At 39.5% G+C, this 57,671-nt stretch carries 50 protein-coding genes, 2 tRNA genes and 1 riboswitch (1 of these 53 only partly in view); of the genes, 12 read left to right on the forward strand and 40 right to left on the reverse strand.

Annotated elements, in window-relative coordinates:
* Positions 1-55 precede the first annotated feature (55 nt).
* From HMPREF3263_RS05845 to gloB, 5 genes are all read right to left on the reverse strand, one after another.
* Positions 56-140, reverse strand: a tRNA-Leu gene (locus tag HMPREF3263_RS05845).
* A 5-nt stretch (positions 141-145) separates the two neighbouring features.
* Positions 146-222, reverse strand: a tRNA-Met gene (locus tag HMPREF3263_RS05850).
* A 123-nt stretch (positions 223-345) separates the two neighbouring features.
* Complete coding sequence (locus tag HMPREF3263_RS05855; protein ID WP_239658548.1) at positions 346-1,035, reverse strand: phosphodiester glycosidase family protein; 690 nt, start codon at positions 1,033-1,035, stop codon at positions 346-348.
* Between the two features lie 37 nt (positions 1,036-1,072).
* Positions 1,073-2,395, reverse strand: a complete 1,323-nt coding sequence (hemA, locus tag HMPREF3263_RS05860; protein ID WP_070853089.1) for a glutamyl-tRNA reductase — start codon at positions 2,393-2,395, stop codon at positions 1,073-1,075.
* A 135-nt stretch (positions 2,396-2,530) separates the two neighbouring features.
* Positions 2,531-3,232 carry a hydroxyacylglutathione hydrolase gene (gloB, locus tag HMPREF3263_RS05865; RefSeq protein WP_065243119.1) on the reverse strand — a complete coding sequence of 234 codons (702 nt, stop codon included), beginning with the start codon at positions 3,230-3,232 and terminating at the stop codon, positions 2,531-2,533.
* Between the two features lie 28 nt (positions 3,233-3,260).
* Here gloB and HMPREF3263_RS05870 point away from each other — a divergent pair, with 28 nt between their 5' ends.
* Positions 3,261-3,959 (forward strand): class I SAM-dependent methyltransferase, encoded by a 699-nt coding sequence (locus HMPREF3263_RS05870; RefSeq protein WP_080971646.1) that lies wholly within the window; start codon positions 3,261-3,263, stop codon positions 3,957-3,959.
* Here the strand turns inward: HMPREF3263_RS05870 and HMPREF3263_RS05875 are convergent, their stop codons facing one another.
* Positions 3,960-4,298, reverse strand: a complete 339-nt coding sequence (locus tag HMPREF3263_RS05875) for a YegP family protein (protein WP_005695704.1) — start codon at positions 4,296-4,298, stop codon at positions 3,960-3,962.
* Positions 4,299-4,477: 179 nt separating this feature from the next.
* Here HMPREF3263_RS05875 and ycaO point away from each other — a divergent pair, with 179 nt between their 5' ends.
* Together ycaO and gyrA are read left to right on the forward strand one after the other, a co-directional pair.
* Complete coding sequence (gene ycaO / locus HMPREF3263_RS05880) at positions 4,478-6,241, forward strand: 30S ribosomal protein S12 methylthiotransferase accessory factor YcaO (protein ID WP_070853090.1); 1,764 nt, start codon at positions 4,478-4,480, stop codon at positions 6,239-6,241.
* A gap of 153 nt (positions 6,242-6,394) precedes the next feature.
* Positions 6,395-9,040: a DNA topoisomerase (ATP-hydrolyzing) subunit A gene (gene gyrA / locus HMPREF3263_RS05885; protein ID WP_005698221.1), complete on the forward strand. Its 2,646-nt coding sequence runs from the start codon at positions 6,395-6,397 to the stop codon at positions 9,038-9,040.
* A 98-nt stretch (positions 9,041-9,138) separates the two neighbouring features.
* Here the strand turns inward: gyrA and HMPREF3263_RS05890 are convergent, their stop codons facing one another.
* From HMPREF3263_RS05890 to sstT, 6 genes are read right to left on the reverse strand one after another with little or no spacing between them, the layout of a single operon-like run.
* A complete protein-coding gene (locus tag HMPREF3263_RS05890; RefSeq protein WP_005698279.1) occupies positions 9,139-9,696 on the reverse strand; it encodes a TorD/DmsD family molecular chaperone in 558 nt (185 codons plus the stop codon).
* 23 nt (positions 9,697-9,719) lie between these two features.
* A complete protein-coding gene (locus HMPREF3263_RS05895) occupies positions 9,720-10,325 on the reverse strand; it encodes an NAD(P)H-dependent oxidoreductase (RefSeq protein WP_005698234.1) in 606 nt (201 codons plus the stop codon).
* Positions 10,322-10,777, reverse strand: coding sequence for an NfeD family protein (locus HMPREF3263_RS05900; RefSeq protein WP_005698256.1), 456 nt, complete (start codon positions 10,775-10,777; stop codon positions 10,322-10,324). The genes HMPREF3263_RS05895 and HMPREF3263_RS05900 overlap by 4 nt, the downstream gene beginning before the upstream one ends.
* 52 nt (positions 10,778-10,829) lie before the next feature.
* Complete coding sequence (locus tag HMPREF3263_RS05905; RefSeq protein ID WP_005698248.1) at positions 10,830-11,744, reverse strand: SPFH domain-containing protein; 915 nt, start codon at positions 11,742-11,744, stop codon at positions 10,830-10,832.
* Positions 11,745-11,789: 45 nt separating this feature from the next.
* Positions 11,790-13,238, reverse strand: a complete 1,449-nt coding sequence (gene modF / locus HMPREF3263_RS05910; protein WP_005698273.1) for a molybdate ABC transporter ATP-binding protein ModF — start codon at positions 13,236-13,238, stop codon at positions 11,790-11,792.
* Between the two features lie 57 nt (positions 13,239-13,295).
* Complete coding sequence (sstT, locus tag HMPREF3263_RS05915) at positions 13,296-14,537, reverse strand: serine/threonine transporter SstT (RefSeq protein WP_005698207.1); 1,242 nt, start codon at positions 14,535-14,537, stop codon at positions 13,296-13,298.
* 274 nt (positions 14,538-14,811) lie between these two features.
* Here sstT and HMPREF3263_RS05920 point away from each other — a divergent pair, with 274 nt between their 5' ends.
* Positions 14,812-15,261, forward strand: a complete 450-nt coding sequence (locus HMPREF3263_RS05920; RefSeq protein ID WP_005698218.1) for a LexA family protein — start codon at positions 14,812-14,814, stop codon at positions 15,259-15,261.
* Positions 15,262-15,339: 78 nt separating this feature from the next.
* Here the strand turns inward: HMPREF3263_RS05920 and HMPREF3263_RS05925 are convergent, their stop codons facing one another.
* The 4 genes from HMPREF3263_RS05925 to aceE all read right to left on the reverse strand — a co-directional run bounded on the left by HMPREF3263_RS05925 (position 15,340) and on the right by aceE (position 22,219).
* Positions 15,340-15,891, reverse strand: coding sequence for an NlpC/P60 family protein (locus HMPREF3263_RS05925; RefSeq protein ID WP_005698228.1), 552 nt, complete (start codon positions 15,889-15,891; stop codon positions 15,340-15,342).
* Between the two features lie 161 nt (positions 15,892-16,052).
* A complete protein-coding gene (gene lpdA, locus HMPREF3263_RS05930; RefSeq protein ID WP_005698251.1) occupies positions 16,053-17,477 on the reverse strand; it encodes a dihydrolipoyl dehydrogenase in 1,425 nt (474 codons plus the stop codon).
* Positions 17,478-17,570: 93 nt separating this feature from the next.
* Complete coding sequence (gene aceF, locus HMPREF3263_RS05935; protein ID WP_005698246.1) at positions 17,571-19,463, reverse strand: pyruvate dehydrogenase complex dihydrolipoyllysine-residue acetyltransferase; 1,893 nt, start codon at positions 19,461-19,463, stop codon at positions 17,571-17,573.
* 89 nt (positions 19,464-19,552) lie between these two features.
* A complete protein-coding gene (gene aceE, locus HMPREF3263_RS05940) occupies positions 19,553-22,219 on the reverse strand; it encodes a pyruvate dehydrogenase (acetyl-transferring), homodimeric type (protein WP_070853091.1) in 2,667 nt (888 codons plus the stop codon).
* 307 nt (positions 22,220-22,526) lie between these two features.
* On the opposite strand from aceE, the gene mgsA reads away from it, so the two are divergent.
* Positions 22,527-22,985 (forward strand): methylglyoxal synthase, encoded by a 459-nt coding sequence (mgsA, locus tag HMPREF3263_RS05945; RefSeq protein ID WP_005698227.1) that lies wholly within the window; start codon positions 22,527-22,529, stop codon positions 22,983-22,985.
* An 86-nt stretch (positions 22,986-23,071) separates the two neighbouring features.
* Here the strand turns inward: mgsA and HMPREF3263_RS05950 are convergent, their stop codons facing one another.
* Positions 23,072-24,574 (reverse strand): YdgA family protein, encoded by a 1,503-nt coding sequence (locus HMPREF3263_RS05950; protein ID WP_005698247.1) that lies wholly within the window; start codon positions 24,572-24,574, stop codon positions 23,072-23,074.
* A gap of 269 nt (positions 24,575-24,843) precedes the next feature.
* Here HMPREF3263_RS05950 and dnaK point away from each other — a divergent pair, with 269 nt between their 5' ends.
* From dnaK to dnaJ, 4 genes are all read left to right on the forward strand, one after another.
* Positions 24,844-26,742 (forward strand): molecular chaperone DnaK, encoded by a 1,899-nt coding sequence (gene dnaK, locus HMPREF3263_RS05955; RefSeq protein ID WP_070853092.1) that lies wholly within the window; start codon positions 24,844-24,846, stop codon positions 26,740-26,742.
* 108 nt (positions 26,743-26,850) lie between these two features.
* Positions 26,851-27,249, forward strand: coding sequence for a GyrI-like domain-containing protein (locus tag HMPREF3263_RS05960; RefSeq protein WP_005698212.1), 399 nt, complete (start codon positions 26,851-26,853; stop codon positions 27,247-27,249).
* A 77-nt stretch (positions 27,250-27,326) separates the two neighbouring features.
* Positions 27,327-28,595 carry an O-acetylhomoserine aminocarboxypropyltransferase/cysteine synthase family protein gene (locus tag HMPREF3263_RS05965; protein WP_005698244.1) on the forward strand — a complete coding sequence of 423 codons (1,269 nt, stop codon included), beginning with the start codon at positions 27,327-27,329 and terminating at the stop codon, positions 28,593-28,595.
* Positions 28,596-28,735: 140 nt separating this feature from the next.
* Entirely contained in the window at positions 28,736-29,872 is a 1,137-nt protein-coding gene (dnaJ, locus tag HMPREF3263_RS05970; RefSeq protein ID WP_005698223.1) for a molecular chaperone DnaJ, read from the forward strand.
* 101 nt (positions 29,873-29,973) lie between these two features.
* Here the strand turns inward: dnaJ and HMPREF3263_RS05975 are convergent, their stop codons facing one another.
* The 4 genes from HMPREF3263_RS05975 to modA all read right to left on the reverse strand — a co-directional run bounded on the left by HMPREF3263_RS05975 (position 29,974) and on the right by modA (position 34,065).
* Complete coding sequence (locus HMPREF3263_RS05975; RefSeq protein WP_005698210.1) at positions 29,974-31,302, reverse strand: L-cystine transporter; 1,329 nt, start codon at positions 31,300-31,302, stop codon at positions 29,974-29,976.
* A 149-nt stretch (positions 31,303-31,451) separates the two neighbouring features.
* The gene (gene modC / locus HMPREF3263_RS05980) at positions 31,452-32,507 is read right to left on the reverse strand and encodes a molybdenum ABC transporter ATP-binding protein ModC (RefSeq protein ID WP_005698275.1); all 1,056 of its coding nucleotides are present in this window, start codon (positions 32,505-32,507) and stop codon (positions 31,452-31,454) included.
* Complete coding sequence (gene modB, locus HMPREF3263_RS05985; RefSeq protein ID WP_005698270.1) at positions 32,494-33,210, reverse strand: molybdate ABC transporter permease subunit; 717 nt, start codon at positions 33,208-33,210, stop codon at positions 32,494-32,496. Before modB ends, modC begins: the two co-directional genes overlap by 14 nt.
* 93 nt (positions 33,211-33,303) lie before the next feature.
* Complete coding sequence (gene modA, locus HMPREF3263_RS05990) at positions 33,304-34,065, reverse strand: molybdate ABC transporter substrate-binding protein (protein WP_005698243.1); 762 nt, start codon at positions 34,063-34,065, stop codon at positions 33,304-33,306.
* A gap of 138 nt (positions 34,066-34,203) precedes the next feature.
* Between modA and HMPREF3263_RS05995 the strand changes: the two genes are divergently transcribed.
* Positions 34,204-34,971 (forward strand): TOBE domain-containing protein, encoded by a 768-nt coding sequence (locus tag HMPREF3263_RS05995; RefSeq protein ID WP_005698264.1) that lies wholly within the window; start codon positions 34,204-34,206, stop codon positions 34,969-34,971.
* A gap of 51 nt (positions 34,972-35,022) precedes the next feature.
* On the opposite strand, the gene yfbR is transcribed toward HMPREF3263_RS05995, so the two are convergent.
* The 9 genes from yfbR to HMPREF3263_RS06040 form a co-directional block, all read right to left on the reverse strand.
* Entirely contained in the window at positions 35,023-35,616 is a 594-nt protein-coding gene (gene yfbR, locus HMPREF3263_RS06000; RefSeq protein WP_005698245.1) for a 5'-deoxynucleotidase, read from the reverse strand.
* A gap of 9 nt (positions 35,617-35,625) precedes the next feature.
* Positions 35,626-36,648, reverse strand: coding sequence for an outer membrane-stress sensor serine endopeptidase DegS (degS, locus tag HMPREF3263_RS06005; RefSeq protein ID WP_005695672.1), 1,023 nt, complete (start codon positions 36,646-36,648; stop codon positions 35,626-35,628).
* A gap of 2 nt (positions 36,649-36,650) precedes the next feature.
* Positions 36,651-37,781: a bifunctional diaminohydroxyphosphoribosylaminopyrimidine deaminase/5-amino-6-(5-phosphoribosylamino)uracil reductase RibD gene (ribD, locus tag HMPREF3263_RS06010; RefSeq protein ID WP_070853093.1), complete on the reverse strand. Its 1,131-nt coding sequence runs from the start codon at positions 37,779-37,781 to the stop codon at positions 36,651-36,653.
* A gap of 1 nt (position 37,782) precedes the next feature.
* Positions 37,783-38,232 carry a transcriptional regulator NrdR gene (gene nrdR, locus HMPREF3263_RS06015; RefSeq protein WP_005695670.1) on the reverse strand — a complete coding sequence of 150 codons (450 nt, stop codon included), beginning with the start codon at positions 38,230-38,232 and terminating at the stop codon, positions 37,783-37,785.
* 77 nt (positions 38,233-38,309) lie between these two features.
* Positions 38,310-41,669 (reverse strand): exodeoxyribonuclease V subunit gamma, encoded by a 3,360-nt coding sequence (gene recC, locus HMPREF3263_RS06020; protein WP_070853094.1) that lies wholly within the window; start codon positions 41,667-41,669, stop codon positions 38,310-38,312.
* Between the two features lie 37 nt (positions 41,670-41,706).
* A complete protein-coding gene (locus HMPREF3263_RS06025) occupies positions 41,707-41,973 on the reverse strand; it encodes a DUF5374 domain-containing protein (RefSeq protein ID WP_083327594.1) in 267 nt (88 codons plus the stop codon).
* Positions 41,974-41,986: 13 nt separating this feature from the next.
* A complete protein-coding gene (locus HMPREF3263_RS06030; protein ID WP_070853095.1) occupies positions 41,987-42,673 on the reverse strand; it encodes a DUF2572 family protein in 687 nt (228 codons plus the stop codon).
* A complete protein-coding gene (locus tag HMPREF3263_RS06035) occupies positions 42,670-43,386 on the reverse strand; it encodes a PulJ/GspJ family protein (protein ID WP_005698268.1) in 717 nt (238 codons plus the stop codon). Before HMPREF3263_RS06035 ends, HMPREF3263_RS06030 begins: the two co-directional genes overlap by 4 nt.
* On the reverse strand, positions 43,383-43,901 hold the full coding sequence (locus tag HMPREF3263_RS06040; protein ID WP_005698235.1) for a hypothetical protein: 519 nt from the start codon (positions 43,899-43,901) through the stop codon (positions 43,383-43,385). Before HMPREF3263_RS06040 ends, HMPREF3263_RS06035 begins: the two co-directional genes overlap by 4 nt.
* A 200-nt stretch (positions 43,902-44,101) precedes the next feature.
* Here HMPREF3263_RS06040 and suhB point away from each other — a divergent pair, with 200 nt between their 5' ends.
* The gene (suhB, locus tag HMPREF3263_RS06045; protein WP_005695663.1) at positions 44,102-44,902 is read left to right on the forward strand and encodes an inositol-1-monophosphatase; all 801 of its coding nucleotides are present in this window, start codon (positions 44,102-44,104) and stop codon (positions 44,900-44,902) included.
* A gap of 45 nt (positions 44,903-44,947) precedes the next feature.
* Here the strand turns inward: suhB and bioB are convergent, their stop codons facing one another.
* From bioB to ompA, 9 genes are all read right to left on the reverse strand, one after another.
* Positions 44,948-45,964 (reverse strand): biotin synthase BioB, encoded by a 1,017-nt coding sequence (bioB, locus tag HMPREF3263_RS06050; protein WP_005695662.1) that lies wholly within the window; start codon positions 45,962-45,964, stop codon positions 44,948-44,950.
* Positions 45,965-46,037: 73 nt separating this feature from the next.
* The gene (gene thiQ / locus HMPREF3263_RS06055; protein WP_005698250.1) at positions 46,038-46,667 is read right to left on the reverse strand and encodes a thiamine ABC transporter ATP-binding protein; all 630 of its coding nucleotides are present in this window, start codon (positions 46,665-46,667) and stop codon (positions 46,038-46,040) included.
* The gene (gene thiP / locus HMPREF3263_RS06060; protein WP_005698214.1) at positions 46,660-48,264 is read right to left on the reverse strand and encodes a thiamine/thiamine pyrophosphate ABC transporter permease ThiP; all 1,605 of its coding nucleotides are present in this window, start codon (positions 48,262-48,264) and stop codon (positions 46,660-46,662) included. Before thiP ends, thiQ begins: the two co-directional genes overlap by 8 nt.
* A 5-nt stretch (positions 48,265-48,269) precedes the next feature.
* Positions 48,270-49,268: a thiamine ABC transporter substrate binding subunit gene (gene thiB, locus HMPREF3263_RS06065; protein WP_005699496.1), complete on the reverse strand. Its 999-nt coding sequence runs from the start codon at positions 49,266-49,268 to the stop codon at positions 48,270-48,272.
* Positions 49,269-49,303: 35 nt separating this feature from the next.
* Positions 49,304-49,396: riboswitch (TPP riboswitch) on the reverse strand.
* 144 nt (positions 49,397-49,540) lie between these two features.
* Positions 49,541-49,867, reverse strand: a complete 327-nt coding sequence (gene grxD, locus HMPREF3263_RS06070; protein WP_005699458.1) for a Grx4 family monothiol glutaredoxin — start codon at positions 49,865-49,867, stop codon at positions 49,541-49,543.
* A 75-nt stretch (positions 49,868-49,942) separates the two neighbouring features.
* A complete protein-coding gene (locus HMPREF3263_RS06075; RefSeq protein ID WP_049366112.1) occupies positions 49,943-50,743 on the reverse strand; it encodes a TPM domain-containing protein in 801 nt (266 codons plus the stop codon).
* Entirely contained in the window at positions 50,736-51,185 is a 450-nt protein-coding gene (locus HMPREF3263_RS06080) for a TPM domain-containing protein (RefSeq protein WP_014065676.1), read from the reverse strand. Before HMPREF3263_RS06080 ends, HMPREF3263_RS06075 begins: the two co-directional genes overlap by 8 nt.
* Positions 51,186-51,194: 9 nt before the next feature.
* On the reverse strand, positions 51,195-51,776 hold the full coding sequence (locus tag HMPREF3263_RS06085; RefSeq protein WP_049364356.1) for a LemA family protein: 582 nt from the start codon (positions 51,774-51,776) through the stop codon (positions 51,195-51,197).
* A gap of 101 nt (positions 51,777-51,877) precedes the next feature.
* A complete protein-coding gene (gene ompA, locus HMPREF3263_RS06090; protein WP_070853096.1) occupies positions 51,878-52,981 on the reverse strand; it encodes a porin OmpA in 1,104 nt (367 codons plus the stop codon).
* Between the two features lie 400 nt (positions 52,982-53,381).
* Here ompA and HMPREF3263_RS06095 point away from each other — a divergent pair, with 400 nt between their 5' ends.
* Positions 53,382-56,459 carry a D-2-hydroxyglutarate dehydrogenase YdiJ gene (locus HMPREF3263_RS06095; RefSeq protein WP_070853097.1) on the forward strand — a complete coding sequence of 1,026 codons (3,078 nt, stop codon included), beginning with the start codon at positions 53,382-53,384 and terminating at the stop codon, positions 56,457-56,459.
* Between the two features lie 82 nt (positions 56,460-56,541).
* On the opposite strand, the gene valS is transcribed toward HMPREF3263_RS06095, so the two are convergent.
* Positions 56,542-57,671 carry the end of a valine--tRNA ligase gene (gene valS / locus HMPREF3263_RS06100; protein WP_005698266.1) on the reverse strand. 1,735 nt of this gene lie beyond the right edge of the window, so 1,130 of the gene's 2,865 nt are visible here — the last part of the coding sequence; its start codon lies off the right edge, out of view; its stop codon occupies positions 56,542-56,544.

Genomic DNA, 57,671 nt, shown 5'->3' on the forward strand with positions numbered 1-57,671 from the left:
CGGTGCCTTACCGCTTGGCGATACCCCAACTACTATTTGACTGCAAGCTGATAAATGGTGCGGGACGAGGGACTTGAACCCACACACCTCTCGGCGCCAGAACCTAAATCTGGTGCGTCTACCAATTTCGCCAGTCCCGCAAATTTGGTGGCTACAGCGAGATTCGAACTTGCGACCCCAACATTATGAGTGTTGTGCTCTAACCAACTGAGCTATGTAGCCATCATTTGCTTTACCTTATCGGCTTTGCGGGGCGTATTATCCTGATTTGACCTATTCTCGTCAATCATTTTTTTGCAAAAAACGGATTTTTTAATTTAGTTGATTATAAATAAAACGCTTTTGCTATTTTTTGTTCACATCAAGAACGGAGATCATTCCTACAAAATGCTTCCAATGCAAAGAGCTAAATTGTCCTGGAATGTACCAATTAGAAATGGTTCCATCAAGATATAAGGCATCCTGACAACCAATTTTAAGTAAACCTTGACTCAAGGTATAAAGATTAGGCTCACCTTTTATCGTCATTAAGAAAAGTAATTCATTCTGCTTCGTTAAACACACTGCATTACGCTTATGATAGCTTTCTAGGCTAGCTCGAAATTGTGGATTCATTTTGCCACGAATAATCAACATCGGGCCTGATTGCAACGCAAAATCAGGCTTGAGTTTGCTTTTCTGATACGCGGCGGTTGTTAAAATGTAGGGCTTATTTCCTGCAATGGCGAATACCCCATTAGGCTGCACATGGAAATTACCTTTGCCTGATTTTGTATTTAACGCATTGAGCTCTTTTCCATGCTCAATCCATAATCCCGCTGGCGTATTATTCATGCTATAAATGCCTGCATTCATAATCATTTTCACGTTATAGCTAGGCTCTAAGGCATTTTTGAGACGCGTTAAACTTTGATAATCTTTACCTTCAGCATCCTTCCAATGTAGCTGTACTTCTTCGGGCTTTGCTTGAAAAATTCCGTAAGTAATATTGCCATCATCAAAGGTTCGATATTCCGCTAGGGATGACACACTCATCAGTAACGATACGCTACCGAAAAGTGTGGTCAAAAATTTAATCGTTTTTTTCATTTAAAGGATGGGTTAAATGCAACGCATTTGAAAAGGCATGCAACCCTTCTGCATTACCCGATCGCATCATGGATTGCATGGTTTGGGTTGGTGCATGAATAAGTTTATTTGTTAATTTATAACTCAATTCTTGCAGAATTTTTTCAGCATTCTCACCTTGTTGAATTTGGTGTAACGCTTTTTCGAGTAATTCTTGGCGAGTATTCTCTGCCTCATCACGATAATGACGAATCAAATTGGAAAATTGATGAACCTTCAACCACTCAAAGAAATCCATGCATTCTTGTGTAATGATATCTTGCGCTTGCTCTGATGCTTGCTCACGTTGAGAAAGATTACGCTGGATAATATCTTGCAAATCATCCACAGTGTAATGATACACACTTTCTAATTCCGAGACATTTTCATCAATATCACGAGGCACGGCGATATCAACCATTAAAGTCGGTCTAAATTGGCGTGCTTTCTCCGCAATTTCAGCCATCGCTTTGGTGATTAAAACATTTGGACTGCCTGTTGAGCTGATAACAATATCAGCTTGATTTAGTGGTGTTTGCAATTCATCAAGCGAATACACATCAATCGGTGTATTAGACGCTAAGTTTTCCACCAACTGCTCAGCACGAGATAAAGTGCGGTTAGCAATCATCAATTTTTTTACACCGTGGCGTAATAAATGACGGCTCACCAATTCAATGGTTTCTCCTGCCCCAACAAGTAAAATTTGTAGTTCACGTAAAGATTCAAAAATCTGACGAGCCAAGCTACAAGCCGCATAAGCCACCGATACGGCACTTTCACCAATATTGGTTTCAGTACGCACACGTTTTGCTGTAGCAAAAGTTTTTTGGAACAAGCGAGAAAGCGTGCTCGAAAGTGGAATATTTGCCGCTTGATAATAATCTTCACTGATTTGGAAAGCTTGCTTCACCTGTCCTAAAATTTGCGGCTCCCCCAAAATTAATGAATCCAAACCACAGGCCACTCGCATTAAATGATTTGCAGCTTGTTGATTTTGATGTGTGTAAATACTTTTATTTAATTCATCTACAGAAAGATGATGAATGTTAGCAAACCAATTTATACAGTTCGTTTGCCATTGCTTACACTCTTGAGGTGAAATTTGACGATGGTGAAGATAAATCTCAGTACGGTTACAGGTAGAAAGAATAACCGCACTTTCTGCCAAATCTTGTTGGTGAATTTGTTGTAAAGCAAGCTGCCGCTTTTCTTCAGAAAAAGCGACTTTCTCACGAACAGCGACAGAAGCCGTTTTATGATTAATGCCTAGAACAAGAAGGGTCATAAAAACCTAATAAAAACAACCGCACTTTTATGAATATGCGGCTTAAGTAGAAAGTAAAAGTTTCGCTATTTTAATGAATTGTTGAGAATTGAGCAAATTTCAAGAGAAAAAACTTAATCAAATAGCTAAAATGAGCTAAAACTTATCTTTCGCTAAACGCCATTGCGTAAATTCGTCTAAACTTTTTGCTTGTAAAAACGGATTAATTTGTTTCTCTAATCCAATTGTTGTCGGCAAACTCGGTTTCCCCTCTGATCGATAACGTTCCACTAATACACGTTGATTTTTGACCGCACTTTTATCCGCCAATACGGTTTCTGCAAAAGCTAAATTACCCAGCGTATATTCATGAGCGGGACAAACAACGGTTTCATTCGGTAATTGATTAAAACGTCGCATGGTTTCAAACATTTGAGCAAAATCCCCCGTAAATACGCGACCACAGCCCGCAGAAAATAACGCATCGCCGCAAAATAGATGTCCATCCACCAAATAGCTGATATGCCCTGCCGTATGGCCACCGCTTGGCAAAACTTCAATATGATAATGTGCCGTATTAATCACACCACTATCCATAATATTGGTTGCCCCTTTATTTGCACATTCTGTTGGACCGAAAACTGGCACATTGGGATAATATTGCTTAAATTCCGCGACACCTTGAACATGATCATCATGATTATGGGTTAATAACACCGCTTCTATGTCTAGCTTATTGGATTCTAAATACGGAATTAAACGGGTTATTTCTGGGATATCGATCACAATTACGGAGAAATTTTCTCGTCTATAAAGCCAAATATAGTTATCATTGAGCGCAGGAATAGGAACTAGCATAAATTACCTTATGAAAATAGGATTAACATTGAATTGGAAAGCCAAATGGCACAAACCTCTTCTTTCACCTGAAAGTTGGCAAGCGTTACCACAAGGTGAAGCCTATTGTAACGTATTAACACATTATTTTACCCAATGGACACCAAAAATTTTAGGCTATCAAATTCTGAAAGTCGGTGCCTTAAGTGGAGAAATTGCCTTTGATTTACCTTTACGTCATCAAATTGTATTAGCTGAAAAAACAGCGCATTTTCCCACCGCATTTTTAAATGAAAGTGGCAGTTTGATCCAAGCCTCACCGTTAGCCTTGCCTTTTATTGAAAAAGAAATGGATGCCTGCTTGTTGGCAAACACCTTAAATTTTGCGCAAGATCCTCATCAAATATTGCGTGAAGCGCATCGTGTTTTAAAGGATGACGGCTGGATTTTCATCACGTTATTTAATCCGATGAGTCCATTACTTTTCAAACCTAAGTTAGGTGACTTCAAATTCCGACAATATGCCACTTGGCGAGTCATTGACTGGTTATCGTTATTAAATTTTGATGTGATTGCAGAAGAAAGACTATCTATAAAACAAGAAAAGACCACGCTCTGCTCTCCGCTCACGGTCATCGTTGCCCAAAAACGAACCTATCCCTTAACACTGAATCCGGAGAAAGCGCGGTCAAAAATGCCGGCGTTTTTAGAGCCGGCAGGTGCATTTAAAGAAATAAGAACAGAATGATTATTCTGTGACTTCTTTGATTACTGCAGAAGATGCGTTATTGATCACTGACTCAACGCCTTTTTCTGCTGCAGCTTGAGAAGAATAATATTGGCTACGGCCAATTTCTTGGTGGTTAGCTGCTTTTAATACGAAATAAGGTTTATCATTTTTTGCTACGCGATATTCAAAGTTTTTCGCATCCACGCCATTTTTTTGCACTGAAGCAATACCGTTTTCAGCTGATGCTTTAGTTTTATAAAGTTCGCTAGTTAAAATCACTTGTCCGTTTGCTGCTTTTAAGTTGAACATAAATTGTCCGTCTTTAGCCACTTTTAATTCATAAAATCCTTGAGCCATGATATCTCCCAATTGGTTGATTTGTTTATAATTTTACCCACACAGAAAATGCCTTTCTGCACCAAGCTAATTTACCCTTAAAAATCAAGGAAAACAAGAGTTAAAGCGTATAAATTTTATACTTGATTAGCTCACTAAACTCCCCTATGATGCTGGAACTTTTTATAACAGGAACAATTATGACCGAACAAACATTTATCCCCGGCAAAGATGCCGCACTTGAAGACAGTATTTCAAAATTTCAACAAAAATTGACCGCACTTGGTTTCAATATTGAAGAAGCCTCTTGGCTTAATCCTGTGCCAAATGTATGGTCGGTACACATTCGTGATAAAGATTGCCCACAATGTTTTTCTAACGGCAAAGGCGCCAGCAAAAAAGCCGCATTAGCATCTGCATTAGGTGAATATTTCGAACGTCTTTCCACCAACTATTTCTTTGCGGATTTCTATTTGGGACAAGAAATTGCTAACGGTGATTTCGTTCATTACCCCACTGAAAAATGGTTTCCAATTGAAGACGATTCTCTTTTACCACAAGGGATTTTAGACAATTATTTATGGGATTATTTCGATCCTAACCAAGAACTAACGCCTGAATTACTCGTGGATCTGCAATCTGGTAATTACGATCGTGGTATTGTCGCCATTCCTTATGTGCGCCAATCCGATCAACAAACCGTCTATATTCCACAAAGTATCATTGCGAATTTGTATGTTTCTAACGGGATGTCCGCTGGTAACACACAAAATGAAGCACGAGTGCAAGGGCTTTCAGAAGTTTTTGAGCGTTATGTAAAAAATCGCATTATTGCAGAAGCAATCAGTCTTCCTGAAATTCCAAAATCCGTCATGGATCGTTACCCATCCATTCAAGCCTCTATTGCCAAATTAGAGGAAGAAGGCTTCCCTATTTATGCCTTTGATGCCTCATTAGGTGGTAAATACCCTGTGATTTGCGTGGTATTGCTCAACCCAAATAACGGCACGTGCTTTGCCTCTTTTGGTGCACATCCAAACTTTCAAGTGGCACTAGAGCGTACCGTAACGGAGCTTTTACAAGGCCGCAGTTTAAAAGATCTCGATGTATTCTCGCCTCCATCATTCAATAACGATGATGTAGCTGAACACGCTAACCTTGAAACTCACTTCATTGATTCTAGTGGTTTGATTTCTTGGGATTTATTTAAAAATACGCCAGATTATGAGTTTGTAGATTGGGATTTTTCAGGTTCAACCCAAGAAGAATATGAAAACTTGATGGCAATCTTTAACGCGGAAGAAAAAGAAGTCTATATCATGGATTACAACCATTTAGACGTTCACGCTTGCCGCATTATTGTGCCTGGCATGTCTGATATCTACCCTGCTGATGATCTCATTTATGCCAATAACAACATGGGTATGGACTGGCGCGAGATCTTATTAGATTTGCCACACCATCATCATGATGCTGAAACTTACGAAGAATTATTAGCAGAATTAGATGAGCAAGATATTGACGATGCCACACGTGTTCGAGAATTTATCGGTATCGTGGCGCCAAAAGCAAGCGGTTGGACCACATTACGTGTTGGTGAACTTAAATCCATGCTCTACTTAGCATTAGGTGAATTAGAATTAGCCTTAGATTGGGCTAACTGGACGATGAATATGAACAGCTCCGTGTTTACACCAGAGCGTGCAAATTACTATCGTGCTTTAATCAGTATCATTGAATTGCATTTAGACAATACTCGCGATCCACAACAATATCGTACTGTATTTGAAAGAATGTATGGCAAAGAAGCCGTTCAACAAGCTTGGGCTGCAGTGGCAGAAAAAGGTAACCCGTTCTATAACTTGCCAGCCAGCGATGAAACGCTTGAAAACTTCAAAGAACACCAAGCTTTACTTGGTGCTTATGCGAAATTACAAAAAGCCAAACGAGAAAATTGGAAATAGACGATTTTTTCGCAATCATAAGGCGGACTTCATGTCTGCCTTATTTATTTCCGCATTAAAAAACTGCTTTAAAATCAACAGCACTTTTCACACAAAAACGCTTAAATTTATGCTATAATCCGTCACAATTTTTTGATCAAAAAAGGAATAAAAATGACGGATTCAATCCATTCCTCTATTACCCCAGTCAATATTGAAGAAGAACTAAAATCTTCTTACCTTGACTACGCCATGTCGGTGATTGTTGGGCGTGCTTTGCCCGATGTGCGTGACGGTTTAAAACCAGTACATCGACGTGTGCTTTTCTCCATGGATCAATCTGGCATCACTGCCAGCAAAAAATACGTAAAATCTGCCCGTGTGGTAGGTGATGTAATCGGTAAATATCACCCGCATGGTGATTCTGCGGTGTATGACACCATTGTGCGTATGGCACAGCCGTTCTCATTGCGCTACATGTTGGTAGATGGGCAAGGTAACTTTGGTTCAATTGACGGTGATGCGCCAGCGGCAATGCGTTATACCGAAGTCCGTATGCAAAAAATTACCCAAGCGTTATTAACTGACTTGGATAAAGAAACCGTGAATTTCTCGCCAAACTATGATGGCGAATTAATGATTCCGGACGTATTACCAACCCGTATTCCTGCGCTTTTAGCAAACGGTTCTTCTGGTATTGCGGTGGGGATGGCAACCAACATTCCACCACACAACTTAAATGAAGTTTTAGATGGCTGCTTGGCTTATATTGATAATGAAAACATCACCATTGATGAATTAATGCAATATATTCCTGGCCCAGATTTCCCAACAGCGGCATTGATTAATGGCCGTAAAGGGATTGAAGAAGCTTATCGCACGGGGCGCGGCAAAGTGTATGTTCGCGCTCGTGCTAGCGTGGAAACCACAGATAAAGGCAAAGAACAAATCATTGTGACTGAATTGCCTTATCAGGTGAACAAAGCCAAATTAGTGGAAAAAATTGCTGAGCTTATCAAAGATAAAAAAATCGAAGGTATCAGCAATATTATCGATCTTTCTAACAAAGAAGGGATCCGCATTGAAATTGACATCAAACGTGATGCCGTAGGCGAAGTCGTATTAAATCACCTCTATGCGCTTACCCAAATGCAGGTGACCTTCGGGATCAACATGGTGGCCTTAGATCACGGTCAACCACGTTTATTCAACTTAAAACAAATCATTGAAGCCTTTGTGATGCACCGTCGCGAAGTGGTGATTCGCCGTTCTTTATTTGAATTGCGTAAAGCCCGCGAGCGTACCCATATTTTAGAAGGTTTAGCGGTTGCAACCTCAAATATCGATGAAATCATCGACATCATCCGTCAATCGAAAGAGCGTAAAGAAGCGGCTGAAAAGTTAATTTCTCGCCCTTGGAAACTCAACAGTGAGATCTTAGGCTTACTTGATGCAGCGGCACGCCCAGCTGAATTAGCCGCTGAATTTGGTATTCAAGGTTCTGATTACTATCTTTCTCCAGAACAAGTTGATGCAATCTTAGAACTTCGCTTACATCGTTTAACCGGTCTTGCTACCGAAGAAGTGATCAATGAATACAAAGAGTTATTGGTTAAAATTGCAGAACTTCTCCACATCATCAATAGCCCTGAACGCTTGATGGAAGTGATTCGTGAAGAACTTGAACAAGTACGTGCACAATTCGCAGACGAACGTCGTACCGAAATTACTGCAGCTTCTGGTGACATTGATTTAGAAGATCTAATCGCTCAAGAAGATGTGGTTGTGACCCTTTCTCACGAAGGTTATGTAAAATATCAACCACTTACTGACTACGAAGCACAACGTCGTGGTGGTAAAGGTAAATCTGCAACGAAGATGAAAGATGAAGACTTCATCGAAAAACTCTTAGTAGCGAATACTCACGATACGATTCTCTGCTTCTCGAGCCGTGGTCGCTTATATTGGTTGAAAGTCTATCAATTACCACAAGCCAGCCGTGGTGCGCGTGGTCGTCCAATTGTCAATATTCTACCGTTACAAGAAAATGAGCGTATTACCGCAATCTTGCCAATCTCTGCTTATGAAGAAGATAAATTCGTCATCATGGCAACGGCCGGCGGTATTGTGAAGAAAATTGCACTAACCGAATTCAGCCGTCCACGTTCAAGCGGTATCATCGCCTTAAACTTACGTGATGAAGATGAATTAATTGGTGTAGATATCACTGATGGTTCTAACGAAATCATGTTGTTCTCTTCGCAAGGTCGCGTAGTACGTTTCGCTGAAAGCGCAGTACGTGCAATGGGTCGTTTAGCAACAGGTGTACGCGGTATTAAGCTTGCCCTTACTAACGACATCGCTGACGATGAAAGTGCGGTCGAAATTGAAGACGTTTCTGACGATAATGCAGAAGAAACTCTCGATCTCAACATCGATAAAGTCGTTTCCTTAGTTGTACCGAAAAATGATGGTGCAATTCTTACTGCGACGCAAAACGGTTATGGAAAACGTACCCAACTAAGCGAATACCCAACCAAATCGCGTAATACCAAAGGGGTGATTTCGATTAAAGTGAGCGAACGTAACGGTAAAGTCGTTGCGGCGACACAAGTAGAAGAAACCGACCAAATTATGCTTATCACTGATGCAGGTACCTTAGTGCGTACTCGTGTAAGTGAAGTAAGTATCGTTGGCCGTAACACCCAAGGGGTTCGTTTAATTCGTACCGCAGAAGATGAACACGTAGTCAGTCTTGAACGTGTTTGTGATGTGGATGATGAAGACGAAGGCACTGAAGATGTGACTTCTGAAGAATAATTGATCTTCCATTAAATAAAAGCCCCGCGTTTTGATATGCAGGGCTTTTTTATTAGCATCTAAAAATCTCTTTTAGGGATCTATTCTATTGATGAAAACTACTCGCCTTCTTCTAATTCATCAGCCATTGCCGCAAGAATTTCACGGGTTAAATACGCTAATGAACGATAGAAAGGAAGTGTGGCATAAGTTTCTACTTGGGTTAAGAATTTCGCTGCACAAGGCAACAGGAAATCACCGAATAAATCCTGTTGAGCGGATAGTGATTCTGTGTTGTCTTCTAACCAAGAAGCTGTAAGCAATAACAAGGCGAAATGATCCACATTCTCTGCCTCTGGCACGTTACGAGCATGACGGAAATCCACAAAACGTTGCACATCTATATCATAACTTGAAATAGCTGTCGGCACGTTACCGTTTGGACCAAACAATTTTTGATATTCTTGATCAAGTAACGTTAAATCAATTTTCATCTGTAAATTATCAATGGCCACTTCGCTTTCTTTATCCGTAGAAAGTGCCCACACTTGACTTAAACCTTGTTGCTGCAGCCAATCAAATACCCCACTTAAAATTGGATCCGTAGGGCTGCGATAAAATAAATTGCCGAATAAGCGGCTAATTAAAGAGAAATTATTGACTTGAGTTTCTGACATCTGTTGCTTTCCTATAATTGTGCTCAAGATTGAGCTAAAAGTGCGGTCAATTTTGCTGCTGTTTTTTCAGCAGCTTCATCAAGCATCGCTTGGCGGGCTGCATCATCGATAATATGAATATCTCCGAATAAAGTGTAATCCACATTCTCGATACCACAATAATTAAATAACCCATTGATCAAACAATGATTAAGAGATTTATCTACACCGTATTCTTGATATTGCGCCACGCTGCTACCAATGGTGATAAACTGCTGCATTACTTTGCCTTGAATTAGACCTTTGGATTCACCATTTTCTGTCTTATAAGCAAAACCATGGCTTAACACACGATCTAAATAGCCTTTTAAAATTGCAGGAAAGCCCATCCACCATAACGGATAAACCATCGTAATTAAATCAGCTTGGCGAATAAAATCATGCTCTTGCTGAATTTCCGCTGGAATTATACCCTTATTGGCCGATTGTAATTCTTCAAAGGAAATAATTGGATTAAATTCCATGGTGTAAAGATCGCGCAAATGGGTTTCAACACCAAGCTGTTGGCTTGCTTTTACAACGCGATCCACGATGGCGCGACCAAAACTTTTTTGGCTATTGGGATGCGCAAAAATAATCAAATGATTCATTCTTCTACCTTTTTAACTAACAGTGTAATGCCATCAACACGTTCTACCACCACAAGATCATTCACATTTAGGTGCTCGCCTTGAATTCTCCATGTAGTATCGCCAAAAGCACCACGACCAATCCCGTTAGAACCGATTTCTAATACCGTGCCTTTTTTACCTAACAGAGTATGATCCCGTTGGTTTAAGGTTGTACGTGATTGATCTTGATTATCTTTGCTATGCTGGTATTTCCACCAAAGCAACGAGAGAATAATCGCTAAAACCGCATAAAAAATGGCTAAGGCGGTTAAGGATAAAGTTGGTACCAACGCCATCACACCTGCCGTCACAATCGCAGCCAAGCCCCACCACAATAAAAACACACCAGGTACGAGAGTTTCAGCGATTAATAACACAAAACCTAATACCAACCAATGCCATACTGACCAAGTTGTTAACCAATCTGCCATATCAACTCCTTGAGAGAAAAAGTGCGGTCATTTTTAACCGCACTTTAAGAAATTACGCTTTTTTGTCGCCTTTTAACAATTCAGCAATGCCCGCTACCGAACCAATTAAATTGCCTGCTTCAAGTGGCATCATGACTACTTTGCTGTTCGGTGAACCACCGATTTGTTTTAAGGCTTCTGTGTATTTTTGTGCAATGAAGTAATTGATCGCTTTGGTATCACCGCTAGCAATCGCTTCTGACACCATTTGGGTTGCTTTCGCTTCCGCTTCTGCTGCACGTTCACGCGCTTCTGCTTGTAAGAAGGCTTCTTGACGCTCCCCTTCTGCCTTCAGAATACGGGCTTGTTTTTCCCCTTCTGCACGTAGAATTTCCGCCTGACGAATACCTTCGGCTTCCAATACTTCCGCACGTTTATTACGTTCTGCTTTCATTTGGGCATTCATGGAGTCAATCAATTCACGTGGTGGACGAACATCGCGAATTTCAATACGGGTGACTTTAATCCCCCAAGGATTGGTCGCTTCATCCACAATTGCCAACAAGCGACCATTAATGGAATCACGTTGGGAAAGCATTTCATCCAATTCCATCGAACCTAAGACGGTACGAATGTTAGTCATGGTTAAATTGATAATCGCCTGTTCTAAATGATTCACTTCATAAGCTGCACTACGGGCATCAATAACCTGAACGAAACAGACCGCATCAATGGATACGTTGGCGTTATCCTTAGAAATAACTTCTTGTGACGGAATATCTAATACTTGTTCCATCATATTGATCTTACGGCCAACACGATCCACAAATGGCACAACGAAGTTTAAGCCTGGCATTAAGGTGTGGGTATAACGCCCAAAACGCTCAATCGTCCAGTTATAACCTTGCGGTACAGTTTTGAGTGCTGAAAAAAGTACGACCACGACTAATACAATAAAAACAACTGCGGCAATAGATAAGCCTTCCATAGATCGCTCCTTAATGATGAGTAAATATACGAAAAGTCTATCAAATTAGACCGCACTTTGTACATAAATATATTTATCATTTTCTCTTATAAATTCAAAAAGATGTGTAATGCAATTCGGGGCATCTGAATTTTGGTGAGAGACAAATAAGAGTTGAGTTTTGCTATTATTTACCAATTGCTCAATAAAATGTTTCACTAGCTTGCGATTTAATCCATCAAGCCCTTGAAAAGGCTCATCTAAAATTAAAACAGGTGGATGCTTCACCATTGCTCGTGTAATTAAAAGCAAACGTTGCTGCCCCCAAGAAAGTGAACGAAATGGCGTTTTTGCTAAATGAGTAAGATTTAAACGAGCTAACCACTGCATGGCTTTCAAACGAATTGCCTCTGGTACTTGTTGATAAATCCCAATACTGTCAAAAAAGCCTGAAATGATCACATCTAGCACGGAACAATTTACACGATAATCTAAATGTAGTTGGCTACTTACGTAACCAATCTTTTGTTTAATGTCCCAAATGGTTTCGCCTGAACCACGTTGTTTACCAAAGATGACCACATGATTCGCAAAGGCTTGCGGATGATCACCTGTAATTAAAGAAAGTAAGGTAGATTTCCCTGCACCATTTGGTCCTTTAATCCACCAATTTTCACGAGGCTTAACAACCCAGTTTAAATGATCCAAAATGACTTTATCGCCATACTGGACAGTGACATTTTTAAGCTCAAAGTGCGGTTGGTTTTCAGGCAATTTTAGTAATGCTGAGGCAGGCTCAGGCAACGCAACATCAACAGACTGCTCTGCATACACTAATTGTTGATAAATACTTTGTTGCTCAATGGATTGGCGTTCACCTTCTAGTACCAATTCCAAATTTTCCAACATTGCTAAATGAGTCGCTTCAGCAGGAATATCAGCCAGACGATTAACAATTAGAACGATTGCACATTCTTTTTTTAGTTCTTTCAACATCGCCATCCAATCTTGCACTGATTGCTGATCTAGCCCTTCAAAAGGCTCATCTAAAATTAATAAATCAGGCTTTTGCAATAATGTTTGTGCCAATAAGACTTTTCGTGTTTCCCCAGTGGAAAGTTTGATAAAGAAACGATCTAAGAGATAAGTAATCCCTAATTTTTCTGCAATTTGTTCACAAAAACTGATCTCAGAGCTGCCATTTAAAATGGTTTCTCTTGCAGTTTTACCAAAAAAATCAGGATCGGTATCATCATTATTTAAGTTTTTTAATGTCGCTTCAAGAATTTCTCGTTGTTTTTCAAAAGAAAAGGATTGAACACGTTTGAAAGTATTACGATACTCCCCTTCCTGTAAAAGCAATTTATGTTGCAAAGCTAACGCAAACGCTGATTTCCCACTCCCATTACTGCCTACTACAACCCAATATTGTTGTGACTTAATCGCAAAGTGCGGTAAATTTAAGGTCTGTTTTTGATAAAGCTCAAATTTTGCTTGCTGAATTAAAAGCGTCATTCTCTTTCCTTTAAAAACAAAAGGCGAGCTATTGCCCGCCTTGTAAGATGAATTGAATTAACCGTTTTTACGCTCTTCTTCAATACATACTGCCGCAGTAAATAGTACGTCAGTTGAAGAGTTAAGTGCTGTTTCTGTCGAGTCTTGTAAAATACCAATCACAAAACCTACACCGATCATTTGAGCCGCGATATCATCAGTGATACCAAATAAGCTACAAGCTAATGGGATCAATAATAGTGAGCCACCAGCCACACCAGAAGCACCACATGCACAAAGCGCCGCAACAATACTTAATAATACAGCACTTACAAAAGATACTTCTATACCTAATGTATGAACAGCCGCTAACGTTAATACAGTAATGGTAATCGCTGCCCCCGCCATATTGATATTTGCACCTAATGGAATTGCCACTGAATAGGTTTCTTCATCAAGATTTAAGCGTTTTGCTAATTCAATGTTTACAGGAATATTTGCCGCAGAACTACGTGTAAAGAATGCGGTTACACCACTTTCACGCACACAAGTCCAAACTAATGGATATGGGTTACGACGGATTTTCCAATAAACGAGAATTGGATTAAGTACAAAAGCTGTAAATAACATTGTACCGATTAATACGAACAATAAGTGAACATATCCACCTAACGCAGATAACCCTTTGTCAGATAATGTTTCAGCCACTAAACCAAATACACCGAAAGGCGCAAATGAAATAATCACGTGAACAATTTTAGAAATACCTTCCGCAAAATCAAACACAACTTGTTTAGTTGCATCAGAGGCATGACGAAGGGCTAATCCTAAACCAATAGACCACGCCAACACACCAATAAAGTTGGCTTTGAAAATTGCATTTAATGGGTTATCTACCACGTTCAATACTAAAGTCAGCATTACCTGGCCAACAGATTGAGGCGCAGAACTTGCATCTTCTTTTACTGCAAGTGCAACATCTGATGGAAATGCCATACTTGCAATTACCGCAGCAACAGCGGCTAAGAAAGTCCCTACAAGATAAAGCACAATAATTTCTTTCATATTACTTTTTGAGCCGACTTTTTTATTCGCTAAGGCCGCCATAACAAGGAAGAAAATTAAAATTGGAGCAACTGCACGCAATGCTTTAACAAAAATTTGACCTAGCACACCAAAGCTAGATGCAAGATCAACCCCTGTTGAATTTTTTACACTCTCATTCACCAAGGCAACAAGGATCCCGAGTACTAAACCAACTGCAATTCGTTTTACCAAATTACCCTGGAACAGAAAATGAAATAAACGTGATGTATTCATAATAATTTTAAATAAAGATTAAGTTGAACTTCGGATCGTTACGATCCACCGAATCCCGACAAAGATAGCTCAAATTTTATTTAAAAGAAAATTTTTTCTTTATTATTTTGTTAAAAAATTGAACTTTTTTAATAAGGAATGAATTTTTTCTAAAATTTCCGTCTATAAAAAAATTTTTTCTATACCCTATTGACATACTGTATCTAATAACAGTATATTAATACTGTATAAACAACCAATGATTAAAAACACACAAACTAAAAAGGAACACTAGATGATGAACTACGCAAATACAGTTGCACAACATGATACGACGTTTTCTTATCATCCTATGCCATTTTTCAATGATGTTGAGAATAAATCAACATTTAATAAAAAATTAGATCTCAACCTTTATTGCATCAAACGTCCACAGCAAACTTGTTTTATTCGTGTTACCAATCCAAATATGCTTGCTTGGGGGATTGAAATGGGTGATATGTTAGTTGTTGAAAAAAATGACAGCCTTTTCATTGGGGATCTTATCGTCTTAGAAAAACAAGACGAGTTCCATATTTATGAATTTGCCGGCGTAAGTGATAATGAATTTGTATTCATGGCATTAGATTCTAAAGTGGAAAACATTAAAACAACGCAATGGACAAACTTACCATTAGTTGGCACTGTGACGAATACCATCCATCAAATGAAACCAAGAAGAGACTTAATGAAATTTGCGGCTTAAGCCAAACATCAAATAATCTAAACAAAGAAAAAGTGCGATTAAAATTAACCGCACTTTTTGTTAAAATAAAAATTGTAATTACATCACACGACGAGATTGTGTGTAGGTTCTTGCCCAGTAATCTTCATCTAATGAACTAATGGTTACACCTTGACTTGAACTTGCATGCATAAATTGGTTATTACCAATATAAACACCTACATGGTTATTTCGACGGAAGAATACTAAATCGCCTTTACGCAATTCATTCTTTTGGATTTGACGACCTAAATAACGCTGTTCTGAAGTTGAACGAGGCAGTTCCATACCGTAAGCATCAAGGAAAGCTGTTTGCATAAATGCAGAGCAATCAATACCACGTTTTGTAGTTCCTCCCATTCTATAACGTGTTCCCACCCATTCATTATAAACTTGAGAAAGTGCTTTATCACCAATTAAACCGGATTTAGGACGGTTTGTTCTTAATTTAGAATGAATTTCACTTTTTTTTCCATCTAAACCAGCAATCAATCCCGCTAACTCGGCATCATCACTTTCAGCAATAACACCGTTTTGAGCCTGCCTAGGGCTATTAGAGCAGGCCGTTGTCAACACGGCCAAACCTACAATAATCAAAATCTTCTTTAACATAGCCTTTAAATAATAAAATAATATAAAACAAAATTGGTCGAATTCTATCAGAAAGCTATTATCTGCGCCAGTTCTTATTGAATTTTTATGCAATTTTGTGAGCGAGATCTCAAAAAAATAAGGGCTGCTAAATAAGCAACCCTTAAAAAGATTAAAATTGATTATTTTTTCTTCGCTTTTGCATTTGGAAGATCGGTAATTGAACCTTCAAATACTTCAGCCGCAAGACCAACAGATTCATGAAGTGTTGGGTGAGCATGGATAGTCAATGCAATATCTTCCGCATCACAACCCATTTCAATGGCCAGACCAATTTCACCTAATAATTCACCCCCGTTAGCCCCCACGATAGCCCCACCAAGTATACGGTGAGTATCTTTATCGAAGATCAATTTAGTCATACCTTCAGCACATTCTGAAGCAATCGCACGACCTGAAGCAGCCCATGGGAATTTAGCGACTTCGTAGTTTAAGCCTTCTTGTTTACATTCTTTCTCAGTTTTACCAACCCAAGCCACTTCTGGTTCAGTATAAGCAATAGAAGGAATGACTTTTGGATCGAAGTAATGTTTTTGTCCTGCAATCACTTCTGCCGCAACGTGACCTTCGTGAACACCTTTGTGAGCTAACATTGGTTGACCAACGATATCACCGATTGCGAAGATATGAGGCACATTAGTACGCATTTGTTTATCAACATGAATGAAACCACGCTCATCCACTTCAACACCTGCTTTACCAGCATCGATCAATTTACCATTTGGTGTACGACCGATTGCAACTAATACTGCATCATAACGTTTAGTATCGTTGCATGCCTTACCTTCCATTGAAACATAGATACCATCATCTTTTGCTTCAACTGCAGTCACTTTAGTTTCAAGCATTAACTTGAATTTTTTCTCAACTTGTTTGGTATAAATACCTACCACATCTTTATCTGCCGCAGGAATTACTTGGTCAAACATTTCAACCACTTCAACTTCAGAACCTAATGCATCATATACGGTACCCATCTCTAAACCGATGATACCACCGCCCATGATTAACAGTTTTTTCGGAACTTCTTTTAATTTAAGTGCATCCGTTGAATCCCACACGCGTGGATCTTCATGTGGAATAAATGGTAATTGAATTGGACGAGAACCTGCTGCAATAATTGCATTATCGAATTTAATTGTAGTTGGTTTACCATCACGATCACGAGCCACTAATGTATGTGGATCGGTAAACGCCGCTAAACCTTCAACAACGGTCACTTTACGTTGTTTAGCCATGCCTGCCAGACCACCGGTTAATTTTGCCACAACCGCTTCTTTACCGGCACGCACTTCATCTAAATCAATGCGAGGCTCTGCGAAATACACACCATTTTTGCTTGCGTGTTTTGCTTCTTCAATTACTTTAGCAACGTGAAGTAATGCTTTAGAAGGGATACAACCTACGTTTAAACATACCCCACCTAATGTTGAATAACGTTCAACAAGTACTGTTTCTAAACCTAAGTCCGCACAACGGAATGCCGCTGAATAACCTGCAGGACCAGCACCAAGTACCACAACTTGGGTTTTAATTTCTTTACTCATTTTTACCTCGTAAAAACGTTCAAATTTTTGAACCGCACTTTGCGATCCTTTCTGTAAGATGTGAGCCTAATCACTCACATCTTACCGCGTTAATTACATCACTAAGCGACGTAAGTCAGCTAATACGCCATTGATATAGCTTAAGAAACGAGCACCATCAGCACCATCGATCACACGGTGGTCGAAAGATAATGATAATGGAAGCATTAAGCGTGGCTCAAATTCTTTGCCATTCCAAACCGGTTGCATTTCTGATTTAGACACACCTAAAATTGCCACTTCAGGTGCATTTACGATTGGTGTAAAGTGAGTTGTACCAATACCCCCTAAGCTTGAAATAGTGAAACAACCACCTTGCATATCAGAACCTGAAAGTTTACCGTCACGTGCTTTTTTGGAGACTTCCATTAATTCACGAGAGAGTTCGATAATACCTTTTTTGTTCACGTTTTTAAATACAGGTACAACGAGACCGTTTGGTGTATCTACCGCTACGCCAATGTTGATGTATTTTTTAAGTGTTAATTTTTGTCCGTCTTCAGAGATAGAGCTGTTGAAACGTGGGAACGCTTCTAATGCTTTCGCTACCGCTTTCATAATGAACACAACCGGTGTAATTTTCACATCCAATTTTTGTTTTTCAACAATCTTGTTCTGTTCTTTACGGAATGCTTCTAAATCAGTGATATCTGTGCGATCGAAATGAGTAACATGTGGAATCATTACCCAGTTACGATGTAAGTTCGCACCAGAGATTTTGTTGATACGGCTTAATTCAACTTCTTCTACTTCACCAAATTTGCTGAAGTCAACTTTCGGCCATGGTAATAAACCTAAGCCTGCGCCGTTTGCCACACCATTACCCGCCGCTGCAGAAGATACAGTGCCAGTTTCAAACGCTTTAACAGCGGTTTTCACGTAAGCTTGGATATCTTCTTTCATAACACGACCTTTACGACCCGTACCTTTTACACGATCAAGGTTAATACCGTATTCACGCGCTAAACGACGAATCACCGGTGTTGCATGTGCATAGCCTGCGCTTGCTACAACTTGTTCTTGGCTTAAACCAGATACATTACCTGATTGTGCTGCTGGCGCTGCTGCAGGTGCCGCTTGAGGAGCAGGAGCTGCTGCCGCTGGAGCCGCTGCAGGAGCAGGTGCTGCACCCGCAACTTCAAATTTCATAATTAATGAACCAGTTGAAACTTTATCACCTGATTTCACTAAAATTTCTTTTACCACACCTGCAAATGGAGCTGGCACTTCCATTGAGGCTTTATCGCCTTCAACGGTGATTAAAGATTGCTCTTCAGAAACGCTGTCACCAACGGCAACCATGATTTCAGTTACGTTTACTTCATCACCACCAATATCTGGTACATTCACTTCTTTAATGGCTGAAGCTGTTGGTGCTGCTGCAGGTGCTGCAGCCTGTTGAACTGGCACTGCGGCTGGTGCTGCACCCGCCACTTCAAATTTCATGATCAATTTGCCAGTAACAACTTTATCGCCCACGTTGATTAAAATTTCTTTTACCACGCCAGCAACTGGAGCAGGTACTTCCATTGACGCTTTATCACCTTCAACATTGATGATTGATTGGTCAACTTCAACGGTATCACCTACTTTCACCATGATATCAGTCACGTTTACTTCGTCTGAACCGATATCGGGTACATTGACTTCAACGACACTTGCAGCTGCTGGTGCGGCTGCCGGCGCAGGTGCTGCTGGAGCAGGCGCTGCCGCATCTGCTGACTCTAAAACAAGCATTGGTGTGCCAGTTGTGACTTTATCACCCACCTTTACTAATACTTCTTTTACCACACCGGCTTCTGGTGCAGGGACTTCCATTGAAGCTTTATCACCTTCAACATTAATAATACTTTGATCAGCGGTAATGGTATCACCTGCTTTAACCATCACTTCTGTTACGGTAACTTCATCACTACCGATATCAGGAATTTGAATTTGTTTTGACATGTTATCTTACCTTTAAAAAACGCAGTTAAAATCAACCGCACTTTATTTGTAAATGATCCTGTGCGTTTTAGCGCACAGGATATTTTTTATTAAGCGTAAAGCGGATTTAAAATTTCAGTTTTTAAACCAAATTTCGCGATTGCATCAGCCACCACTTTCGCATCAAATTTGCCTTGTTTTGCAAGCTCATGTAATGCTGCAACCACAACATAACGCGCATCCACTTCAAAGTGTTCACGTAAGTTTTCACGGCTGTCTGAACGACCGAAACCATCAGTACCTAATACGTGATAGCTTTGTGCTGGAATGAATGCACGAACTTGTTCTGCGAACAATTTCATGTAGTCAGTAGCCGCAACAGCTGGCGCATCGTTCATCACTTGTGCAATGTAAGGTACGCGTGGTGTTTCAGTTGGGTGTAACATATTCCAACGTACTGCATCCGCACCTTCACGCGCTACTTCAGTGAATGAAGGCACGCTATATACATCTGAGCTTACACCATATTCATTTGCAAGGATTTGTGCCGCTTCACGAACGTGACGGAAGATCGCACCAGAACCTAATAATTGAACATGACCTTCGTTGCCTTTCGCTTCAACGGTTTCAAATTTATAAAGACCTTTACGAATACCTTCTTCTGCGCCTTTTGGCATTGCTGGTTGTTCGTAAGTTTCGTTTAATGTAGTGATGTAATAGAACACATCTTCTTGTTTTTCACCGTACATCCGGTTGATACCGTCTTGTAGGATAACTGCCACTTCATAAACATAAGCTGGGTCATAAGACACACAGTTAGGAATCACAAGAGATTGAATATGGCTGTGACCATCTTCGTGTTGTAAACCTTCACCATTTAATGTTGTACGACCAGAAGTACCGCCGATCATGAAACCACGTGCTAATTGGTCACCTGCTGCCCACATTAAGTCACCCACACGTTGGAAACCAAACATTGAGTAATAGATAAAGAATGGAATCATCGGAAGGTTATTTACAGAGTATGAGTTCGCTGCCGCTAACCAAGATGATGCCGCACCTAATTCATTGATACCTTCTTGTAATACTTGACCATCTTTCGCTTCACGGTAGTAAGCCACTAAATCACGGTCAGAAGGCACATAGTTTTGACCATGTGGGTTGTAGATACCGATTTGACGGAATAAACCTTCCATACCGAAAGTACGCGCTTCGTCAGCGATAATTGGCACAATTTGTTTACCAATATTCTTATCTTTCAATAAGGTATTTAAGAAACGCACGAATGCCATTGTGGTTGAAATTGGACGCGCTTGCTCTTCCAATAATGGGGCAAATTCTTCCAAAGCTGGCACTTTAAATTCAGTAGTGAATTTCGGTAAACGTTTTGGTAAATAACCGTTTAACGCTTTACGTTTGCCGTGAAGATAATTGTACTCTTCCGAACCTTCTGGGAAGGTGATGTACGGATAGTTAGGAATATCTTCATCTTTAATATCTAATTGGAAATGATCGCGGAAAGATTTTAAGCTTTCGAGTGACATTTTTTTAGATTGGTGCGCAGTGTTTTTACTTTCTGCTTCAGGAATTTTATAACCTTTAACCATGTGCGCTAAGATCACAACAGGTTTACCTGCAGTTTGCGCTTTGTGGAATGCCGCATAAAGTTTTTCTGAATCATGGCCACCGCGTCTTAACGCCCAGATTTCATCATCTGTCATATCCGCTACTAATGCTGCAGTCTCTGGATAACGACCAAAGAAGTGTTCACGAACATAAGCACCATCTTTAGATTTGAAGGTTAAATAGTCGCCATCAACTACTTCCATCATCAATTGAGTTAACTTACCTGAGGTATCTTTGGCAAATAATTTATCCCAGTTGGAACCCCACATGACTTTGATCACTTCCCAACCAGCACCAGCAAATAAACCTTCTAATTCTTGAACGATTTTACCGTTACCCGTTACAGGACCATCTAAACGTTGCAAGTTACAGCTTACAACGAAGATTAAGTTATCTAAGCCTTCACGTGCTGCGAAGGTTAAATCACCTTTCGCTTCGATTTCATCCATCTCACCATCACCAAGGAAAGCATACACTTTTTGATCTTTGGTGTCTTTTAAGCCACGGTTATCTAAGTATTTTAAGAAACGAGCAGTACGGATTGCATTTACAGGACCTAAACCCATCGATACTGTAGAGAATTGCCAGAATTCAGGCATTAATTTCGGGTGAGGATAAGAAGAAAGACCTTTACCTGGTTCACATTCCTGACGGAAGTTATTCATTTGTTCTTCAGTAATACGGCCTTCAACAAATGCACGCGCATACATACCTGGCGCGGCATGGCCTTGGAAGAAGACTAAGTCACCGCCGTTTTTATCTGTAGCAGCTTTGAAGAAGTGGTTAAAACAGACTTCATACATGCTTGCTGCAGATTGATAAGTTGAAATGTGACCTCCTAATTCAAGATCTTTTTTCTGACCACGTAATACCGCCATGATCGCATTCCAACGTACAGCACTACGAATACGACGCTCAATAGCTTTATCACCTGGGTATGCTGGCTGTTCAGAAACGGGGATGGTATTAACATAAGGGGTTGTTACGCCACCTTTTGCAATGTTCACACCACCATTACGTGCCTGATCGATCACCTGATTGATGATGTAATGCGCACGCTCTGCGCCTTCTGCACGAATTAATGAATCAACAGCTGACAACCAATCTTGTGTTTCAATTGGGTCAATATCGTTTACTAAGGTATTTGACATAGTCTTTCCTTATTTTACTGAGTGAAAATAAAGTTTGGTCATCACCAAACACGAAAATCTAGCTTGTTAATCAATGTTACAAACATTTAACAAATCTTGTAAATTTTAGAAGATTTTTTGTAAGAAAGATAGTAGATTTTGACCGTTCTCAAGGATTTCTTTGTGTTATTGCAATACTCTTCACCAAAAGTGCGGTCATTTTGAAAGGATTTTCTGGTTTAATTTAAAGCCTGTTTTATGTATTGCATACACTATCCGCTTTGATCTAAAGTGTTCGCATGCTTTTAAGCTTTTTAGAGGACAAAATATGAACACGACAACTCGCCCAATCTTTTCTCATAAACGAATAGCGCTCGTCGCACATGATAGTTGCAAACAAAACCTGCTCAATTGGGTAAAGAAACATAAAGAAGCTCTCGCTCCCCATCAACTTTATGCAACAGGTACAACCGGCCATCTATTGTCTAGAGAAACAGGACTTGAAATAGCCTCATTATTAAGTGGCCCGATGGGAGGAGATCAACAACTTGGCGGACTGATTGCCGAGAAAAAAATTGATATGATGATTTTCTTTTGGGATCCAATGAATGCCGCACCACATGATCCCGATGTGAAAGCCTTAATGCGTATTGCAACTGTTTGGAATATTCCCGTAGCAATTAATCAAAGCACTGCTGATTTTCTTTTAACATCAAACTTATTTGATCAGAAAATCGATATTGATATTCCCGATTATGAAGGATATTTAAAGGCTCGTTTAGATTAAATGATAATATTGCTAGTCAAACAATCCTAACCTGATAAAAAAGGAGATAAATGACTTTATCTCCTTTCTAATTGTTTGGTTGTTAATTACTGGCCTTGAGCCGCTGCTGCCATCATTAGCATAAACAACACACCTTGGACTTGCTCTTCTGGAATCACTTGATCATTCAGTTTGAGTTCTCCCTTTTCAAGCACTAAGGTAAGCGTTACATTTTTATCATTATTCACCACAATATTTTGTGCTGCCGCTTGTTTCGCCTGCTCTTCAATTTTCTCTTTAACCAAAGCTTTATCTTCTTCTGGGGCAAATTGTGTCATGATTTTTTCTGCAGTCGCTTTATCTACATGAATATTTACCGCAAAATCCGTAAATTGTTTATATAAACTACCCGCCATTAAATCAAATTTCGGATCTTTTGCTAACACCACATTTAAATCTAATGAGACCTTACCTTGATTATCTGAAATAGAAACCGGATTCAATTTAATTTGAGGTTGATTATTAAAAATAGCCATACCATGATTTTCAACCCATGAACTTAAAATTTCAGATACAACCTCCTCATTAACATTTTTATCATCACTTACTGACTTAAAGACAGTGAAAAGTGCTTCAATCAAAGCATTTGCTGCGTTCGCTTCAATATGGTTTAATTCACCATTGTAAGTTAATTTTCCCAAATCTTTTCCATCAATAATGACTGAGTCTAATGTATTTTCACTTTTAAAGTTCACAAAATCACCATTAAGTGAAATATCTGATGTTGCTTTTAAACCTTTTTCAATAATAGATGTTGTTTTTCCTGCATAATCAGTACTGGTCATTTCAAAACTTTCAGTTGAAGAAGAACCTTTACCGGTATAAATATAGGCCCATTTTGTTGGATTAAATGCCCCATCAAATTTCGAGCCCTTCATCTTCATTTTTACCGATTTAACAGCAGTGGCATCCTGGCTACCTTCCCCATCAACATGATTAGGTCCTAAATCAGCAGTCACTTCGTCTAAAGTCATTTCATATTTACCCGCAAGATCCTTATCTATATCAAAACCAACATTGATATTTGACCAAGCTACTTTATTTTGTGGTGAGTTAGGATCAGTCACTTCTCCTGCCGCTAGATCAACCTTACCTTTTGTTGATAAGCTATAGCTAGTAGAAGCTTGATATTGAACAGGCTTATCTGATTTAAGCAAATCAAATAAAGGTTGGGTTGTTTCATTTTTACCAATCACACCTTGTGCTGAAAACATTGTTGGTACAAAGTTGAATTTTTCTAGCTGATTAAGCGGAAATGGACCATGATAAAGCTTAGTTGAAAATGGAATAGTAAATACCTTCCCCTCTTTGGGTAAAGATATGACCACTTCATCTTCCACTTGAGAAGTAAAGAAACCGCGCTCAAACTGTTTATTTTGATAAACAACCTTAAATGAATCAGATAAGCCTAAAGCCTGAGCTTGTTTGTTTGCTAATTCAATTTGGCGTAAATATTCAGTTTGTGCTTTTTCCCCGGTAAACCAAGCTCCACCGACACCTACCGCACCGAGTGCCACAATTACGCCTAATGCTACGACTGATTTTTTCATTTTGATTCCTTTATTAAATTAATAGATGACTAAAATTGTCAGCAATTTATCATAAAATGAAATTTTTTTCTTATTTTTTCAAAAATATTTTATTTTTCCCCTTGAACTTTATTCCTGCGGACTTATTTTGTAAAACAAGAACGGAAATGACCGCACTTTAAAAGGAAGAAAAAATTTTAAATCTTACCTCTTGAAATGCGAAAAAGTATCCACATCTTATTCATCGTAATAACTTACAACGAATTTAAAATTTAATTAGGAGTAACAACATGGGAAAAATTATTGGTATTGACTTAGGTACAACAAACTCTTGTGTCGCTGTAATGGATGGTGATAAACCACGCGTAATTGAAAATGCAGAAGGCGATCGTACTACCCCGTCAATTATCGCTTATACAAATGATAACGAAATTTTAGTGGGTCAACCGGCAAAACGCCAAGCGGTGACCAACCCGAAAAATACATTGTTCGCGATTAAACGTTTAATCGGTCGTCGTTTTGAAGATGCTGAAGTAAAACGTGACATCGATATTATGCCATTTGAAATCACCAAAGCAGACAATGGTGATGCATGGGTAAATGTAAAAGGTGACAAACTTGCACCTCCACAAATTTCTGCAGAAGTATTGAAAAAAATGAAGAAAACTGCGGAAGATTTCTTAGGTGAGCCAGTGACTGAAGCGGTAATCACTGTTCCTGCATACTTTAACGATGCTCAACGTCAAGCAACAAAAGATGCGGGTCGTATCGCAGGCTTAGAAGTTAAACGTATTATCAACGAACCAACAGCAGCAGCATTAGCTTACGGTTTAGATAAAAGTCAAGGCAACAAAACTATCGCCGTATATGACTTAGGTGGTGGTACATTCGACTTATCTATCATCGAAATTGATGAAGTGGGTGGCGAAAAAACCTTTGAAGTATTAGCAACCAACGGTGATACTCACTTAGGTGGTGAAGACTTCGATAACCGTGTAATCAACTACTTAGTAGATGAGTTCAAAAAAGAACAAGGCGTTGATTTACGTAACGACCCACTTGCAATGCAACGTTTAAAAGAAGCTGGCGAAAAAGCGAAAATTGAACTTTCTTCTGCACAACAAACTGATGTTAACTTACCTTACATCACTGCAGATGCTACAGGTCCTAAACACTTAAACATTAAATTAACTCGTGCTAAATTAGAATCTTTAGTAGAAGATTTAGTGGCGAAATCACTTGAACCTGTAAAAGTTGCATTAAACGATGCTGGCTTAAGTGCATCACAAATTGATGATGTTATCCTAGTGGGCGGTCAAACCCGTATGCCATTAGTACAACAAAAAGTAGAAGAATTCTTCGGTAAAGCACCTCGTAAAGATGTGAACCCGGATGAAGCCGTTGCTATCGGTGCAGCAGTTCAAGGTGGTGTATTAGCGGGTGATGTAACTGATGTATTATTGTTAGACGTAACGCCGTTATCTTTAGGTATCGAAACCATGGGTGGTGTGATGACTACCTTAATTGAGAAAAACACGACGATTCCAACTAAAAAATCGCAAGTATTCTCAACAGCAGAAGATAACCAAAGTGCAGTAACCATTCACGTGTTACAAGGTGAACGTAAACAAGCATCAGCGAATAAGTCTTTAGGTCAATTCAACCTTGAAGGCATTAACCCAGCTCCTCGCGGTATGCCACAAATTGAAGTAACCTTCGACATCGACGCTGACGGTATCATCCACGTTTCTGCGAAAGACAAAGGTACTGGTAAAGAACAACAAATCACCATCAAAGCCTCTTCAGGTTTAAGTGATGAAGAAATTCAAAAAATGGTTCGAGATGCAGAAGCAAACGCTGAAGCAGACCGTAAATTTGAAGAATTAGTACAAGCTCGCAACCAAGCAGATCATCTTGTACACAGCACACGTAAACAATTAGAAGAAGCGGGTGATAAAGTTCCAGCTGAAGATCGTGCAGCAATCGAAAGCGCATTAAGCGATCTGGAAACAGCGGCGAAAGGTGAAGATAAAGCAGCTATCGAAGCTAAACTTCAAGCGCTTGCAGAAGTTGCTCAAAAACTTGTTCAAGCTGCTCAACCACAAGCTGATACACAACAAGCTCAAAGTAGCAACCAAAATGATGATGTGGTTGATGCTGAGTTTGAAGAAGTAAAAGATAATAAGTAGTTTCACTCTCACTAAAATAAAAGGGCGTAGCAATACGCCCTTTTGGTGTATCCATCAAGCACAATTTTTCCTGACTTTATGGTCAGGAAAAATAAACCAGGAGGATAAATGGCGTTAAAACTCTACCCAATCGTACAACAACGCTTAAATAACAACATAGCAGATGAGATAATTCCCCCCCTTTGGCAAAACAACCTCGATAAACTACCACAAGGTCACTATTGTTATGGCATTTATTTTAATTATGCTACGAATTACCAGGCAGACTATGATTTTGCGATTGCAAGTGAGGTTGTATTAGAAACCGATATCCCGGTGATTGAAATTGAAGATTTGAGTTTCTACGAAATTTTTCGTTGCAACGTAGATGAAATTTATCAAACATGGCAACTGATCTGGGAAAAAGAACAACAAGGTTTACTTAAGCGGGCTTATTCGGTGGATTTTGAAAAATACTACCCTGATGGTTTGGTAGAAATTTATATCGCTGTTGAACCACATTGCTAAGCTCAAAGTGCATAAAATTTTATCAAAAATGACCGCACTTTACTCCCCAAAAATCAATGCAACCCAAGGAAAACACAATGGAATTTGCAACAAAATGTCTCCATGCCGGTTATAGCCCTAAAAATGGAGAGCCGCGTGTTCAACCAATCGTACAAAGCACCACTTATACTTACGATTCAGCAGAAGAAATTGGCAAGTTATTTGATTTACAAGCGGCAGGTTATTTCTATACTCGCCTAGCAAACCCTACAACTAATGCTGCTGAAGAAAAAATTACAGCACTTGAAGGTGGCGTCGCAACAATGTGTACTGCCTCAGGCCAATCTGCTGTTTTCTACGCAATGCTGAATATTTTAGAAGCGGGCGATCACTTCATTTCCTCTTCTTATGTGTATGGCGGTTCCTACAATTTATTTGCCCATACCTTCAAAAAAATGGGTATCGAAGTGACTTTTGTCGATCAAGATTTACCACTTGAAGAGCTCAAAAAAGCGATTCGTCCAAATACAAAAGCTATTTTTGCCGAAACCATTGCTAACCCCGCTTTACGTGTGTTGGATATAGAAAAATTTGCCGCCTTAGCGAAAGCAGCAGAGGCACCATTATTAATTGATAACACCTTTGCAACGCCATATTTTTGCCGCCCAATCGAATTTGGCGCAAATGTGGTCATTCACAGTACATCTAAATATTTAGATGGTCATGCTATTGCCTTAGGTGGCTCCATTACTGATGGTGGTAACTTTAATTGGAATAACGGCAAATATCCGCAATTAAGCACGCCAGACCAAACTTATCACGGTTTGGTTTATACCGAATCCTTTGGCCCTGCTGCTTACATTGTCAAAGCGCGTGTGCAATTAATGCGTGATTTGGGCGCAACCCCAGCCCCACAAAATAGTTTCTTATTGAATGTGGGTATGGAAACCCTTGCGCTTCGTATGCAACGTCATTATGAAAATGCACAGGCCGTAGCCGAGTTTTTAGAAAAACATCTGCAAGTAGCTAAAGTGAATTATCCTGGCTTACCAAGCTCACCAGATTACGTGCTCAAACAAAAATACTTACCGAATGGTTTATGCGGTGTCATTTCCTTTGAGATTAAAGGTGACAAAGAAACAGCGGCAAAATGGTTAAATGCATTACAAATGACCTCTCGTGAAGTACATGTAGCGGATATTCGTACTTGTGCGTTACATCCTGCTACCTCAACGCACCGCCAATTAAGTGAGGCTGAATTAGAAAAAGCGGGGATTTCTGCTGGACTTATTCGCCTTTCTTGCGGTATTGAAAATATTCAAGATATTTTAGCTGACTTAGAGCAAGCATTTGCAGCAGCAAAATAAGTCATAAATTAACGAATTTACCCTTGATATTTCTGACTTCGACATTATTTTTATTCTTAGGTATGTTGTTAGCGCAATACCATACAATAACAAAATAAAATTTTTTAAATTTATATTTTTAAATGGAAAACGAAAACATTATGGCAAAGAAAGATTATTACGACGTTCTTGGTGTTGAACGTGGCGCAGATGAAAAAGCAATTAAACGTGCTTACAAAAAACTCGCCATGCAATATCACCCTGATAGAACCAAAGGTGATAAAGCCAAAGAAGAAAAATTTAAAGAAATCCAAGAAGCCTATGAAATTTTAGGTGATAAAGAAAAGCGTGCGGCTTACGATCAATACGGTCACGCAGCCTTTGAACAAGGTGGCATGGGTGGCGGCGGCTTCGGTGGTGGATTCAGCGGCGCTGATTTCGGTGATATTTTTGGTGATATGTTCGGCGATATCTTCGGCGGTGGCGGGCGTGGTCGTCAGCGTGTAGTACGCGGTGAAGATTTACGTTATGACATCCAAATTACGTTAGAAGAAGCCGTAAAAGGTACAACCAAAGACATCCAAATCAATACGCTTGCTCACTGTGATAGCTGTGATGGCTCTGGCGCAGAAAAAGGATCAAAAGTTGAGACATGCCCAAGCTGTCATGGTTCAGGTCGTATTCGTCGCCAACAAGGTTTCTTCGTAACTGAAGCCGTTTGTCCTACTTGTCATGGTTCTGGTAAGAAAATTGAAAAACCATGTAAAAGCTGCCATGGCGAAGGTCGTGTTCACAAGAAGAAAAATCTTTCCGTTAAAATCCCAGCAGGTGTGGATACCGGCAACCAATTACGTTTAAGTGGTGAAGGTGCAGCTGGCGAAAATGGTGCACCAGCAGGTGATTTATATGTGGTTATTCATGTTAAAGAACATCATATCTTTGAACGAGATGGCAATAACCTCTACTGTGAAGTGCCAATCAGTTTCTCAATGGCTGCGTTAGGTGGTGAAATTGAAGTTCCAACCTTAGACGGTAAAGTGAAACTCAAAATCCCTGCTGAAACCCAAACAGGCAAACTCTTCCGTATGCGTGGTAAAGGGGTGAGCTCTACACGTAGCGGCTACGCAGGGGATCTCATTTGTCGTGTGGTGATTGAAACACCGGTGAACTTAAATAAAGAACAAAAAGAATTATTAGAAAAACTGGAAGAAAGTTTGAAAGGACAAAAATCGCATAGTCCGAAATCTTCAAGCTTTTTAGACGGTGTTAAGAAATTCTTTGATAACTTAGGTAAGTAAGCCTAAATAGAAAGTGCGGTCAATTTTAAAACGGTTTTGAATTTGACCGCACTTTTTTATTGATAAAAAAGGACCTATCCACTAGGCCCTTTTTCTCTCTATTATTCTTTAAGCTTTAACCATTTGCTAGATAATGTTCCGGCCGTCATTGCACCATTCACATTCAGTGCAGTTCGTCCCATATCAATTAATGGCTCAATTGAAATCAATAAACCCACTAATTCTAACGGTAGATTTAAGGTTGATAACACCACAATCGCGGCAAAGGTTGCACCACCACCCACTCCGGCAATACCGAAAGAGGAGATCGCCACCACCAATACTAATGTTGCAATATAGCTCACCGTAAATGGATCAACGCCCACTGTTGGTGCCACCATTACCGCTAGCATCGCAGGATAAATCCCTGCACAACCATTCTGTCCGATTGTTGCTCCAAAGGTGGCAGAAAAGTTTGCTACAACAGGATTATTACCTAGTTTATCTGTTTGAGTTTCAATGTTTAACGGAATACTCGCCGCACTTGAACGAGAGGTAAAAGCAAAGCTCAATGTTGGCAATGCTTTTTTGAAGTAAGTGATTGGGTTAATACCAGATAAGCCAAGTAGTACGCCATGCACAATAAACATCAAGATAATCGCAATATAAGACGCAACAATAAAGCTACCTAAATTCAGAATATCTTCCCATTTTGATGTAGCCGCCATTTTAATCATTAACGCGAACACACCGTAAGGGGTTAAACGAATGACAAAGCGCACTAAACGCATGACTAATTTATTTAATGTATCAACCCCTTGTGCAATACGATCACCTAGTGATTGATCTTCTTTGCGTAAACTTAACGCTGCTACACCTAAAAATGCAGAGAAAATTACGGTACTAATAATCGAAGTTGGATTCGCTCCGGTTAATTCTGCAAATGGATTTTTAGGAATAAAAGAAATCAACATTGCTGGAATAGAAAGGTTGCTGACTTGATCTACACGACCTATGACTTTCGCCTGTGCGGCTAATTCACGCTCACCGGCTACTAAACCTTCCGCAGTTAAACCAAACACTTTCACCATAATGATACCGATTAATGCCGCAATAGCGGTGGTAACTAAAAGCACGGAAAGTACGCTAAAACTGATTTTGCCTAATGAGCTGGCTTGATTTAAACGCGTAATCGCAGAAAGGATCGATACGAACACCAACGGCATTACAATCATTTGGAGTAAGCGAACATAACCGCCGCCCACTAAATTGATCCAATCTAAGGCGGTTTTCACGGTTTCTTGCTCACCTAAGGATTGCAGTAATGCGCCGCCTACAAGCCCTAATAACAAACCAACAAATACCGTTTGACCTAATTTTTGCGTGCTACGATAGAGATAATTAAGCCCTAAAAGCACAGCAACAAAAAGCACTAAAGTAATAAATAACATTTTTGTTCCTTAAAAAGTTGATAAGTAAGTCTATTTAATGGTTTTTATTAACGGAAATAAAATGTTTTTTAGGAATGAAATATAACTAAATAGAATTTAAAAGGGATAAACAATTTTATCCCTTTTTAAAATTGAAAAGAGAGTGATTGTTAGACGACAGAAATCGCTTTTATTTGCACATAAACATCCATGCCTTGAGCAAAATGCAATTCATTAAACGCCCATTTACTGATACTTGCCCAAACTTTATGCCCTTCCACTAACACCGCAATATCAATGCGATTCTCTTGTGGAACGATCTGTACAATTTGTCCTCGTAAGATATTACGAATGCTCGTTTGCGCTGGCTTGCTTAAAGTAAGCGACACATCGGAGCTATAAATACAGACGCGTACTTTTTCATTCGCTTGATGATGCACTTCGTTGATCCAAAGCTGTTGTTCGCCTAAAGAAAGTGCGGTCATTTTATAGGTTGGATTATGCAAATAGACAGGCAACGCCAATACACTACTCTGCTCCGATTCGCCTTTCCAAGGGGAAAATAACGGACTGTTCCAAACATTTTCTAAGGTGTCATAGGCTTTCACTTTGCCATTTTCCATCAGCACAACGCGCTCAGCCAAGCGTAATAATTCATCTAAACTGTGCGTCACATATAAAATCGGTACATTAATTTCTTTAGATAGACTTTCCAAATATTGCATAAGTTCACGTTTGCGTGGCACATCTAAAGCTGAAAGCGGTTCGTCCATCAACAATATATCAGGATCCCTTAATAAAGCTCGACCAATCGCCACACGTTGTTTTTCGCCACCCGATAAAGTAAGCGGATAGCGTTTGAGTAACGGTTCAATACCAAGTAACTGAATGATATAGTCAAAGTCTTCACGACTAACATTCTTCATGCCATAACGTAAATTGCCTTTAACGTTGTAATGCGGAAATAGACGGGCATCTTGGAATACATAGCCGATTTTACGCTGATGTACAGGAAGATTCTCACCCTTCTCCACATCGACCAAAGTGCGGTCATTTAAACGAATAAATCCTTGATCGGGATGAGTTAAACCACTCACCAAATTAATCAATGAGGTTTTACCCGAACCTGACAAACCAAAAATCGCCGTCACACCTTGAGTTGGCAGTTGCAGATCCGCACGTAAGGTTAGGCGACCTAATTGTTGTTGTACATTAATGTGTAGCATCGCCCTGCCCCAATTTTTTCTGCATCCGTTTACTTAAGGCTTCGGAAAGCAATAAGGAAATCAATGAAAGGATCACCGCAAACAAGCAAAGGCGTGCAGTTTGTGCTTCTGCGCCCGGTGTTTGGATGAATGAATACATCGCTAAAGGAATAGTTTGGGTTTCCCCCGCAATATTAGATACGAAAGTAATGGTTGCACCAAATTCCCCTAAAGAACGAGCAAACCCTAATACTAAACCCGCCAATACACCAGGTAGAGAAAGGGGTAACGTAATCGTGAAAAAAACTCGCCAAGGCGAAGCGCCAAGCGTTTGTGCGGCTTGCTCTAATTTAAAATCAATGCTTTCCAAAGAAAGACGAATCGCCCGCACGACCAATGGAAATGCCACCACTGCAGAAGCTAATACCGCCCCTTTCCAGCTAAAGCCAAAGGATAAACCAACCCATTGATATAAATACTTACCAATAAAGCCATTACGCCCCATGGCAACCAATAATAAATAACCGATTACCACTGGTGGCAACACCAAAGGCAGATGAATAATCCCTGTAATCAGCGACTTACCATAGAATTCCTTACGAGCCAGTAACCAAGCGATAAAAATCGCGAAAGGTAAACTCCAAAGCATAGAACTCAATGCAACACTCATACTTAAGTGAATCGCATCCCATTCCATCGGGCTTAATTGAAACCAAGAGAGCAAAATATTTCCTTGTGTATATTCGATATGACGAAATTTCTTTAGAGATAACAAAAAGGACAGTTTCCTGTCCTTTCTTTATAAAGTCTGAGATCATTATTTCACAGAGAAACCATATTCAACAAATATTTTTTTCGCTGCACTTGATTCTAAGTAATTAAGGAAATCACGGGTATCCGCATTGTCATGATCTTTTAAAATCGCAACGGGATATTCAACTGGTTTATAGCTGTCTTTCGGGAATACACCTACTGCTTTCACGTCTTTACTCACTTTAGCATCGGTACTATACACAATACCATAAGGGGCTTCAGCGCGTTCAACCAGGGCTAACGCACCACGTACGTCTTTCGCACGTGCTAATTTATCTTTAACTTGATCCCATAAATTCAATTTCGTTAATGATTCTTCTGCATATTGTCCAGCAGGAACATGCGCAGGATCACCTACGGATAAATAGCTGTCTTTTAAGCCTTTAATCCATTCACCTTTGGCAATATCCACGGAATTAGCGGCACTTTTTGCTGGAGCAATTAACACTAATTCATTGCCCGCTAATACTTTCTCAGTTTCTTTTACGGTGAGATTTTTATCAGATAAATATTTCATCCATTTGTTGCTAGCTGAAATAAATAAGTCTGCAGGAGCCCCTTCTTCAATTTGTTTAGCTAAAGTGGATGAAGATGCAAAGGAAAACACCACTTCGTTACTTGCTTTTTCAGATTTATACTGCTCTGCAATTTGTTGTAAAGCATCAGTCATTGAAGCTGCTGCAAACACAGTCACTTTTGCAGATGCAGCGAAAGACACGACCATACCTGCAATTAAAAGTGCGGTTGAAACTTTAGTTAATTTCATTATTTATCTCCTATATAAATGAAACTATATATAAAAAAATATACTACGAAATGAATTATAACTTGAATTTTCAAATAAGCATACAGAAAAACCTAAAGATCAAGTAAAATAAGCCAAATTATGTATTAGGAGGAGATGATGAAACAAACTGAAATTTTACTAACGATCAAACTTCATCAAGAATTATTTATTGACCCAAAGCGTGTTCGCCTCTTAAAAGAAATTAAAGAATGTGGCTCAATCAACCAAGCAGCCAAAAATGCTAAAGTGAGCTATAAAAGTGCTTGGGATCACCTTGAGGCGATGAATAAAATCAGTCCAAAACCGCTTTTAGAACGTAATATTGGTGGAAAAAATGGGGGAGGTACTTCATTAACCACTTATGCTGAGCGTTTGTTACAACTTTATGATTTGCTCGAACAAACACAAGAGCACGCCTTCCATATTCTTCAAGATGAGACAATTCCACTCAATAGCTTGCTTTCCGCGACAGCAAAATTCTCCTTACAAAGTAGTGCGCGTAATCAATTTTTTGGTAAGGTTGCGAGTCAACATATTGTAGACTCCCGCTGCATTGTTGCGGTAAATATTCAGGATTTAGCTCATCCATTACATGTTTCAATCACAATGCGCAGTGCTGAGCGTCTAAAACTCATTACTGAAAAAGAAGTGATGGTGATGTTTAAAGCGCCTTGGGTGAAAGTTAGTGCCATGGCATCAGAAGAAAAAAGTAATATCTTCCAAGCAACAGTTCTTTCTATGCAAAATGAAGAAGCGATTTTGCAAATAAAGGACAGCTCAATTGAATTTTGTGCAAGTATTCATAGTAAAGATGGATGGAAAGTGGGACAAGAAGTGTGGTTACATGTTGAGCCAGAACAAATCATCTTGGCAACATTGAAATAATCCTTAGAAACCCAAAGTGCGGTCAAAATTAACCGCACTTTTTTATTTCATTTACAAGGCAATCTCATCAATCGAGCGCCCAAAACTTGGTAAAAAGACCTGTAAAAAATAATCCATTTCTTGGCTATGCCATTGTTCCATCAAATTTTCTAAACGTTTTTTAGCTGTTTTAAATTCGTGGTTACCATGCTCTAATTCAAATTGAGCTTTAATGTAAGCACAAATCAAATCCGCTTGCTTTACTAAATGCTTTTCTTCTGGGCTAAATTGCTCACTATCTAAGTATGGAGCAAAACTATCTTGCAACTCGGTCGGAAGCAAGCTAATTAAATGTAATTCAGCTGCCGCTTCAATGTCTTTATAAGCATGAGTGATTTCAGAATTGAAATACTTAATTGGGGTCGGCAAATCACCAGTAAAAATTTCAGAGGTATCATGATACATCGCCACTACCGCAATACGCTCAGGATTTACTTCACCACCAAAAAAGCGATTTTTAATAATAGCTAAAGCCTGTGCTACAAAGGCAACTTGCAAGCTATGCTCCGCCAAGTTTTCCTTTTCAATATTGCGCATCAATGACCAACGCTGAATTAAGCGAAGACGATCTAAACAGGCAAAAAAGTGACTGGTTTTAACTTCCACAAGATATCCTTAGTTAGATGGTAGCTCTTCAATAATTACGGGGAGATCAATCACCTTACCTAAGCGAGAAATCGTGATGATAACTTCTGTATTTGGTTTGGTATCACTAATAATTTGCATCATTTCACGAATAGACAGATTATCTCGTTTATTTAAACGTAAAATCACATCCCCCACTTGAATGCCTGCTTTCGCTGCGGGACTATTGGCTGTCACGCCGGTGATAACAATACCACCGTTTGAGTTAGAAGTGATCTCACTTTGTACGCCAAAGTAACCACGAATCACGCGTCCATCTCGGATAATTTTATATAGCACATCATTGGCAATACTGATTGGAATCGCAAAATTTAGGCCTTCTGCAATTTCATTGGCTGTTTTACCAATACTTAACGTGCTGATGCCCACTAATTCGCCAGCTGAGTTAATCAACGCGCCACCAGAGTTACCACGGTTAATTGATGCATCTGTTTGAATAAAGTTTTGACGACCTAAAGAATCCCCTACGGCACTACGCCCTACCGCACTGATAATTCCTTGTGACACACTTTGACCTAGGTTATACGGATTACCAATGGCTAATGCAATATCTCCAACACGCACTTGGCGTTCTTTATTTTGTGGAATTGTAGAAAGATTGGTTGCTTTAATTTTTAATACCGCAAGATCCGTTAAATTGTCTGAGCCAATTAAATTAGCTTCATAAATACTACCGTTTTGCAGCGCGACCACAATTTGATCGGCATTTTGGATAACGTGTTTATTAGTGAGAATATAACCGTCTTTCGTCATAATCACACCAGAACCTAAGTTATTTACCTGTAATTGATCACTATCATTAATGCTGGCAGAAGAAAAAGATCGGTTGTACACATTCACCACAGCAGGAGAAGCAATTCTCACGGCACTGTTGAACGAAACGATATCATCAGCAGAGAAAAGGCTGCTGTTATTGAGCTTAGGAACAGCAAATAAAATAACGCCTGCCGCAGCAAGCCCCCAAAGGGCGGAGTGGAAAAGTTTTTTAAACATTTTTATTCTTTTATTAATAAGTTAGGTAAATAACTGAGCTTTAAATCATCCCCAATTCTTTCACATTCTTGCAGTTGCCACAATGGGGCATCTGCAAGTTTTTCTAAATGCGGGAGTTGGCATAATCCTCGAGCTTTATCTCCCAAGAGTTTCGGGGAGACATAAATGATTAATTCATCTACAGCATGTTGTTCAATCAAGCTACCCGCTAAATTAGCGCCCGCTTCTACCCAAACAGAATTCACTTGTCTCTTGCCTAATTCTGTCATCAACATATCGAAATCATAGTTTTCTGGCAGTAAAATTTGCTCACAGAAATCTGGGAATACAGACATATCTCGAGGAATTGAACCCACAAGCCAAACTGGCGAATGGGTATGGAATAATTGATGTCTTGGCTGAACTCGATTTTTAGAATCTAAAATAACACGAATAGGCTGACGCACGGTTTCTTCGGCATATTCTGCTTTTAGATCATCAGGGAATTGGTTCCAACGCACATTTAAGCTTGGATCATCGGCTAACACGGTAGCACTTGTTGATAAAAGTGCGGTCGCTTTGGCTCGCATTTTTTGTACATCCGCACGGGCTGCTTCGCCTGAAATCCATTTGCTTTCACCGCTCGCCATGGCTGTTCGACCATCTAAACTCATGGCTAATTTCAGCTGCACATAAGGCTTGCCGGTTCGCATACGCTTGAGAAAACCTTTATTTAAGGCTTCTGCTTGTTCGTTCAATAAATTGACCGCACTTGGAATGCCTGCATCAGCTAGCATTTTCAGGCCCTTGCCGGCCACTTGAGGATTAGGATCTGCCATGGCTGCGATAACTCGACTAACCCTCGCTTCAATTAAACCTAATGCACAAGGCGGTGTGCGTCCATAATGAGAACAAGGTTCAAGCGTCACATAAGCAGTTGCGCCTTTCGCTTTCTCACCAGCATCTGCCAACGCCATTCTCTCTGCATGAGGCTGACCGGCTTTAAAATGAAACCCTTTCCCGACAATTTCACCATTTTTAACTAACACACATCCCACCGATGGATTCGGCGAGGTGGTGTACTGCCCTTTTGCCGCAAGCTCAAGAGCCAGTTGCATAAATTTTACGTCATCGGAGGAAAAGGTGTCACTCATATTAATCCTTTAAGCTTTCAATTTCTTTGGTAAATTCATTGATATTATCAAAGCTCAAATAAACAGACGCAAAACGAATATACGCCACTTTATCTAATTCTTTCAGCTCATTCATGGCTAATTTGCCCACGAGATGACTTGGCACTTCACGTTCACCCGTGGCACGTAATTGGATAATAATATGGCTGATTGCTTTTTCCACATCATCTGAACTTACAGGGCGTTTTTCTAACGCATGTTGAATACCGCTACGCAATTTATCTTCGTTAAACGGCTCGCGTGACCCATCATTTTTAATAATTTTTGGCACGACTAATTCGGCGGTTTCAAAGGTAGTAAAGCGTTCATGACAATTCCCGCATTCCCGACGACGACGCACTTGATACCCATCAGAAACCAAACGGCTGTCAATCACCTTAGTTTCTTCAGTTGAACAAAACGGACAACGCATTTTAGCTCCTTTTCAAAATGATTCTTAAGCCAGTATCTTATCAAAAATCCAGGATCTTTTCGATCTGAAGATCCGCGTTAAGACAACATTTCTCCAAACCACGATGTAGTTTGTTTCACTAACTGCAAAAGACCATCCTGCGATTTAAATTGTTCTGTTTGCCCCAATATCCTCACCCAATAAGGATCGGCTTTTCTATAACCATAAGGATCAGTTTTCGCAAGGGATTCGATATTCGTTAAAACATTGTCAAAATTGACTGCATTTTCATCTTTCTCAATAAACTTCGCTATATTTTCCGTTGGAATGAGCTGAATTTGTTGCTGGCTTTGTAGATAGGCCTCAACGTACATTTTCAGTTTCTCAAGTGCGGTTGATTTTTCTATTGTTTTTAATGTTAAATCCTTATCTTTAGCGATAATTCGTGGTGGCATTGCGTTCTCTTTTGTCGCCAGTTGAATCAGATAATAAAGCCATGGGCGAATACGATAACGATCTTTATATTTTACAAATCGCCATTCGATTATCTGATTTTCATCGCCAAATAATGGCTCCATATAGCCAAACAAGCGAATATTGCCTTGTGCCGTTTCCACCACAAAATCAACACTCTCACTATGTGGTGAAGAATAATCCTTAATTTTCTCTTTAAAAGCCAATACATCAGCACGAATAGATTGCGCACAAACTTCCGCAAACTCTCCGCGCGGCATGATGCCTTTCACTCGCTGTTTGGCAAAATAATCGTTAAATTGCGTTTCCTCTAAATGCAATAACTCATTACTAATGCGATAATGATCCAAACCATTTAACGTGAAATTTTCACTTTCTTCAATGCGATCATCTTCATCTCGGAAATACACACCAAGCTGCTTTTCAAAAAAGAATTTCACTGGATTTTCAACAAAACTTACAAAACGATCGAGTTCAATTTCCGTTATTGGTTCTTGATTTTCGCCCATCGGCACAACGAATTCATGACATTTTCTTTCTTGGAATTGGGCAATTGGCAGCCATTTTTTCGCAAAAGAGTGGTTAATTTTCCCTTCATTTTGGAAATTGCTTGGACTAAACGCCGTCATTGGATGTTGCTCAATCCTCAAGCCATCGTCTGAATAATGATTAATATAATCAACCAACTGGCTCACCAATACTGAAGGCTCTTTGGGTTGATTATCAATAATCGAACAGCCCACATAGCTCACATAAAAATGGAATCTTGCGGCGAGCAAAGCCTCAAGGAATAAGTAACGATCATCATCTCGACGAACACGATCGCCTTTTTGATGATGATATTGCATCAAGTCAAAACTATTTGGTGTATGACTGCGTGGGTAATCCGCTTCATTCATTCCGAGCAAACACACCACTTTAAAAGGAATGGAACGCATTGGTAAAAGTGTGCAGAAATTCACTTTTCCTGCTAAAAAACGAAGGCTATTTGGCGTTTCTTCTAAACGTGCAGACATCACTTCCGCAATGACATCCGCTTGCAAAGTTTCTTCAAAATTAATGGTCTGCAAATCATCGGCAAAGGTATTGATGCAATCCTGAATATAAAATAAGGTATCCGCCGTTTCTTCATTTTGCACAAAGAAATCCATCAAAAGTGCGGTCAATTTTTCACGCCATTTTTCAATATTGTGTGCCTTTTGCAAATCTTGATGCCATTTATTTAAGGCCGTAAAAAATTGATTCACTGCACCAACTAACTGCCCTTTCAATCCATAGCTACTATCAAGTCCAAGACTGTCTTGCCAAACGCCTTGCTCTTCACGCATCGCATAACCTAAGGTCATGCGTTCAAGTCCCGCCTGCCACGCATTAAAATTCAGTGTATTCTGCCGTTTTTCCAAACCAAAGCGAATACCTGACTCTTTCACCCATTCACGTATTTGTTCGAGATCGGCAAGGGCAATATTAAAACGTTCACGGATAGCGGGAATATCCAATAAAGCCAGTACTTCTTCCGCGCCAAACTGACTTTCTCTTAAATTTAACAGAGAAAGATAGCTTGATACGATCACATCACTTTCAGACAATTTACTGTCCGAAATTGAGAACGGAATAACGGGTGCGTCCATACTATTCGTACCAAAGACAGCCTGAATATAAGGCGTATATTGGTTAACATCGGCAACCATGACCACCACATCTTTTGGTGTAATTTGTTCTTCTTTTGCTTTATGCTGATTTTGATTGAATAAATCCAACAAATAATCATGTAGCACTTCAACTTCTCGCATCGCGCTATGGCAAGATTTCACCACTAAAGAGCGGTCATTTTTCGCGACATTTAATGCACCATGGCTTAACGTCAAAATTTGAGTTTGGATCTGGCCTAACAAGGTTTTTTCGGGAAGTTCTGCATAGTAATCACGCGAAATGGCTTGAATATTTTCTTCATCTCGCACTAATTGATAGAGAAAATCCCGTCCCATTTTTCCCCAAGAGGCTAAAAGCGGATTCCCGCTGAACAATTCTTCTTGTTGATTGGTGTAATCAAGATCGGCAGGTTCCCATGACACTTGCTCGGCTGAAATTAAAGGCTTCACATCGTCGCTTTCTTTCAAGAAACGCTGTCTTTCTAATAAATAGGATTTACTCAGATCTCGCAAATCGCCCCAATATTCTTGACATGGATTATTGAAGAATAAATGTACATCTGTTTTAGCGGAAATACCTTGGAAAATATTGAGATAAACCGTTGGCAATGCTGGAATACCAAAAATAAAAATACGTTCCGGTAAGTTGAGCGTCGCATTGGGATCACGACATAATGCTAAAAATTGTTGATTGAGTGCAGCACGATGTTTCGCTTTTCCGCTGAAATCACGTTGAACATCATCCACCAAGGCTCGCCATAAAATCCCTTGCCAATGAATATTGCCTTTAATTTGAGAAAGAAAGGTAGGGTTTAACGCCGAAAGCCCCTGCTTTTGCTGATTAATCTGAGCCAAGATCTTTTCATCATTATTTTCTTCCCATGCGGCAATCCATTCGGGACGATAGACGAGATATTGGTCAAATAAATCGGCAACTTTTAGGCTTAATTGATAAAGTTTTTGCTGTTCTGATGCAGGCGAGGACGCTAAATATTTTTTTAATGGTTCAAATTCTTTTTGCTGTAAAAAAGTAGGGATTAATCGCATTAATCGCCATAACGTTGAATCTTTTTCAAAAGGATTTTGCGTAGAAACATTCGGCAAATTATCGGCGTAAAGTTTCCAAATAAAACTGGAAGGCATGGGGAATTGGAAATTCGCTGCAACACCGCGTTTTTTAGCAATTTCCATTTGTAACCATTGTGCCATACCTGGACTTTGCACCAACACAATGTCAGACTGAAATGGATCATGTTGAGGTAAGTTTTCCAACAGCGAAACTAAAATATCCTTTTGAATTTCTGGTTGGTTTGAATAATAAGTAACGAACAAAATAACGCCCTTTTGAAAGCAAAAACAACGCGTTATTTTACTCGGTTTTCAATAAAAATTCACCTTGAGGATAGCGTATATTCACTTGATGATGACTGCATTGAATTGAAAATTGAATGCCATTTTGTTGTACGCTATTTTCACAAGACAAACCTAAAAACTGGCGTTGAGCCTGATTTTCAGCAATTTGAATCGCCTGAAATTCTTGAAAAATTCTGACCGCACTTTTCTGTTGCTCACTCGTCCATCGGTTAAAGATCAAAAATAACCCGCTGAAAATCGATAAGGCTAATAAAAGTGACATTAACGACATGCCTTTATTCACTTTGATCTTGCGCACTTAAATCACTCCAACTTTTATCCACCAAACGCCATTGGCTATATTCTTGTACGAGTTTTGTCACCACGGCTTTACCGTAAGCTACCGTCACATTCTCCTCTAACTTAAGCAAACCACCTGTAATCACTGCACCACTAATACGCCCTTTGCCTGTTAAAGTTAAATCTCCTTCTGCTAGCAGAATACCACTTACATTCCCTTTAACTTCTAATTGGTTTTGCGTCATCCAATACACTTGTGGTGTTTTTTGAGCAGTTAAAGTAGTATCTACTTTCACAAAGTGCGGTTGAAAATCAGTTTGTTTTTCACTGGAAATAAAATCTCGCAGCATATTTTCATTAATGCCTTTTGTGGGCGATTTCTTAAATAACTCAGCGCGTTCACACCAAACAGAATAGGCGACTTTATCCTCTGCCCCTGAAGACTCGAAAAAGACTTGTTTCACTTTTTCAGCACCATTTAAAGGCAAGTTTTGGCAAATATGTTTTTGTTGCTGCTGACTGATTTTCTGTAACGCAAGGCTTTGTTCTACATAATATTTTCGCTGACTCATTTGAGATCGAAAAAACGCAAAGATCTGTTCATCAAATAATAAGATCAGCGCCAATAAGCCTGAAAGTAAAATCAGTGCCGTCAGTGTCACCATCCCTTTTTTCATCATCATTCTTCTTGATTTAATAAAGGCACTACAAGCGAAGTTTCATATTGAATATGCTTATATGCGGCAAGATGCCCTGTGAGTTTAATTTCAATCCCTTTCCCTGCCTTTAACCAATCAAAACGTAATTGAGAAATCTCAAACTCTTTTTCATCCAATAAATCTGTCCATCCCCCACCGGCGTTACAAGTAGATTGAGCTAAGGCTCTCTGACACTCTGCTGAACGACAATCCGCATTTACCGCATTTTTATAAGTTTGTTTGGTTTCGATCATTTTCTCGTTAAGTTTGTAACCAAACAGCTCTTTTTCGATATTTTTTGCCACATTTTTAACACCGTTTACGCAGGTGTTTTTTGTGTATTTTTCACCAATACAGCCATTACTATTTAAATCATAAAAAAATAAGACGCAGCTATTTGATGGAGCATTGTCTGCTTGAGCAATGATTATTGCTGTGCCCTTTTCGTCTAATTCAAATAAAGCCAGATTATCCTCGATTAGTTTTGGGTTTGTGGCTCGAAAGCCTACGCGACGCAGATCTTTACCGATGAGTTGAATAGTACGTTGTAATTCCGCTTGTAATTTGAGTTGTAACATTAAACGCTGATTTTGCTGTTGAGTTTGAGCATAAAACTGTGCAACCAATAGCAACAATAAAGCGGATAAGCCAAGTGAAATCAACAAACTCACCAATGTTTCGCCTTTTAATGGTTTCATCTTGTACATGCACTCGCCGCTTGATCAGACTTTAATTTAATACTGCCGACATTGAAAAAAGAGAACAATGTACGATGCTCTTCCGCCTGTAACATAAAACAATTTGTTTCCATGGTATTTCTTGCCCCATTAAATTTCACCGCCACTTCAGACGGATATAATTTAGGGCCTATCAGCATCGTTTTTCCTTCAAAATAAGGATAGTAAAAATGCGCATAAAGGTTTTTAGGACAATTCTGGGGATGAAAACAATCACAAAAATGATCGCTTTTTACTTGAGCAGTAATACACCAACGTTGATTCGCTCTATCTTGATTGGCCAAAATAAACCAAATCGCTGATGAATTTTCTGCCCTCGCTTGGATATTACGTAAGAAAAAATAAAGCCGTTGTTGCTCTTTTTCGAGAAAATATTGGGGATCGTTTTTCTGCCATTTGGGCAATGTAAACGTCAACGTTACGCTTAAAATAAATAATACAATCAAGGTTTCTAATAAAGTTATCCCTTTATACATAAAATGCCTTCTTTTTTGACCGCACTTTAAAAGTCCTTTAGAAGAAAGCCAAATTTGCTACTTTATTTTTGCGATACTGATCGCAAATTTCCTTTAAAAAACGGGAAAAACCGTGAATTAAACATTTTCAACTGGCTATTTACTAAAACTCCCTTATAATAGGCGACCTATTTATCTGTTCTTTAAAATCTGGTGGAAATATGAATCCAATGTTAAATATCGCGATTCGTGCGGCACGAAGAGCGGGCAACGTGATTGCTAAAAACTATGAGCGCCGTGATGACATCCAAACAAGTAAAAAAGGTATTAATGATTATGTGACTAGCGTCGATAAAGCCGCTGAAGCAGAGATCATTGAAATCATTCAAAAATCTTATCCTGATCACACAATTATCAGTGAAGAACGTGGTGCATTAGAAGGCAAAGACAGTGATATTCAATGGGTAATTGATCCACTAGATGGCACAACCAACTTCGTGAAAGGTTTGCCACATTTCTCTGTTTCTATTGCTATCCGTGTAAAAAACCGTACCGAAGTGGGTGTGGTTTACGATCCTATTCGTAATGAATTATTCACGGCTGTACGTGGTGAAGGCGCAAAATTAAATGAAGTGCGTTTACGTGTAGATAGCCAAAATGAACTTAATGGGGCGATTTTAGCCACCGGTTTCCCATTCAAACAACCAAGCTTGATGCCAACTCAATTTGCGATCATGAATAACTTAATTGATGAAGCTGCAGATTTCCGTCGTACGGGTTCTGCCGCATTAGACCTTTGCTATGTTGCTTCTGGTCGCGTTGACGGTTATTTCGAAATGGGCTTAAAACCTTGGGATTGCGCAGCGGGTGATTTAATCGTGCGTGAAGCGGGCGGTTTAGTATGTGATTTCAATGCGGGTCACGGCTATTTACGCTCAGGCAATATCGTGGCGGCTCCAGCACGTATTTTAAAAGAAATGCTAAATAAAATTCAGCCTTGCTTAACCGAACAAGTGAAGTAAGACTCAATAAAAAGTGCGGTAGATTTCACCGCACTTTTTTTATGACTAATTTCTTTCGAGTGGCTTTCTATTTTCTTCCGTTTCCGGCTCAAGATCCAATTTAGCCATAAGAAGTTGATCGCCATCTTCTTCTGGGTTGCCTGTCACTAATAATTTATCGCCATAGAAAATGGAATTCGCTCCCGCCATAAAGCACATCGCTTGCATTTCTTCACTCATGCCTTGACGACCAGCAGAAAGACGAACATAACTTTTTGGCATGGTAATACGCGCTACAGCAATGGTGCGAACAAACTCTGTCCAATCTAAATCAGCTGCATCAGCCATTGGCGTGCCTTCCACTTTCACTAATTGGTTAATCGGCACTGACTCCGGCTGAGGATCAAGATTTGCCAAACTTGCGATGAGGCCTGCTCGCTCTTTACGGGTTTCATTCATGCCCACAATACCGCCACAGCAAACTTTCAAACCAGCATGACGCACTTTTCCTAGTGTACTTAAACGATCATCAAAACGGCGTGTGCCAATGACATTGTGATAATTCTCTGGCGCGGTATCTAGATTGTGGTTGTAATAATCCAATCCTGCATCTTTTAACTCTTCCGCCATACCATCTTGCAACAACCCAAAGGTACCGCAAGTTTCTAAGCCAATATCTTTTACCGCACGAATAATCGCCGTCACTTTTTCCATATCTTTAGGCTTAGGACCACGCCATGCTGCGCCCATACAAAAACGTCCTGCACCACGTGCTTTAGCAATTTTGGCTTTTTCGACAATTTCATCAATATCCAAGATCTGCTGATTTTGTACACCTGTTTGATAACGCGCTGATTGAGGACAATAGCCACAATCCTCTGGACAACCACCCGTTTTAATCGACATCAACGTCGATAACTGTATCGCGCCAGGGTTGAAATGCTCTCGATGCACTTGAGCTGCACGATAGACTAATTCTAAAAAAGGGGTTTCAAATAGTGCTTCGACTTTACAAACAGACCAATACTCTACTGAAGGATGCGGTGTAATGGATGAAAGCTGTACTACATTTGTTGTGGTCATTATATTTTCCTCGTTTAAGCAACGTTGCTTTTATTAAGTTGAGCATATTACTCTGCAATAAGATAAAAAGAGATCAGATCACTTTTCCTTGATGAATTTCGATCACTCGATCAATATGCCGTTCAATTTCTTTAGATTGATGCGTTACCAGTAACATGGTGAGCTTTTTTTCTTCACATAATTGATCCATTAAATCCTGCATTTCAATGCGTAATTTAGGATCAAGTGCAGAAAATGGCTCATCCAATAATAAAATGGGTTTATCTCGTAGCAAACAGCGCGCCAGTGCCACTCGCTGTTTTTGTCCACCTGAAAGTGCGATCGGTTTTCTCGTTAAAAAATCCTGTAAATTGACCGCACTTGCAGCTTGTTCTACAAGTGCTTTTTCTTCTGCATTTAAGGCTAAATTCGGTTTTAAACCTAAAGCGATATTCTCTTCCACAGAAAGATGAGTAAAGAGATTATTTTCCTGAAATAGCATGGAAACATGGCGTTCAAAAGGTGCCGTTTTAGTATGATTTTCACCATTTAGCCAAATCTCGCCACTATCAGCATATTCAAAGCCGGCAATTAAATTCAGCAAGGTACTTTTCCCTGCGCCACTTTCACCAATGATGGCGATTTTTTCCTGGGCTTGAATCTGTAAATCAAATACCATCGGCATGGATTGATAATTGAAGACTACATTATTTAATTTAATCATGTTGTTCCTTCTGCCCTTCAATAAACATAAATAAACCTAAACATAAGCCCAATAAAATCAATGCCGTCACTGCCGCTTCTTGGCTTCGATATTGCCCGATTTGTTGATAAAGCAAATGAGGCAACGAAGTAAAGTCAGGGCTACCAAATAAAGCTATTGCCGTAAAATCGCCTAGTGATAAAGTCGTTGCAAGCGCCAAGGCATATTTCAATGGGGCTTTTAGCAGCGGATATTCAATTAAACAAAAACGCTGCCAACCTGTAATATTCAGCGATAAACAAAGTTTTTCATAATATTGCATCGATTGATTCATTGGCGTATTAAGAATTTTGATCACAAATGGCAAGGCAGCCAAGGCGTTGCAAACCGATACCACTACAAACAAATGCCCTGCTGAAAAATCAATATCTTGTAACCAAAGGAATAAGCCGACTGCTAAAACGATCGTCGGAATGGCTAAAATCATCATGCCCCCCGTTAAAATTAAGTGGACTAATTTGGGGCGATATAACCATTGTAGTTGCCGTGAAAGCAATAATAAGAAAAATCCAAATAATACCGATAAAATCCCGGCTGTCGGTGCCATGGTTAATGAATAAGCAAACGCTTTCCATAATTGTGGATTTTGCCAATAGCCAAATAATTGAGTTGCAGATAAACCTTGAAAAACAATATTGAATAAGGGACTTAAAATAAATAAGCACACCGAGAATAAGACAAAAACATGTCCAAATTTGACCGCACTTGAAACAGGTAAAACCCAGCGATAACGTTGCGATATCTGCGTTTCAGGTGCTTTCGCCCAATATTGTGAAAGTGAAAATAACGCAAAACAAAACGCAAATTGTACAAGCGCAAAAAGTGCGGCTTTGGGTAAATCAAATTCAAAGAAAATAGCTTGGTAAATCGCAACTTCTAGCGTGCTATTTTGTGGCCCGCCACCCAGTGCCAATACAATCGTAAAACTAGTGAAACACAACATAAAAATCAGTACAAAGGCAGACACTATTTGGCTTTTCAAATAAGGCCATTCAATTAAACGGAAAAATGTGAAACCTTTGATATTCAATTGTGCCGCGAGTTGATGCTGTTCGGTCGGTACACTTTGCAAAGCCTGTAAACTCATTCGGGCAGCTAAGGGAATATTAAAAAATAAATGGGCAATGAGAATACCGCTTAAACCATAAATGGAGGGTTTCCATGAAATACCTAAGGTTTGCAGCAGTTGTGTTAGCCAACCGGCAGTGCCATAAATACCAATTAGACCGAAAATAGCCAGTAATGCCGGCAAAACAAATGTGAGAGAAAAAATGCGTAAAATGAGCGATTTGCCTTTGAAATCTAAATAGAAAAAAGCACGCGCAAATAACGTTCCAATTACGCTAGAAAGCAAGGCTGACAAGAATGCCTGCCCGACACTAAAGGCGATAACTTGATGTAAATAATCGTCTTTTAAGAAATCAGATAAGGCATAACCACTTCCTACTGAAAAAACCGCAGAAATGGAAAATCCATAAAGTAAAACGATGAAAAAAATGACCGCACTTCCGCCCAAATAATGGCGAGGACGAAAATGCGGATGTTGCAATAAGCGCATTAAGATTACTTAGACAAGGCTTTTTGCCATTGATTGATCCAGCCTTTCAGCTGCTCACTTGTTACCGTTGTGGTATCTAAAATACGCATTGATTTTGCGCGAGAATTAAGCGCATCAATATGACTTTCGATATTGGTCTCTACCACGGGTAACATCACATTATTTTTAGCAATATCCGCTTGAGCTTGCGGTGAAAGTAAGAATCCTAAAAATTCATCAGCACAGGCATTATTGCGGTTAGCGACTTTTGCCGCGACTTCAACTTGTAATACGCTCCCCTCTGCAAATTCCGTTGCCACATAATTGTCTTTTTGTTCAGAAAGAATATGGTAAATCGGTGAAGTATTTACGCTTAAAACCAGATCACCTTCGCCTTTTAAGAAGGCCCCATAAGACTCAGTCCAACCTTTGGTGACCGTGACCGTATGTTTAGAAAGGGTCTTCCAGGCATTTGCGACATCTGCTTCTGGATAAACTACATTCATCCAAAGTAATAAACCACGTCCAATACTGCTTGTACGCGGATCTTGATATAACACTTTAAGATCTTGACGCTCAACTAATTCTTTTAAGCTCTTTGGTGGATTAGTCAGTTTATTTTTATCATAAATAAACGCGTATTGTGCATAATCGAATGGTAAGAACGTGTGATTTTCCCATTTAATTGGTAAACGTAACTGGCTTAAATCCACTTTATTTGGCTCAAAAATATTGAGTTTTTGTGCATCCTCAATTTGATAACTATCTAAACCGAGCACTACATCCGCCTTAATTTTTTTACCTTCTAGACGAACACGGTTAAACAAGGTGCCATTATTATCAAAAGCCACATAATTCAGCTTACATTGCGGGAATTGTTGTTCAAAAGCTGCTTTAACTTTTGGTCCAGCGCTCCAATCAGCACTAAATGAATCATAAGTATAAACATCTAATGTTTGAGGAGCTGCTTGTGCGAAAGCGGAAGCGGTAAAAAGTGCGGTTAAAATGGGAAGCGTTTTGTTCATTATGCGTTCTCCTTATTTTTGCATAACGAAACAGCATAATGAGATGATTAGTTTCCTACGCCAGCATTATCTGTTTCAGGTTCACGGGTATTTCTCAGCCATTAATAGAGGCACCCCGACTAACGCGATGTAGTCTATCTTAAGGAAATTTAATCAACAAGTTATTTCATTTAAAAATGTTAATCTGATCACATTTTTATAACAGGTTTATCATTTTTTGAGCAAAAGAAAACCTGCTAAAAAGCAGGTTTATCTTGGTAATCTATCGTCAATTAAGCTTGATGTTTAGCCGCTACTTCGCTTAATAAGGTTTGAAGTTCGCCAGCTTGATACATTTCTAAAATAATATCACAACCACCAATTAACTCACCTTCTACCCATAATTGTGGGAAAGTTGGCCAGTTTGCATAAGCCGGTAATTCAGCACGAATATCTGGGTGTTGAAGAATATCAACATAGCCGAAAGGCACTTTGCAATTCATTAATGCTTCAGATGCACGTGCAGAGAAACCACAAGAAGGTAATTTTGGTGAACCTTTCATGTAAATTAAAATTGGGTTTTCAGCGATTTGTTTTTTGATTTTGTCTAACGTTTCCATAATGTTCCTTGTTCAAATAAATATGAATAGGGCGCTATTCTAGCATAAGATAGAACCTGAGTGAAAGACTTGGTCTTACCAACTTCCACCAGCTCCGCCGCCGCCAAAGCCACCGCCACCAAAGCCACCACCGGAAGAACCACCTCCACCGAAGCCTCCACCAAATCCGCCTCCGAAACCGGAACCGCCACCACGGCGACGAGAAATCGTACTTTGACGAATGATTTTATTCAGTTGGTCACGTTGATTCGGGCTAATATAGACTTCATCTTTGTGATATTGGAATTCACCAAATAATACAATAGCAATAAATGCCAATACCATTAAGAATGGGATGTACTTATCGAACGCATCTTCTTCAACTTGTGCCGCATCAAACTCGCCTTTACTTGCCGCAATAATTTGGTTTAAGCCATCATTAATACCTTGGGCATATTGACCTTGTTTAAATTGTGGCAAAATTGCCGAACGGATGACTTGCGATAAAAAAGCATCCGGCAGTACGCCTTCTAAACCTTGCCCTGTTGCGATAAAAACTTTGCGATCATTTTTCGCAATCAGCATCAACACGCCATTGTTCAGATTTTTACGCCCAATACCCCATTTATCACCTAAAGCAAAGGTATAATCAGCAATTTCATATTCACCGGTTGTCGGAACCAAAACAACAGCGATTTGTGAACTCGTTTCTTTACTATAAGCAATCAGTTTATTTTCTAAAATTTGCTTATGTTCTGATGAAAGTGTGTTGGTGTAATCGTTTATGTAATGGAAAGGATTTGGTGCAGGCGGAAATTCTGCCGCAACAACCATTTGAGCAAAAAAAACAAGGCTAAAAACAACCGCACTTTTCATAAAAGATAAAAGCTTAGCCATTAATAATTACCTCATTAGATAATTCATTCACATCATCAGGCTGAATAGGGAAATGGCGAGATAAAATATCACTGATACGATCAATCGCATCGACAATGCCTTGTGTATAAGCTTTTTGTTTAAACTGCTCAATCATTAAATCGCATTGTAACTGCCAATAAGCCACATCAACAAATTGATGAATTCCTTTATCACCTACGATTGCACAAAGATGATTTTTATATCCCACATAAATCAACACGGCATTTTGTGCCGCTGTTTTATGCATTTCCAGTTCATCAAAGACTTCTAAAGCTCGTTCCATTGCAGACAGTTGTGCTGAAGCCTTTGGTACTTTGCGTTCAATATAAACACGTAACTCAGCCGAACTTAAGCTTTCGAGGCGACTAATCGCCGCCTCGATTTGCTTTTTATCTACCGGAATTCTGGAAAAGAATGGCATAGATAAACCTTAGTTAAAGTTTACAGTCGGTGCGTTTTCAGCGCCTGCAGCTGATTTAAAGTAAGGTTTAGCTTTAAAACCAAAAATCATTGCCGCTAATTTAGTTGGGAATTGACGTACTTTTTCATTATAAATACGCGCTGCTTCATTAAATTTATTACGAGCGACATTGATACGGTTTTCAGTACCTTCAAGTTGCGCTTGTAAGTTCATAAAGCCTTCGTTCGCTTTTAATTGTGGATATTGTTCTACAGTAACGAGTAAACGAGATAATGCTGAACCTACTTGATTTTGGTTTTGTTGGAATTCGTTTAATTGTTCTTCCGTTAAATTAGACGGATCAATTTTAGTTTGTGTCGCTTTTGCGCGAGCTTCGATTACATTGGTTAATGTCTGTTGTTCAAAATTAGCTTGACCTTTTACAGTATTCACTAAGTTTGGAATTAAATCAGCACGACGTTGATAAGATGATTCAACATTTGCCCAAACAGAATCAATTTCAGTTTCTGCTTTTACTAAGCCATTGTAGCTAGACATTAAGCCAAAACCTGCAGCAACGGCAATAATAATCAAGATAATCCACTTTTTCATTCAAAAATTCCTTCAATTATAGGTTTAATTTATATAAGAAAAGACCTAAACCGAAGTTTAGGTCTTCTAATGTTAATCCGTTAATGGATAACTAAATAAAATTATTTAGTACCGTTAACTGCGATTTCAACACGACGGTCTGGTGCTAAACAAGCGATAAGTGCTTTACGACCTTTAACCGCGTCACAAGTAGAACCTGTAACTGGGTTAGCTTTACCGTGACCAACTGCAGAAATGTTTTGAGCTGGAACACCTTTAGCTACTAAGTAGTTAGCTACAGAGTCTGCACGACGTTGTGATAATTTTAAGTTTGGTGCATCTTTACCGATACGGTCTGTATAACCAGCAACAGCTACGTTAGCGTTGTTAACTTGAGCGATTTCACCATAGATACCGTCTAAAGTTGCTTTAGCTTGTGGTTTTAAGTTAGCTTTACCGAAAGCGAAAGTTACATCAGAGCTTAAGTTGAAAGTTTTGCTTACAACTTCAGGTGCAACAACTGGAGCAGCACCTTGACCGAAACGGTAAGATAAACCAGCGTTGATAGAACCGATCCATGGGTTGTAGTCTTGAGAACTATTGTGTGTATCTTGAGTACGGTATTTACCTACGCGAGCTAACCATTGGTATTCTAAACGTAATGCTAACTCTGGTAATGAAGGTAATGCATATTCGAAACCAGCAGCGAACACTGGAGAAACGCGTAAGCTGTGACGACCTTCTTTGTGATCACGTGCACCAGTAGTTGCATCGTAGAATTTATAGTCTGAACGAACTAAAGCTGCACCAACACGACCATAAACGTCTAAACCTTCTAAAGTAGAAGTTAAGCCGCCTAAACCATAGCTACCTTTTAAGCTTAAGTGCGCACCGTGGTTAGTATGTTTTAATGCTACTTTACCAGCATCTTTGAATTTAGCACGACCGAAGTCATCGTAACCTAATTCAACCGCTAAACCTAAGTTGTCACGGTTTAAGATTTGGTAACCACCGAATACACCATAAGTGAAAGAATTACGGTTGTAACCTGTACCAAAATCTAAGCTACGTGGGTTACTAGCATCAGTATTAGCTTTGATACCATCATGGAAAGATGCTTGACCAGCTTTAACACCTGCATAGAAAGTGTTTTCTTGTGGAGCTGCTTGAGCTACTGAAGCTGCTGCTAAACCAGCAACGACTAATGCGATTGCAGTTTTTTTCATTTTGATGTCCTCTATTTAGTCATCGTTATTAATAAGAAAAGTTTCCTTGTTTATTGTGAACTTTATAAAAAAGAAACACTCTAAACGTTACTTAACTAGGGTTTTGAATTTGCCCTAACTTATCCTTTTGACAAATTCAATTCCTTTGCCATAGCCAAAGGAACGTTCAAAAGTATGGTTATTATCCTATAAAAACATCAAAGATCAAACTTTTTTTGCCCTTTTTGGTTATTTTATAGACAAACAACCCCTAAAATGAACGTTCATTCACAAAAAACGGGTTAATTTTTAACCCGTTTTCCATTCTAACAAAAAATATCTTTTGTTGAAATCGACTTTTTTTTGAGCTTCATATATCATCAAATTCACTTTCTTCTCTTTATTATAGGTAAGTGATTTTATGTTGCCTCGTCTCTCTAATGTGCCACAACTTAATAATGTGGTGAGTGATTATCTTCACGAACTCCAAAAACAGTATTTTGAAGGTGATATTGCCTCAAATTATGCTGACCGCTTAAGCCTTGCGACAGATAACAGCGTCTATCAGCAACTTCCACAAGCTATTTTATTCCCTAAATCTGTTGCTGATGTGGTGCGCATTACCAAATTAGCAAATAAAGAAAAATACCTTCACTTGACCTTTACACCTCGCGGTGGTGGCACGGGTACCAATGGACAATCTATTAATAACAATATTATTGTGGATCTCTCTCGCCACATGACAGGCATTTTAGAGCTTAATATAGAAGAACGTTGGGTTCGTGTGCAGGCGGGCGTCGTAAAAGACCAACTCAATCAATTTTTAAAACCTCACGGCTTATTCTTTGCACCGGAGCTCTCCACCAGCAATCGTGCGACCTTAGGCGGCATGATTAATACTGATGCATCCGGTCAAGGTTCATTACAATACGGTAAAACCTCTGATCACGTTTTAGCATTACGTTCTGTTTTAATGAATGGTGAAATATTAGATACAAGTGCGGTCAAATCTGACGATGTTTTAGAAAACTACCCGCTTGCAGAAAATAGTAAAACGCTACATCAAACGATTTTCCAACGTTGTAAAGAGAAGCGCACCTCAATCATTCAAGATTTACCACAACTCAATCGCTTTCTCACCGGTTACGATCTTAAGAATGTCTTTAATAAAGATGAAAGTGAATTTAATCTCACCCGAATTTTAACAGGGTCAGAAGGTTCACTTGCGTTTATCTGCGAAGCTAAACTCAATTTATTGCCGATTCCTAAATATCGCACCTTAATTAATGTGAAGTACAGTTCATTTGATGCAGCCCTTCGCAATGCACCTTTTATGGTAAAAGCCAATGCTCTTTCCGTCGAAACGGTAGATTCCAAAGTATTGAACCTTGCTAAGCAAGATATTATTTGGCATTCGGTAAAAGAACTTTTAACAGAAGAAGAACAAAATCCCATTCTTGGCTTAAACATTGTGGAATATGCGGGCAACAATCAAGCTAAAATCGATAGCCAAGTGACCGCACTTTGTCAACAATTAGATGAAAAAATTGCACAAGGCAAAGATCATATTATCGGCTATCAACTTTGTTCTGACTTGCCTTCTATTGAACGTATTTATGCCATGCGTAAAAAAGCAGTGGGGCTATTGGGGAATGCGAAAGGCGCAGCCAAACCGATTCCTTTTGTGGAAGATACCTGTGTGCCACCAGAACATCTTGCGGATTACATTGCGGAATTTAGAGCCTTATTAGATAGCCACAATCTGCAATATGGGATGTTTGGCCATGTGGATGCCGGCGTATTGCACGTTCGCCCCGCTTTAGACTTATGTGATAAAGAACAAGTCAAACTCTTTAAACAAATTTCAGATGAAGTAGCTGAACTCACCGTGAAATACGGCGGTTTGCTATGGGGTGAACACGGTAAAGGCGTACGTTCTCATTATGGAGAAAAATTCTTCACTCCCGAACTTTGGCAGGAATTGCGTTATGTGAAATTCTTATTTGATCCAAATAATCGTCTCAACCCAGGTAAAATCTGTACACCACTTAATAGCGATGCGGAGCTCTATTCGATTCTCTCGCCGATGCGTGCGGACAATGATCGCCAAATTCCAATTCAAATGCGAGATGAATTCAAAGGTGCGATGAATTGTAACGGTAACGGACTTTGCTTTAACTTTGATGAGCACAGCATTATGTGTCCTTCCATGAAAGTGAGTAAAAATCGCGTATTCTCGCCAAAAGGACGAGCCGCTATGGTGCGTGAGTGGCTGCGATTGATGGCGAATGAAAACGTATCGCCTGATCAATTAGATTTTCATAAAACGCAAGTCAAACTGACCGCACTTGTGGAACGTTTCCGCAATAGCGTGCAGAAATGGCGTGGTGAATATGACTTCTCACATGAAGTAAAAGCGGCAATGGATACTTGTTTGGCGTGTAAAGCCTGTGCAAGCCAATGCCCGATTAAAATTGACGTACCAAGTTTCCGTGCGAAATTTTTCCATTTCTACCATAGTCGTTATTTACGCCCAGCCAAAGATCATCTTGTAGCGAATTTAGAAGTTGCCGCACCTTATATGGCGAAACAACCGGCATTATTCAATTATTTCACCAAGCTAAAAATCACACAAAGTCTGGTTGAAAAAACACTGGGTATGACTGACTTGCCTCTCCTTTCTGAGCCTAACCTTCAACAACAATTAGTCGAAATTGGCTACCAAGGAAAAAAATTAGAAGAATTGGAAGGTCTCAGTGCAACAGAAAAAGCCAATATGCTCTTTATCGTACAAGATCCTTATACCTCTTATTACGATGCTAAAGTAGTACGGGATTTCGTAGCTCTCACACAAAAACTAGGTTTTGAGCCAACCATTCTGCCTTTTAAACCGAATGGCAAAGCCATGCATATTAAAGGTTTTTTAACTCGCTTTAGTAAAACAGCGAAAACACAAGCGGAGTTTTTAAATCGCGTCGCCAAATTAAATGTGCCTTTAGTCGGCGTAGATCCAGCGATTGTGCTTTCTTATCGAGATGAATATAAAGAGGTCTTAGGTGATTCTCGCGGTGACTTCCATGTACTCACAGCACATGAATGGCTGACCAATCAATTAGAAAGTAACGCATTACAAAGTGCGGTGAAAAATATCGCGAAATCTGACCGCACTTTTGAGTGGCATTTATTCCCTCATTGTACAGAATCCACCTTTATGCCAAACAGTCCGAAAGAATGGCAGCATATTTTTGCGCAATTTGGACAAACCTTGAATGTTGAAAAAGTCGGCTGTTGTGGCATGGCGGGCGTATTTGGCCATGAAGTACAAAATCAAACCATGTCAAAAGATATTTACGACGTATCGTGGGGCAAAAAATTACAAGGTAAAGATCCAAATCATTGTCTCGCAACTGGCTATTCCTGCCGTAGCCAAGTGAAACGATATGAAAAAGCCATCTTGAAACACCCTGTTCAAGCATTGCTTGAAGTATTGAATCACTAAAATAGATTTTTTACTTACCACAATATTTTAGAAAATAAAAAGCGGTCAGACTTTAAATCTGACCGCTTTCTTTATTTAAAAACTACAACGCTTCAATCGCTTTATACTGCTCTTGGATTTTTTCTAATCCAGATTGGTATTCTGCTTGTTTTTCACGTTCTTTCGCAATCACCGCTTCTGGTGCTTTCGCCACAAAAGCTTCATTGCTGAGTTTATTCTCGATACGTTTAACCTCATTTTGATATTTTTCAATCTCTTTGGTTAAACGCGCAAGCTCGGTTTCTTTATTGATAAAGCCAGCCATTGGCACAAGCAATTCAGCATTGCCAACGAGTTTCGCTACAGCAAGCGGTGCTGTTTCGTTTGCGGCTAACACTTGAACGTTGTCTAACTTCGCCATTGCTTTTAAAAGAGCGATCTGTTTTTCGAGAATTTTTGCGTTTTCTACACTTAAATTACGGAATAACAGATCTAAGCCTTTGCTTGGTGCGATGTTGCTTTCTGCACGAATATTACGTACCGCAACAATCACTTCTTTTAACCACTCAATTTCAGCTTCCGCTTCAGGATCAAAGCCGTTCTCTTCCACTTGTGGGAAAGGTTGCAACATAATGCTGTCAGCCGTAATGCCCATAAATCCTTTCACTTTTTGCCAAATTTCTTCGGTAATAAATGGAATGAGCGGATGGGCTAAACGTAATAATTTTTCTAACACATGAACCAAGGTTTGGCTTGCTGCTCGGATTTGTGCTGCATTGCCGTTGGCAAATACAGGTTTAGTCAATTCTAAATACCAGTCACAGAATTGGTTCCACGTAAATTCATAAATCGCATTGGCACAAAGGTCAAAACGATATTGGCTTAATGAATTACGGAAAGTTTCCACTGTGCGGTTAAATTCTGATTGAATCCAACGGTCTGCCACGGAGAATTCGATTTCGCCTTCACTTAAATCCAATTTGTCATTGATGAGTATGAAGCGGCTTGCATTCCACAATTTATTACAGAAGTTGCGGTAGCCTTCTAAACGTTTCATATCCCAGTTGATATCACGACCATTTGAAGCTAACGCTGCTAATGTAAAACGCAATGCGTCTGTACCGTGAGCTGCAATACCTTCAGCAAATTCTTTGCGCGTTGCTTTAGCAATTTTCTCTGCCAACTGCGGTTGCATCATGTTACCAGTACGTTTTTCAAGTAAATCTTCAAGGC

The organism is Haemophilus sp. HMSC61B11 (genome assembly GCF_001838615.1).
GTDB classification, from domain to species: domain Bacteria; phylum Pseudomonadota; class Gammaproteobacteria; order Enterobacterales; family Pasteurellaceae; genus Haemophilus_D; species Haemophilus_D parainfluenzae_AD.

Bases quoted from the DNA above. Each gene is read 5' to 3' on its own strand.
- HMPREF3263_RS05855 (WP_239658548.1), bottom strand. From the start codon at position 1,035: ATGAGTGTGTCATCCCTAGCGGAATATCGAACCTTTGATGATGGCAAT.
- hemA (WP_070853089.1), bottom strand. From the start codon at position 2,395: ATGACCCTTCTTGTTCTAGGCATTAATCATAAAACGGCTTCTGTCGCT.
- gloB (WP_065243119.1), bottom strand. From the start codon at position 3,232: ATGCTAGTTCCTATTCCTGCGCTCAATGATAACTATATTTGGCTTTAT.
- HMPREF3263_RS05875 (WP_005695704.1), bottom strand. From the start codon at position 4,298: ATGGCTCAAGGATTTTATGAATTAAAAGTGGCTAAAGACGGACAATTT.
- ycaO (WP_070853090.1), top strand. From the start codon at position 4,478: ATGACCGAACAAACATTTATCCCCGGCAAAGATGCCGCACTTGAAGAC.
- gyrA (WP_005698221.1), top strand. From the start codon at position 6,395: ATGACGGATTCAATCCATTCCTCTATTACCCCAGTCAATATTGAAGAA.
- HMPREF3263_RS05890 (WP_005698279.1), bottom strand. From the start codon at position 9,696: ATGTCAGAAACTCAAGTCAATAATTTCTCTTTAATTAGCCGCTTATTC.
- HMPREF3263_RS05895 (WP_005698234.1), bottom strand. From the start codon at position 10,325: ATGAATCATTTGATTATTTTTGCGCATCCCAATAGCCAAAAAAGTTTT.
- HMPREF3263_RS05900 (WP_005698256.1), bottom strand. From the start codon at position 10,777: ATGGCAGATTGGTTAACAACTTGGTCAGTATGGCATTGGTTGGTATTA.
- HMPREF3263_RS05905 (WP_005698248.1), bottom strand. From the start codon at position 11,744: ATGGAAGGCTTATCTATTGCCGCAGTTGTTTTTATTGTATTAGTCGTG.
- modF (WP_005698273.1), bottom strand. From the start codon at position 13,238: ATGACGCTTTTAATTCAGCAAGCAAAATTTGAGCTTTATCAAAAACAG.
- sstT (WP_005698207.1), bottom strand. From the start codon at position 14,537: ATGAATACATCACGTTTATTTCATTTTCTGTTCCAGGGTAATTTGGTA.
- HMPREF3263_RS05920 (WP_005698218.1), top strand. From the start codon at position 14,812: ATGATGAACTACGCAAATACAGTTGCACAACATGATACGACGTTTTCT.
- HMPREF3263_RS05925 (WP_005698228.1), bottom strand. From the start codon at position 15,891: ATGTTAAAGAAGATTTTGATTATTGTAGGTTTGGCCGTGTTGACAACG.
- lpdA (WP_005698251.1), bottom strand. From the start codon at position 17,477: ATGAGTAAAGAAATTAAAACCCAAGTTGTGGTACTTGGTGCTGGTCCT.
- aceF (WP_005698246.1), bottom strand. From the start codon at position 19,463: ATGTCAAAACAAATTCAAATTCCTGATATCGGTAGTGATGAAGTTACC.
- aceE (WP_070853091.1), bottom strand. From the start codon at position 22,219: ATGTCAAATACCTTAGTAAACGATATTGACCCAATTGAAACACAAGAT.
- mgsA (WP_005698227.1), top strand. From the start codon at position 22,527: ATGAACACGACAACTCGCCCAATCTTTTCTCATAAACGAATAGCGCTC.
- HMPREF3263_RS05950 (WP_005698247.1), bottom strand. From the start codon at position 24,574: ATGAAAAAATCAGTCGTAGCATTAGGCGTAATTGTGGCACTCGGTGCG.
- dnaK (WP_070853092.1), top strand. From the start codon at position 24,844: ATGGGAAAAATTATTGGTATTGACTTAGGTACAACAAACTCTTGTGTC.
- HMPREF3263_RS05960 (WP_005698212.1), top strand. From the start codon at position 26,851: ATGGCGTTAAAACTCTACCCAATCGTACAACAACGCTTAAATAACAAC.
- HMPREF3263_RS05965 (WP_005698244.1), top strand. From the start codon at position 27,327: ATGGAATTTGCAACAAAATGTCTCCATGCCGGTTATAGCCCTAAAAAT.
- dnaJ (WP_005698223.1), top strand. From the start codon at position 28,736: ATGGCAAAGAAAGATTATTACGACGTTCTTGGTGTTGAACGTGGCGCA.
- HMPREF3263_RS05975 (WP_005698210.1), bottom strand. From the start codon at position 31,302: ATGTTATTTATTACTTTAGTGCTTTTTGTTGCTGTGCTTTTAGGGCTT.
- modC (WP_005698275.1), bottom strand. From the start codon at position 32,507: ATGCTACACATTAATGTACAACAACAATTAGGTCGCCTAACCTTACGT.
- modA (WP_005698243.1), bottom strand. From the start codon at position 34,065: ATGAAATTAACTAAAGTTTCAACCGCACTTTTAATTGCAGGTATGGTC.
- HMPREF3263_RS05995 (WP_005698264.1), top strand. From the start codon at position 34,204: ATGAAACAAACTGAAATTTTACTAACGATCAAACTTCATCAAGAATTA.
- degS (WP_005695672.1), bottom strand. From the start codon at position 36,648: ATGTTTAAAAAACTTTTCCACTCCGCCCTTTGGGGGCTTGCTGCGGCA.
- ribD (WP_070853093.1), bottom strand. From the start codon at position 37,781: ATGAGTGACACCTTTTCCTCCGATGACGTAAAATTTATGCAACTGGCT.
- nrdR (WP_005695670.1), bottom strand. From the start codon at position 38,232: ATGCGTTGTCCGTTTTGTTCAACTGAAGAAACTAAGGTGATTGACAGC.
- HMPREF3263_RS06025 (WP_083327594.1), bottom strand. From the start codon at position 41,973: ATGTCACTTTTATTAGCCTTATCGATTTTCAGCGGGTTATTTTTGATC.
- HMPREF3263_RS06030 (WP_070853095.1), bottom strand. From the start codon at position 42,673: ATGATGATGAAAAAAGGGATGGTGACACTGACGGCACTGATTTTACTT.
- HMPREF3263_RS06035 (WP_005698268.1), bottom strand. From the start codon at position 43,386: ATGAAACCATTAAAAGGCGAAACATTGGTGAGTTTGTTGATTTCACTT.
- HMPREF3263_RS06040 (WP_005698235.1), bottom strand. From the start codon at position 43,901: ATGTATAAAGGGATAACTTTATTAGAAACCTTGATTGTATTATTTATT.
- suhB (WP_005695663.1), top strand. From the start codon at position 44,102: ATGAATCCAATGTTAAATATCGCGATTCGTGCGGCACGAAGAGCGGGC.
- bioB (WP_005695662.1), bottom strand. From the start codon at position 45,964: ATGACCACAACAAATGTAGTACAGCTTTCATCCATTACACCGCATCCT.
- thiQ (WP_005698250.1), bottom strand. From the start codon at position 46,667: ATGATTAAATTAAATAATGTAGTCTTCAATTATCAATCCATGCCGATG.
- thiP (WP_005698214.1), bottom strand. From the start codon at position 48,264: ATGCGCTTATTGCAACATCCGCATTTTCGTCCTCGCCATTATTTGGGC.
- thiB (WP_005699496.1), bottom strand. From the start codon at position 49,268: ATGAACAAAACGCTTCCCATTTTAACCGCACTTTTTACCGCTTCCGCT.
- grxD (WP_005699458.1), bottom strand. From the start codon at position 49,867: ATGGAAACGTTAGACAAAATCAAAAAACAAATCGCTGAAAACCCAATT.
- HMPREF3263_RS06075 (WP_049366112.1), bottom strand. From the start codon at position 50,743: ATGGCTAAGCTTTTATCTTTTATGAAAAGTGCGGTTGTTTTTAGCCTT.
- HMPREF3263_RS06080 (WP_014065676.1), bottom strand. From the start codon at position 51,185: ATGCCATTCTTTTCCAGAATTCCGGTAGATAAAAAGCAAATCGAGGCG.
- HMPREF3263_RS06085 (WP_049364356.1), bottom strand. From the start codon at position 51,776: ATGAAAAAGTGGATTATCTTGATTATTATTGCCGTTGCTGCAGGTTTT.
- ompA (WP_070853096.1), bottom strand. From the start codon at position 52,981: ATGAAAAAAACTGCAATCGCATTAGTCGTTGCTGGTTTAGCAGCAGCT.
- HMPREF3263_RS06095 (WP_070853097.1), top strand. From the start codon at position 53,382: ATGTTGCCTCGTCTCTCTAATGTGCCACAACTTAATAATGTGGTGAGT.